General features: G+C 70.8%; 48 protein-coding genes and 3 pseudogenes (2 of these 51 running past the window's edge). 24 read left to right on the top strand and 27 right to left on the bottom strand.

Annotated elements, in window-relative coordinates; genetic code table 11:
* Positions 1 to 1,971, top strand: the 3' portion of a protein-coding gene (locus tag ABT078_RS11170) for a TPM domain-containing protein (protein ID WP_351226423.1). It extends 84 nt beyond the left edge of the window; 1,971 of the gene's 2,055 nt are visible here — the last part of the coding sequence; the start codon falls outside the window, past its left edge; its stop codon occupies positions 1,969 to 1,971.
* A gap of 83 nt (positions 1,972 to 2,054) precedes the next feature.
* Complete coding sequence (locus ABT078_RS11165) at positions 2,055 to 2,765, top strand: PspA/IM30 family protein (RefSeq protein WP_351226221.1); 711 nt, start codon at positions 2,055 to 2,057, stop codon at positions 2,763 to 2,765.
* 230 nt (positions 2,766 to 2,995) lie between these two features.
* On the opposite strand, the gene ABT078_RS11160 is transcribed toward ABT078_RS11165, so the two are convergent.
* The 6 genes and pseudogenes from ABT078_RS11160 to ABT078_RS11135 form a co-directional block, all read right to left on the bottom strand.
* Positions 2,996 to 5,614, bottom strand: coding sequence for a SpoIIE family protein phosphatase (locus ABT078_RS11160; RefSeq protein WP_351226219.1), 2,619 nt, complete (start codon positions 5,612 to 5,614; stop codon positions 2,996 to 2,998).
* Positions 5,615 to 5,758: 144 nt separating this feature from the next.
* Positions 5,759 to 6,187 (bottom strand): ATP-binding protein, encoded by a 429-nt coding sequence (locus tag ABT078_RS11155; protein WP_351226217.1) that lies wholly within the window; start codon positions 6,185 to 6,187, stop codon positions 5,759 to 5,761.
* A 122-nt stretch (positions 6,188 to 6,309) separates the two neighbouring features.
* Positions 6,310 to 6,813: a (deoxy)nucleoside triphosphate pyrophosphohydrolase gene (locus ABT078_RS11150; RefSeq protein WP_351226215.1), complete on the bottom strand. Its 504-nt coding sequence runs from the start codon at positions 6,811 to 6,813 to the stop codon at positions 6,310 to 6,312.
* A 65-nt stretch (positions 6,814 to 6,878) separates the two neighbouring features.
* Positions 6,879 to 7,058 carry an SPOR domain-containing protein gene (locus tag ABT078_RS11145; protein WP_351226213.1) on the bottom strand — a complete coding sequence of 60 codons (180 nt, stop codon included), beginning with the start codon at positions 7,056 to 7,058 and terminating at the stop codon, positions 6,879 to 6,881.
* Positions 7,059 to 7,313: 255 nt separating this feature from the next.
* A pseudogene (locus tag ABT078_RS11140) lies at positions 7,314 to 7,544 on the bottom strand (hypothetical protein); the annotation flags it as partial.
* A 249-nt stretch (positions 7,545 to 7,793) separates the two neighbouring features.
* Complete coding sequence (locus tag ABT078_RS11135) at positions 7,794 to 8,546, bottom strand: GntR family transcriptional regulator (RefSeq protein WP_351226211.1); 753 nt, start codon at positions 8,544 to 8,546, stop codon at positions 7,794 to 7,796.
* 283 nt (positions 8,547 to 8,829) lie between these two features.
* Between ABT078_RS11135 and ABT078_RS11130 the strand changes: the two genes are divergently transcribed.
* Positions 8,830 to 10,209, top strand: a complete 1,380-nt coding sequence (locus ABT078_RS11130; protein ID WP_351226209.1) for a glycoside hydrolase family 18 protein — start codon at positions 8,830 to 8,832, stop codon at positions 10,207 to 10,209.
* Positions 10,210 to 10,301: 92 nt separating this feature from the next.
* On the opposite strand, the gene ABT078_RS11125 is transcribed toward ABT078_RS11130, so the two are convergent.
* Positions 10,302 to 11,399, bottom strand: a complete 1,098-nt coding sequence (locus ABT078_RS11125) for a DUF4190 domain-containing protein (RefSeq protein WP_351226207.1) — start codon at positions 11,397 to 11,399, stop codon at positions 10,302 to 10,304.
* A 177-nt stretch (positions 11,400 to 11,576) separates the two neighbouring features.
* On the opposite strand from ABT078_RS11125, the gene ABT078_RS11120 reads away from it, so the two are divergent.
* The gene (locus ABT078_RS11120; RefSeq protein ID WP_351226205.1) at positions 11,577 to 12,767 is read left to right on the top strand and encodes a serpin family protein; all 1,191 of its coding nucleotides are present in this window, start codon (positions 11,577 to 11,579) and stop codon (positions 12,765 to 12,767) included.
* On the top strand, positions 12,764 to 14,197 hold the full coding sequence (locus ABT078_RS11115) for a translation initiation factor 2 (RefSeq protein WP_351226203.1): 1,434 nt from the start codon (positions 12,764 to 12,766) through the stop codon (positions 14,195 to 14,197). The genes ABT078_RS11120 and ABT078_RS11115 overlap by 4 nt, the downstream gene beginning before the upstream one ends.
* A 67-nt stretch (positions 14,198 to 14,264) precedes the next feature.
* On the opposite strand, the gene ABT078_RS11110 is transcribed toward ABT078_RS11115, so the two are convergent.
* Positions 14,265 to 15,839 (bottom strand): S8 family peptidase, encoded by a 1,575-nt coding sequence (locus ABT078_RS11110; RefSeq protein ID WP_351226201.1) that lies wholly within the window; start codon positions 15,837 to 15,839, stop codon positions 14,265 to 14,267.
* Between the two features lie 203 nt (positions 15,840 to 16,042).
* On the opposite strand from ABT078_RS11110, the gene ABT078_RS11105 reads away from it, so the two are divergent.
* Positions 16,043 to 17,152, top strand: coding sequence for a pyridoxal-phosphate dependent enzyme (locus ABT078_RS11105; protein WP_351226199.1), 1,110 nt, complete (start codon positions 16,043 to 16,045; stop codon positions 17,150 to 17,152).
* A gap of 60 nt (positions 17,153 to 17,212) precedes the next feature.
* Here ABT078_RS11105 and ABT078_RS11100 read toward each other — a convergent pair whose 3' ends face one another.
* Complete coding sequence (locus ABT078_RS11100) at positions 17,213 to 17,713, bottom strand: MerR family transcriptional regulator (protein WP_351226197.1); 501 nt, start codon at positions 17,711 to 17,713, stop codon at positions 17,213 to 17,215.
* Positions 17,714 to 17,758: 45 nt separating this feature from the next.
* On the opposite strand from ABT078_RS11100, the gene ABT078_RS11095 reads away from it, so the two are divergent.
* Complete coding sequence (locus tag ABT078_RS11095; protein WP_351226195.1) at positions 17,759 to 18,376, top strand: class I SAM-dependent methyltransferase; 618 nt, start codon at positions 17,759 to 17,761, stop codon at positions 18,374 to 18,376.
* Positions 18,377 to 18,503: 127 nt separating this feature from the next.
* On the opposite strand, the gene ychF is transcribed toward ABT078_RS11095, so the two are convergent.
* Positions 18,504 to 19,592, bottom strand: a complete 1,089-nt coding sequence (ychF, locus tag ABT078_RS11090; protein WP_351226193.1) for a redox-regulated ATPase YchF — start codon at positions 19,590 to 19,592, stop codon at positions 18,504 to 18,506.
* Positions 19,593 to 19,803: 211 nt separating this feature from the next.
* Here ychF and ABT078_RS11085 point away from each other — a divergent pair, with 211 nt between their 5' ends.
* The gene (locus tag ABT078_RS11085) at positions 19,804 to 20,472 is read left to right on the top strand and encodes a DUF6542 domain-containing protein (protein WP_502981201.1); all 669 of its coding nucleotides are present in this window, start codon (positions 19,804 to 19,806) and stop codon (positions 20,470 to 20,472) included.
* A gap of 57 nt (positions 20,473 to 20,529) precedes the next feature.
* On the opposite strand, the gene ppgK is transcribed toward ABT078_RS11085, so the two are convergent.
* Positions 20,530 to 21,267, bottom strand: a complete 738-nt coding sequence (gene ppgK / locus ABT078_RS11080) for a polyphosphate--glucose phosphotransferase (protein ID WP_351226191.1) — start codon at positions 21,265 to 21,267, stop codon at positions 20,530 to 20,532.
* Between the two features lie 30 nt (positions 21,268 to 21,297).
* Positions 21,298 to 22,323 (bottom strand): 4-hydroxy-3-methylbut-2-enyl diphosphate reductase, encoded by a 1,026-nt coding sequence (locus ABT078_RS11075; protein ID WP_351226189.1) that lies wholly within the window; start codon positions 22,321 to 22,323, stop codon positions 21,298 to 21,300.
* 95 nt (positions 22,324 to 22,418) lie between these two features.
* Between ABT078_RS11075 and ABT078_RS11070 the strand changes: the two are divergent.
* From ABT078_RS11070 to ABT078_RS11055, 4 genes and pseudogenes are all read left to right on the top strand, one after another.
* Positions 22,419 to 23,065 (top strand): annotated as a pseudogene (locus tag ABT078_RS11070) (hypothetical protein).
* Between the two features lie 274 nt (positions 23,066 to 23,339).
* Complete coding sequence (gene xseA, locus ABT078_RS11065) at positions 23,340 to 24,554, top strand: exodeoxyribonuclease VII large subunit (protein WP_351226187.1); 1,215 nt, start codon at positions 23,340 to 23,342, stop codon at positions 24,552 to 24,554.
* A gap of 10 nt (positions 24,555 to 24,564) precedes the next feature.
* Positions 24,565 to 24,864, top strand: coding sequence for an exodeoxyribonuclease VII small subunit (locus tag ABT078_RS11060; RefSeq protein ID WP_351226185.1), 300 nt, complete (start codon positions 24,565 to 24,567; stop codon positions 24,862 to 24,864).
* A 156-nt stretch (positions 24,865 to 25,020) separates the two neighbouring features.
* Positions 25,021 to 25,611, top strand: a complete 591-nt coding sequence (locus ABT078_RS11055) for a malonic semialdehyde reductase (protein WP_351226183.1) — start codon at positions 25,021 to 25,023, stop codon at positions 25,609 to 25,611.
* A 168-nt stretch (positions 25,612 to 25,779) separates the two neighbouring features.
* On the opposite strand, the gene ABT078_RS11050 is transcribed toward ABT078_RS11055, so the two are convergent.
* On the bottom strand, positions 25,780 to 26,301 hold the full coding sequence (locus ABT078_RS11050) for a DUF4245 domain-containing protein (protein ID WP_351226419.1): 522 nt from the start codon (positions 26,299 to 26,301) through the stop codon (positions 25,780 to 25,782).
* Positions 26,302 to 26,435: 134 nt separating this feature from the next.
* Here ABT078_RS11050 and glpX point away from each other — a divergent pair, with 134 nt between their 5' ends.
* Positions 26,436 to 27,467 (top strand): class II fructose-bisphosphatase, encoded by a 1,032-nt coding sequence (gene glpX / locus ABT078_RS11045; RefSeq protein WP_351226181.1) that lies wholly within the window; start codon positions 26,436 to 26,438, stop codon positions 27,465 to 27,467.
* Between the two features lie 94 nt (positions 27,468 to 27,561).
* Here glpX and ABT078_RS11040 read toward each other — a convergent pair whose 3' ends face one another.
* A complete protein-coding gene (locus tag ABT078_RS11040; RefSeq protein WP_351226179.1) occupies positions 27,562 to 27,915 on the bottom strand; it encodes a WhiB family transcriptional regulator in 354 nt (117 codons plus the stop codon).
* Positions 27,916 to 28,062: 147 nt separating this feature from the next.
* Positions 28,063 to 28,779 carry a DUF1707 SHOCT-like domain-containing protein gene (locus tag ABT078_RS11035; protein WP_351226177.1) on the bottom strand — a complete coding sequence of 239 codons (717 nt, stop codon included), beginning with the start codon at positions 28,777 to 28,779 and terminating at the stop codon, positions 28,063 to 28,065.
* A gap of 196 nt (positions 28,780 to 28,975) precedes the next feature.
* Between ABT078_RS11035 and ABT078_RS11030 the strand changes: the two genes are divergently transcribed.
* On the top strand, positions 28,976 to 30,643 hold the full coding sequence (locus ABT078_RS11030; RefSeq protein WP_351226175.1) for a fumarate hydratase: 1,668 nt from the start codon (positions 28,976 to 28,978) through the stop codon (positions 30,641 to 30,643).
* Between the two features lie 48 nt (positions 30,644 to 30,691).
* Here the strand turns inward: ABT078_RS11030 and ABT078_RS11025 are convergent.
* Positions 30,692 to 31,138 (bottom strand): annotated as a pseudogene (locus tag ABT078_RS11025) (RICIN domain-containing protein); the annotation flags it as partial.
* 282 nt (positions 31,139 to 31,420) lie between these two features.
* Between ABT078_RS11025 and ABT078_RS11020 the strand changes: the two are divergent.
* The 4 genes from ABT078_RS11020 to ABT078_RS11005 all read left to right on the top strand — a co-directional run bounded on the left by ABT078_RS11020 (position 31,421) and on the right by ABT078_RS11005 (position 37,716).
* Complete coding sequence (locus ABT078_RS11020) at positions 31,421 to 32,863, top strand: class II fumarate hydratase (RefSeq protein ID WP_351226173.1); 1,443 nt, start codon at positions 31,421 to 31,423, stop codon at positions 32,861 to 32,863.
* An 85-nt stretch (positions 32,864 to 32,948) separates the two neighbouring features.
* Positions 32,949 to 33,626: a cytidylyl-2-hydroxypropylphosphonate hydrolase gene (gene fomD, locus ABT078_RS11015; protein WP_351226171.1), complete on the top strand. Its 678-nt coding sequence runs from the start codon at positions 32,949 to 32,951 to the stop codon at positions 33,624 to 33,626.
* A gap of 549 nt (positions 33,627 to 34,175) precedes the next feature.
* Positions 34,176 to 36,155, top strand: coding sequence for a SpoIIE family protein phosphatase (locus ABT078_RS11010; protein WP_351226169.1), 1,980 nt, complete (start codon positions 34,176 to 34,178; stop codon positions 36,153 to 36,155).
* 118 nt (positions 36,156 to 36,273) lie between these two features.
* On the top strand, positions 36,274 to 37,716 hold the full coding sequence (locus ABT078_RS11005; RefSeq protein ID WP_351226167.1) for a catalase: 1,443 nt from the start codon (positions 36,274 to 36,276) through the stop codon (positions 37,714 to 37,716).
* 63 nt (positions 37,717 to 37,779) lie between these two features.
* On the opposite strand, the gene ABT078_RS11000 is transcribed toward ABT078_RS11005, so the two are convergent.
* Positions 37,780 to 40,080, bottom strand: a complete 2,301-nt coding sequence (locus ABT078_RS11000; RefSeq protein ID WP_351226165.1) for a transglycosylase domain-containing protein — start codon at positions 40,078 to 40,080, stop codon at positions 37,780 to 37,782.
* A gap of 409 nt (positions 40,081 to 40,489) precedes the next feature.
* Between ABT078_RS11000 and ABT078_RS10995 the strand changes: the two genes are divergently transcribed.
* The 3 genes from ABT078_RS10995 to ABT078_RS10985 are packed head-to-tail and all read left to right on the top strand — an operon-like array spanning position 40,490 to position 44,015.
* Complete coding sequence (locus tag ABT078_RS10995) at positions 40,490 to 41,014, top strand: PadR family transcriptional regulator (RefSeq protein ID WP_351226164.1); 525 nt, start codon at positions 40,490 to 40,492, stop codon at positions 41,012 to 41,014.
* Positions 41,011 to 41,697, top strand: a complete 687-nt coding sequence (locus ABT078_RS10990; RefSeq protein WP_351226162.1) for an ABC transporter ATP-binding protein — start codon at positions 41,011 to 41,013, stop codon at positions 41,695 to 41,697. Before ABT078_RS10995 ends, ABT078_RS10990 begins: the two co-directional genes overlap by 4 nt.
* Positions 41,694 to 44,015, top strand: a complete 2,322-nt coding sequence (locus ABT078_RS10985; protein ID WP_351226160.1) for an ABC transporter permease — start codon at positions 41,694 to 41,696, stop codon at positions 44,013 to 44,015. Before ABT078_RS10990 ends, ABT078_RS10985 begins: the two co-directional genes overlap by 4 nt.
* A 98-nt stretch (positions 44,016 to 44,113) precedes the next feature.
* Here ABT078_RS10985 and ABT078_RS10980 read toward each other — a convergent pair whose 3' ends face one another.
* Positions 44,114 to 45,103, bottom strand: coding sequence for a hydrogen peroxide-inducible genes activator (locus ABT078_RS10980; protein WP_351226158.1), 990 nt, complete (start codon positions 45,101 to 45,103; stop codon positions 44,114 to 44,116).
* 130 nt (positions 45,104 to 45,233) lie between these two features.
* On the opposite strand from ABT078_RS10980, the gene ABT078_RS10975 reads away from it, so the two are divergent.
* On the top strand, positions 45,234 to 45,788 hold the full coding sequence (locus ABT078_RS10975) for a peroxiredoxin (RefSeq protein ID WP_351226156.1): 555 nt from the start codon (positions 45,234 to 45,236) through the stop codon (positions 45,786 to 45,788).
* Between the two features lie 2 nt (positions 45,789 to 45,790).
* Entirely contained in the window at positions 45,791 to 46,324 is a 534-nt protein-coding gene (locus ABT078_RS10970; RefSeq protein WP_351226154.1) for an alkyl hydroperoxide reductase, read from the top strand.
* 101 nt (positions 46,325 to 46,425) lie between these two features.
* On the opposite strand, the gene ABT078_RS10965 is transcribed toward ABT078_RS10970, so the two are convergent.
* From ABT078_RS10965 to ABT078_RS10940, 6 genes are all read right to left on the bottom strand, one after another.
* Positions 46,426 to 46,788: a hypothetical protein gene (locus ABT078_RS10965; protein WP_351226152.1), complete on the bottom strand. Its 363-nt coding sequence runs from the start codon at positions 46,786 to 46,788 to the stop codon at positions 46,426 to 46,428.
* A gap of 218 nt (positions 46,789 to 47,006) precedes the next feature.
* Positions 47,007 to 47,732 carry a hypothetical protein gene (locus tag ABT078_RS10960; protein WP_351226150.1) on the bottom strand — a complete coding sequence of 242 codons (726 nt, stop codon included), beginning with the start codon at positions 47,730 to 47,732 and terminating at the stop codon, positions 47,007 to 47,009.
* The gene (locus ABT078_RS10955; RefSeq protein ID WP_351226148.1) at positions 47,729 to 49,099 is read right to left on the bottom strand and encodes an AI-2E family transporter; all 1,371 of its coding nucleotides are present in this window, start codon (positions 49,097 to 49,099) and stop codon (positions 47,729 to 47,731) included. The genes ABT078_RS10960 and ABT078_RS10955 overlap by 4 nt, the downstream gene beginning before the upstream one ends.
* A 128-nt stretch (positions 49,100 to 49,227) precedes the next feature.
* Entirely contained in the window at positions 49,228 to 49,917 is a 690-nt protein-coding gene (locus ABT078_RS10950; protein WP_351226146.1) for an aggregation-promoting factor C-terminal-like domain-containing protein, read from the bottom strand.
* A gap of 413 nt (positions 49,918 to 50,330) precedes the next feature.
* On the bottom strand, positions 50,331 to 51,653 hold the full coding sequence (gene phoH2 / locus ABT078_RS10945; protein ID WP_351226144.1) for an RNA 5'-3' helicase PhoH2: 1,323 nt from the start codon (positions 51,651 to 51,653) through the stop codon (positions 50,331 to 50,333).
* A 981-nt stretch (positions 51,654 to 52,634) separates the two neighbouring features.
* On the bottom strand, positions 52,635 to 53,396 hold the full coding sequence (locus ABT078_RS10940) for an isoprenyl transferase (RefSeq protein WP_351226417.1): 762 nt from the start codon (positions 53,394 to 53,396) through the stop codon (positions 52,635 to 52,637).
* Between the two features lie 169 nt (positions 53,397 to 53,565).
* Between ABT078_RS10940 and mgrA the strand changes: the two genes are divergently transcribed.
* Positions 53,566 to 54,603 carry an L-glyceraldehyde 3-phosphate reductase gene (gene mgrA, locus ABT078_RS10935; protein WP_351226142.1) on the top strand — a complete coding sequence of 346 codons (1,038 nt, stop codon included), beginning with the start codon at positions 53,566 to 53,568 and terminating at the stop codon, positions 54,601 to 54,603.
* Positions 54,604 to 54,939: 336 nt separating this feature from the next.
* Here mgrA and ABT078_RS10930 read toward each other — a convergent pair whose 3' ends face one another.
* The 3 genes from ABT078_RS10930 to ABT078_RS10920 form a co-directional block, all read right to left on the bottom strand.
* A complete protein-coding gene (locus ABT078_RS10930; protein WP_351226140.1) occupies positions 54,940 to 55,299 on the bottom strand; it encodes a winged helix-turn-helix transcriptional regulator in 360 nt (119 codons plus the stop codon).
* Positions 55,300 to 55,559: 260 nt separating this feature from the next.
* Entirely contained in the window at positions 55,560 to 57,143 is a 1,584-nt protein-coding gene (locus ABT078_RS10925; RefSeq protein ID WP_351226138.1) for a DUF2079 domain-containing protein, read from the bottom strand.
* Between the two features lie 11 nt (positions 57,144 to 57,154).
* Positions 57,155 to 57,499, bottom strand: the 3' portion of a protein-coding gene (locus ABT078_RS10920) for a cupin domain-containing protein (RefSeq protein ID WP_351226415.1). Its footprint extends 51 nt past the window's final position; 345 of the gene's 396 nt are visible here — the last part of the coding sequence; its start codon lies off the right edge, out of view; it ends in the stop codon at positions 57,155 to 57,157.

The raw sequence follows: 57,499 nt of genomic DNA, 5'->3' as shown, positions 1-57,499 counted from the left end.
ACCGACCCCGTCGACGCGCTCGGCGACCGGGAGGGCCAGGTGGCGCAGGCGCTCGACCGCCTCTACGACGACCAGCGGATCCAGCTGTTCGTCGTCTACGTGCGTGACTTCTCCGGGCGCTCGGCGCAGAGCTGGGCCGACGCGACCGCCACGAAGAACGGGCTCGGCCAGAACGACGTCCTGCTCACCGTCGCCACGCGCGACCGGCAGTACGCGTACTCCGCCGATCCGGACTCGCGCATCACCCAGGCGCAGTTCAGCGAGGTCGCGCAGACCGCGATCGAGCCGCCGCTCCGGCAGAACGACTGGGCCGGGGCCGCGATCGGGGCCGCCGACGGCTACGACGCGGTGCTCTCGGGCCGGCCCGTGCCCACGCCGGCGATCACGCCCGGGGCGCCCGATCCGGGCGGCGGGGGCGGCGCCTCCGCCACGGATCTCATCGTGCCGGTGGCCGTGCTCGGCGGTGCGGGTGCCCTCGCCGTGTACGCGTACAACAAGCGCAAGCGCCAGGCCGCGGACCGCACCACCCCGCGGGGCGGGCAGGGGTGGGGACGGCCGGAGGAACCGTCGACGGCGCCTCCGCCGACACCGCTGCGCGAGCTGGACGCGCAGGCCGAGCGAGCCCTTGTGGACACGGATGACGCGCTCCGTACGAGCCAGGAGGAACTCGGCTTCGCCACGGCGCAGTTCGGCGAGGAGGCCGCGAAGCCCTTCACCGAGGCGGTGGCGTATGCCCACGACGAGCTGACCGCGGCGTTCCGGTTGCGGCAGGCGCTCGACGACGCCTATCCGGAGGACGACGCGACACGGCGGCAGATGCTGGACGAGATCATCACCCGCTGCGCGGAGGCCAATCGGCGGCTGGACGCGGAGTCGGAGGACTTCGACCGGCTGCGCGCCCTCGAGCAGAACGCGCCGCAGGCCCTGGCCACGGCCGAGTCCGCGTACCGGGAGCTGAACGGACGGGTCGCCACGGCCGAGGCCACGCTGACCGTCATGCGCCGGCGGTACGCCGCGTCGGCCGCCGCGCCCGTCGTGAGCGACGTCGAGCAGGCGGAGGACCGGCTGCTGTTCGCCTCGACCACGCTCGGCCAGGCACGGCAGTCCGCCGACGGCGGCGACAACGCCACGGCCGCCGTCCACATCCGCGCCGCGGAAGGCGCGGTCCACCAGGCCGAACGGCTCATCGACGCCGTCGACCGGCGTGCCCAGGAGCTGGCGGAAGCGGCCGGAAAGCTTCCGGGTGCGCTCACCGAGACGGAGGCCGACCTGGCCGACGCCCGCGGGCTGCTGAAGGGCACGCCGCCGGGGGTGTCCACGGCCGATCTGCAGGGCCGGATCGCCCGGGCGGAGACGGTGGTCGCCGAGGTGCGGCGGGAGACCGACGCCGGACCGTACGACCCGATCGACGCGCTGCGCCGGGTCGAGGAGGCGGACGCCGTGCTGGACGAGGCCCTGGCGGGGGCGCGGGAGCGTGAGTCGGGGGCGCGGCGGGCCCGCGCGCTGCTGGACCAGGCGACGCTGACCGCCCGTTCGACGATCGGGGCGGCCGCGGACTTCATCACGACACACCGCGGGGCGGTCGGCGCCCACGCCCGCACCCGGCTCGCGGAGGCGCAGCGGCGGCTGGCGCGGTCGCGGGAACTCGCGGGGGTGGACGAGGCATCGGGCGCGCTGGTCGAGGCACAGCAGGCGGACGCCCTCGCCCGGCAGGCGCAGAGCCTCGCCGAGCAGGACGTCCGCTCGTACGGGAACCCGTTCGGGTCGGGCGGTGTACAAGGAGGTGGAGGCGGGCTCGGCGGGGCCGTGCTCGGCGGAATCATCCTCGGCGGCCTGTTCGGCGGCGGGGGCGGACACAGAGGGGGCGGCGGCTTTGGCGGGGGTCCGAGGGGCGGAGGTTTCGGCGGCGGTCCGGGCAGTTTCGGCGGCGGCGGCACACGCGGCCGGCTGGGCGGCGGCGGCCGGTTCTGACGCGGTCCTGTTCCTCCTTCTCATCCGGCGCCGGCTCCGGCGCCGGCTCCCACCGACTCGTGTTCCGTACAAGGAGAGGTGCCATGACGAAGCAGACCATCATCGGCCGTGTCGCCCAGCTGGCGAAGGCCAACATCAATGCGCTCCTGGACCAGGCCGAGGACCCGCAGAGGATGCTCGACCAGTTGATCCGGGACTACACGAACAACATCGCAGAGGCCGAGCAGGCCGTCGCCGGCACCATCGGCAATCTGCGCCTGCTGGAGCAGGACCACCGGGAGGACGTGGAGGCGGCCGAGGAGTGGGGCGGCAAGGCGCTGGCGGCGAGCAGGAAGGCCGACGAGCTGAGGGCCTCGGGGCAGGGCGCGGACGCCGACAAGTTCGACAACCTCGCGAAGGTGGCGCTGCAGCGGCAGCTGCAGTCCGAGCGGGAGGCGAAGACGGCCGAGCCGACGATCGCGGCCCAGACCCAGGTCGTGGACAAGCTCAGGTCCGGCCTCGACCAGATGAGGACCAAGCTCGGCGAGCTCCAGGCGAAGCGGAACGAGCTCGTGGCCCGCGCCAGGACCGCCCAGGCGCAGAACCAGATGATGGACGCCGTCAAGAACATCGACGTGCTGGACCCGACGAGCGAGCTGAACCGCTTCGAGGACAAGGTCCGCCGCGAGGAGGCGAAGGCCATGGGCAAGGAGGAGCTCGCCTCCTCCTCGCTGGACGCCCAGTTCGAGCAGCTGGACGCCCTCGGCGACAGCGCGGAGATCGAGGCCCGGCTGGCGGCCCTCAAGGCCGCGTAGCGGCGGGCCGCCCCGGCGACGGACCACGGCCGGCCCGACCGCGGGCCACCGGCCCGCAAGGCCGCCCGACGGCGGTCCGCTGCGGCGGCCCGGCGCCCGGCGCGACGCCCGGCACGGTGCGGTGCTCCGGGGCGGCCGCGCCCCACGGCGGGTGGCGGCCACGCACGGGACTCGTCCTTGGTCCCTGCCGCCGGGCCAGGCCACGCTCGCGGTCCGCGACGGGACCCGGGTCAGAACATGCTGAGCAGTTGCTCCGCGCTCGGCTCGGACGTCGAGTCGCCGTCCGGCAGGGCGAGTTCGAACCACACGGTCTTGCCGCGCGGGGTGCGGCGCGAGCCCCAGGCGGCGCTGAGCAGTCCGACGAGCTGCAGTCCGCGGCCGCCCTCGTCGGTGTCCCGGGCGCGCCGTCGCCGTGGCTGTACGAGGCCGGCGTCCCAGACCTCGCAGACGAGGGTGCGGTCGCGCAGCAGCCGCAGGCGGATCTCGCCCTCGCCGTAACGCAGGGCGTTGGTGACGAGTTCGCTGACGAGCAACTCGACCGTGTCCACGAGCGGTTCGAGCTCCCAGGCGACCAGCTGCGCCCTGGCGAGCTCCCGGGCGCGGCCCACCGAGCGGGGTTCGCGGGGCAGCCGCCAGTCGCCCACGGACTCGGTCGGCATTCCCTGGATCCGGGCCATCAGCAGGGCGATGTCGTCCTCGCCGTGCCGGGTGTCGAGGGTGCCGAGCACGTGGTCGCAGACGTCCTCGAGCGGGAGGTCCGACTCGGTGAGCGCACGGCGGAAGGCGGTGAGGCCCTCGTCGAGGGGATGGTCCCGGGACTCGACGAGCCCGTCCGTGTAGAGCGCGAGCAGCGCGCCCTCCGGGAGTTCGACCTGGACCTCCTCGAAGGGCTCGCCGCCGACGCCGAGCGGCATCCCCGGCGGCACGTCGAGCAACAGCGCCTCCTCGCCGGGTTCCACCAGGACGGGCGGCAGATGGCCGGCGTTGGCGAAGGTGCAGCGTCTGGTCACCGGGTCGTAGACGGCGTAGACGCAGGTCGCCAGATAGACCTCGGAGAGCTCGGGGCCGCGGGACTTGTGGGCTACGCGGGACGCCTGCTGGGCGCCGCTGGGGCTGCCGAGCCCGCGGGCGATCTCGTCGAGCGCGGAGAGCACTTCGGCGGGCTCCAGGTCGAGCAGCGCCAAGGTCCGTACGGCGGTGCGCAGTTCGCCCATGGCGACGGCGGCGCGCAGTCCGCGGCCCATGACGTCGCCGACGACGAGTGCGGTGCGGTGACCGGGGAGTTCGATGACGTCGAACCAGTCGCCGCCGACCTCGGTGGCCGTGTTGCCCGGGAGATAGCGGCAGGCGATGTCGAGGCCGGCGGCCTCGGGGTCTCCGGGCGGCAGGAGGCTGCGCTGGAGGATCAGCGCCCGCTCGTGCTCGCGGCGGTAGAGGCGGGCGTTGTCGATACAGACCGCGGCGCGGGCGGCCAGCTCGACCGCAAGGGCCCGGTCCCGTTCCCCGAAGGGTTCGCTGCCCTTCGCCCGGGAGAACTGGACGAGCCCGACGACCGCGTCGTGCGCGACCATCGGCACGGCGAGGGTGGACTGGACGAGACTGCCTTCCTCGCCCTGGATGGTCTGGACACGGGCGGTGCGGAGGGCGAGGGCGCAGGCGGAGTTGAACGCGTAGCAGTGGACGGCGCCGACCCGGGGCGAGGCGGGCGATCCCGCGCCGGAGCCGCCGGACCCACCCGACTCACGGGACCCGCCGGACTGGCGTGGCACGCCGGAGCCGCCGGAGCCGTCGGCAAGGAGGGCGTCGGAGACGGCACTGGCGTAGGCGACCCGGCGCAGCTCGGCGCTGCTGCCGCCGAAGCCCTCGGGGTGTGCGGAGCCCCAGTGGCCGGGCGGGGCCTCGTCTCCGGTGAGGAGCCCCTGGTAGAGGTCGACGGATGCGAGGTCGCAGAAGCCGGGTACGGCGACGTCGAGAAGCTCGCGGGCGGTGGTCTCCAGGTCGAGGGAGTTGCCGATCCTGGCGCTGGCCTCGTTGAGGATGGCCAGGTTTCGGCGGGCACTGGCGGCCTCGCGGGCGGCGATCTGGCGGCGGGTGACGTCGGTGCCGAGCCCGGCGACGCCGATGGGGCGGCCCGTCCCGCTGTGCACGCGGTAGAGGTTGATGGACCAGTGGCGGCGTTCGGTGCTGCCCGGGGTGGTGCCGACGATCTGCAGATCGGTCACGGCCTCACCGGTCTCCAGGACCCGACGGAGCGCCGCGGTCATCCGCTCGGCCTCGGGCCGGGAGAGGTAGTCGAAGACGGTGCGGCCGCGGTGGTCCGCAGCCGCACCGCCGAAGACGGTCGCGAAGCGTTGATTGGCACGTACGACGGTGAGGTCGGGGCCGAACAGAAGGAACCCAAAAGGAGATTGGCCGAAAATGGCCTGCGAAGAAGCAAGATCGGTCTCTATGCCGCGGAGGGCGCGGACGTCGACGACGATACAGATCGCGGCCCGCTCGCCGTGCTCCGTCTCGCTCGGCATGACATAGACCTCGGCGAGCCCGTGCGCCCCGCCCTCACCTGGCATACGGAAGGGGACGAGGCCGGTCCACTCCTTGCCGTCGAGGATCTCGGCGATCTTGCGGTGCCCCCGGCTGCGGAGCTCGGCGGGCATGAAGACCTCGACCGGGTCCTTCCCCCTGACCTCGGCGGACTCGATGCCGAACTGCTCGGCGGCGCGCCGGCTCCACTGGTCGACCAGCCCGTTGGGCCCGATCGAGAAGGACGCGACTTTGATGTAGTCGTATATCGAGCCGGGCGGACTGCTCTGCCACACCACGCCGCTCGCCGTCTCAGGTATCTCGCTCACGCGACCGTCCCCTCCAGCTCACCGCACCGGACCGGCCATGCCCGCAGTATTCAGCACTACGGCCTCTGGCGACACGGCGTTCACGATCACAGAGCGGTCTCGTTCATTTTGAGCCGAGACGGTGATCGTCGTCCCTTCACACTTCTAACCCGGGAGCGGCAGCTCGAACCACACGGTCTTGCCCGTTCTGCCACGCCGTGTGCCCCACCGCCTGGCCGCGCAGGCCACGAGCTGGAGCCCGCGTCCACCCTCGTCATCGGGGCCGGCGGGGCGTTCCAGGGGTGGATCCGGAAGCGGATCGGAGACTTCCACAAGAAGGGCGCGGAGGGCCGGCGGGGTCATACCGTCGGGGTTCAGCCGGACGAGGCGGACGCCGATCGGGCCGGAGGTGTACCGAAGAGAATTGGTCACGAGCTCACTGACCAGGAGCACGGCCAGATCGCCGACCACGGCATCCAGATCCCAGGCGCGCAGAGCCTCGCGGACAGCGTGACGTGCGGTGCGTGCGACATCGGGCTCGGCAGGGAAGGTCCACTCGGCGACATCGCCTTCGGTGTCGATCACGCCGACCACTTCCCAAGATCAGCCACGACCGCTGACCACGTCCACTTTCAGAGGGTTAATCAGCACATACCCGATATTCGGGGCGGCCTATCTCCGAGAGTGGCGCGCGGTGGCACGAACGGCGTACGGGCTCAGTCGCGCGCGCCGCCCGCGGAGCCCGACGCGCCCGCGGAGCCCGACGCTTCCGTGGAGCCCGACGCTTCCGTGGAGCCCGACGACCGTGACGGCGGGCACGAGGGAAGCCGGCGTACCGCTGCCACGACCGCGGGGCGGTCCTGGGGCAGCCAGTCCACGGCGTCGAGCTCGTCGGGGGCCAGCCAGCGCAGCTCGTCGTGGTCCTCCAGTGGGTGCGGTTCGCCCGAGAGCAGCCGGGCCGTCCAGACCTGGAGCACATAGCCCGGACCCAGCGGCCACTCTCCGGGCACCCGCTCGACCGGCTCCGCCTCGACGCCCAGCTCCTCCCGCAGCTCGCGCACGAGGGCCTGCTCAGGGGTCTCGCCGGGCTCCAGCTTGCCGCCGGGCAGCTCCCATCGGCCGGCCAGTGCGGGCGGGGCGCTCCGGCGGGCGGCGAGCAGGCGTCCCCGGTCGTACAGGGCTCCGGCCACCACGACCCGGGCGGCCACACGATCTGTCATGCGCCGGAGCGTAACCCGCATCGCGGCGACCCTGCGGCGGCGTCCTCGCCCGCGCCGCTGCGCCCTCAGGAAGCGGCCTGCCCGACGCGCTCCACCCAGTAGAGCTGCTTGTGGCCGCGGGCGTCGAGGCGGTCGGCGATCTTCTGCGCCTCGTCCTCCGTGGCGTACCGGCCGACGCGATAGCGGTTGCCGTTGTCGTCCTGACGTATGACCAGCCAGGGAAGCACCGCGCCGCTGTCGTTCATCGCACCCCTTCCGCCGCCGGCCTGCATAACTCCGACCGTCCCCAGGAAACCGCACTACGCATATGCCTGAGCTTACGCCTGACCTTTACTCAGCGAATACGTGTTTTCACGAAGAGAGACGGATCCGGCCAACGGCGGGACGCCGCAGGGGCGCACGCCGCCACGTGCGCCCCCTGATGGGCAACCGACTGCTGCCGTCGCTGCCTTGCCTCAGTCCGTACGCACCGTCGGCAGCGGCATCAGCACCGGCCCCGTGGCCGCGGGCAGGGCCACCGAGCCGAGCCAGGGCTTGAGCGCCTCGATCTGAGGCGCGATCGGCTCCAGGGCGTGCGTCTTGCCCACCGCCTCCAGGGCGACGAAGGCGAGGAAGGCGCCGCCGAGCTGTCTGGCCGCGCCGATGACGACCCAGCCGGGTCTGGCTGCGAGCACCGCGAGATTCCAACGGCGCCTGTTCTGCTCCGTCTTGGCCGGCATGAAGCGGAGGTAGCGGGGGCCGCGTCAACTCGTGATCACGCCCTACGGACAGCGTGTTCGCCCAGCGGTCATCGCGCCCGGTGGCGCCCCGGAAGCCCCGGCGGCCACGGCGGCCACGGCAGTCACCCTCGCCACGATCGCCGCCGAGGGCACCTCGGTCACGCTGCCGTGGTCGCGGCGCCCGCGCCGCCGCGGTCACAGGCCGCCATCGTGCCGGCGGCGGTCACCGCACCGACAGGCGGCCGCCTCGCCGGCAGGCGGTCACCGCACCGGCAGGTGGTAGGCGATCCGGTAGCGGTCGGCCGGGACGACGACGTCGGCCGTCTCGACCGCCCGTCCCGACGCGTAGTACGTCCGCTGGATGACCATGACCACATGGCCCGGGACACCGCCGAGCGTCAGGAGCTCCTCCGCCAGCCCCGGCCGCGCGCCGACCTCCTCCGCCACGTTGTCCACGACGACATCGATCGCACCCATCCGCTCGACGACCCCGCAGCCGCCCAGCGGGCCCTCCTCGGGCAGCATCACGGGCGTGCGCCCCGTGATCGAGAGCGGCTCCCACGAGGTCGACAGCATCATCGCCTCGCCCGCGTCCCTGAAGACGTACCGCGTGCGCATCACGCGCTCGCCTGCGCCGATCCCCAGCCGGGCGGCGATCGCGGCGCTCGCCTCCACCTGCTCGCTGCCGGACTCCCATGTACCCCGGGCGCCCTCCGCCGCCTGCTCCTGCCGGAAGGGGTTGGCGCCGGACGCCGACTGGTACCCGGAGCGCGCGATCCGGCGGGGCACGGGCCGCTCGCGGACATACGTACCGGACCCGGAGCGGCCCTCGACCAGGCCCTCGGCCATCAGCACCTTGCGTGCCTCCAGGGCGACGGTGTCCGACACCCCGTACTCCTCGCGGATGCGGGCCTGCGAGGGAAGTCGGGTGTGCGGCGGCAGTGAGCCGCTGACGATCTTCCGGCGGAGATCGCTCGCAACACGCAGATAGGCGGGCTGCTCACCGAATGTCACTGGCCACTCCCAACAGGTTGACAGACAGCTACAGCGTGGCAACCGTCGGTTGCCTCCGCAAGCATGGGCCAGAGTTTCACTCGAAGTGATTACCGCTCTTTACGCGGGGGCTTACCGCAGGTATGGCACCCCTCTCGGGCGGATGTCCGCCGAATTCCCGATCGCTTGCCCCGAATCCTTGACCGCAAATGGTCCAGACCAATACCTTCCTGTCCGTACCGCGCACGGCAGCAGCAAGCACCGCTCATGGAAACCCTCCGGCACACGCACAGGAATGAGCCTCATGCGCCGAAGAACCCTTGCCCGGCTGACCATCGCCGCCGCATCGCTCTCCCTCCTCGCCGCGCTCGCGCCGTCCGCATCGGCGGACGGCGGCCTCGGGGGCGGCAACCACGCGGACGGGATCAGCCACTCCACGCACCACCCCACGCCCAAGCCCGCGTACAAGCGCATCGGCTACTTCACCCAATGGGGCGTCTACGGGCGCAACTTCCAGGTCAAGGACCTGGACACCAGTGGCACCGCGGCCAAGCTCACCCACATCAACTACGCCTTCGGCAACGTCGGTCCGGACGGCAGGTGCTTCACCGGCAACGTCCCCGGCGAGGCCGACGCCTGGGCGGACTACGTCCGTCCGCTGGACGCCGCCGGCTCGGTCGACGGCGTCGCCGACACCGCCGAGCAGCCGCTCGCGGGCAACTTCAACCAGCTGCGCGAGCTCAAGGCCAGGCACCCCGGACTCAAGGTGCTCATCTCCCTCGGCGGCTGGAGCTGGTCGACGCACTTCTCGGACGCGGCCCGAACTCCCGCTTCCCGCAAGGCGTTCGTCGCCTCGTGCCTCGACCTCCACATCAAGGGCAACCTCCCTGTCGACGGCGCCCGCGGCGGAGCCGGAGCGGCGGCCGGCCTCTTCGACGGCATCGACCTCGACTGGGAGTGGCCGGGCTCGGCGGGCGACACGGACACGGTCTTCCGCCCCGAGGACAAGGAGAACTTCACGGCGCTCGTGCGGGAGTTCCGCACCCAGCTCGACGCGTACGGCCGGTCGCTGAAGAAGCCCAGGCACTACGAACTGACGGCGTTCGTCCCGACCGCCCCTGCGAAGATCGACGCCGGCTTCGAGGTCCGCAAGATCATGCGGGACCTGGACTTCGTAAACCTCCAGGGCTACGACTTCCATGTCTCCGGCGAGAAGACGACGGCCCAGCAGTCCGCCCTGTTCGCGGCACGCGACGACTTCAGCGTCGACCAGACCGTACGCGACTGGCTGCGCCGCGGCGCGCCCGCCCGCAAACTGGTGATGGGCATGCCGTTCTACGGCCAGGGCTGGACGGGCGTCACCGGCGGCGGGGACGGTCTGGGGCAGCCGGCGAGCGGCCCGGCGCCCGCCACCTGGGCGGCGGGCTACGAGGACTACAAGGCCCTCAGGAAGCTGGCCGAATCGGGCACGTACACGGTCCACCGCGACCGGCGGGGAGGCCACGCGTGGCTCTTCGACGGGACCACGCTGTGGACGTACGACGACCCGCAGGTGCTGCGAACGAAGACGGCGTACATCCGTGACCGCGGGCTCGGCGGCGCGATGGTCTGGTCGCTGGACGGGGACACTCCCGACGGCGAGCTGATCACGGCGATCGACACGGGTCTGAGGCGGCGGGGCTGAGACCGCGGAACTGAAGCCGCGGGACTGAAGCCACGGGACTGAGACCGTCGGATCGGCGGGGCCCCGGCCACCGGGCACGGGGCCCCGTCACCTCACAGCTCCTCCGACTCCGGGTCGTCCGGGTCGCCCGCGTCCTCCTCGCTCAGCCAGACCGGAGGCACGATGGTGAGACCGAGGGCGTCCCGAACGGCTGTCTCGGTCGTCAGCCGCAGTGATTCCTCGGCCCGGAAACGGTGCTCCCAGAAGGCGTTCTCGTCCTCGGCCCCGGCGGCACGCGCCCAGTGCCCACTCGCCGCCTCGAACTCCTTCGCACGGGACTCGGCGGCCTTGCGTGCCGTGCCCGGCCAGGCCACGCCGTGCAGCACGTGCGCCTGCGCGGCCAGCCCTCTCGAAACCTGCCGGGCCCACTGGCGGTTGGCCGCCGGACGGTCGCCGAAGGCTTCCTGCGGCTCGTGGAACATCTGCTCCCCCGCCGCCTCCTCGCTCTCCAGATAGGCAAGCTGCGCCGGGCCGAGCGTGGTGCTGTCATTGCGGACGGACGCGTGAAGCTTGCCGTCCATGGCCCCGAACGTACAGGTGATGGTCCGGTCCCCCAGCCACCAACTGCCCTTGCTCGGAATGTAGTAGTACGTCTCTGCGTTCTCCGGAATGGCCCACCAGTCCAACGCGTAGGCGTTGTCGATGTCCTCGCACGTGGTGGCCGCGAGGTCGTCGATGCTCGGCTCGCCCGGCCAGTCGTCCATGTCGAGCGTGTGCGTGCCGGAGACCTCGGCATCGTGCGGCACCGTGCAGGGAACGATCTCGACGGACGCGACCTCGTCCTCCTCGAGGACCTCGCCGGGGATGTCGAAGCACTGTCCGGTCCGCAGGTCGAGGGTGGAGCGCGAACTCGCGCTCTCGTTCGCGGCCCCGCGGAAGCCGTCCCAGGCGGCACCGGCCCCGCCCGTGGCGAACGCGACGGTCATGAGCATCGTGCTGATGACCGAAAGCACCGTGCCCGAGATCGCCAGGCCCCGCCCGTCCTGGCCCTTCTTCCTGATCTGCACGAGTGCGATCACCCCGAGGACGAGACCCAGCGGCGGCAGGCAGCACACGATGCCGGTGACGAGGGAGCCGATCGCGAACCCGTTGGTGGACGGCCGGGGAGGTATCCCGTACGGCGCGTACGCCATGGGCATCCGGGTGGGCATCTGCAGGGGGTACGGCGGCGCCGGGAGCTGCGGCTGCGCAGGGCCGGAGGCGTCCGGTGGTGCCCATCCCCGCAACGACGGTTCCACGGTACGGTGCTCCTCGGGGCGATCATGCGAACAAGTGCGCGGATCCTATCGGGGGGTGTCATGCAACCGGCAGCCAATTCCGTGCGTGCGGTGAACCGGCTCACCGCACGGTGGGCGACGACCGCAGGACCGAACCGCGACACGGTCTTCTCGGCCACCGGCGTCTGGCCGCTGCTCGCCTTCCTCGCGGATGCCGCCGACGGCCCTGCCCGCGGCGAGCTGGAGGACGCCGTCGGTATGCGCGCCGCGGAAGCCGCGGCGGCCGCCCGGGAGTTGATGTCCGCGCTCGCGACCGTACGAGGTTCGCGATCGGCCGTCGGGCTCTGGGTCGGACCGACACTTCCGCTGCACGAGAGCTGGGTGGCGGGTCTGCCCGCGGACACCCTGGGCGTGTTCAGCGGGGACGCGGAGGCCGACCGCAGGACACTGGACATGTGGGCGGCGGACCGTACGGACGGGCTGATCGATGCGATGCCCATCCACCTCGACGACAGCGTCCTCCTGGTGCCGGCAGCCGCCCAGGCGCTGCGGCTCAAGTGGCTGCAGCCCTTCTGGGAAGGCGACATGCTTCCCGAAGCCGGCCCCTGGGCGGGGCGCTGTCTGCTCGCGCTGCGGCGTGAAACCTCCCTGCTCGACCGGATCGGCGTGGCGGAGACGGCGTCCGGCCCGCTGACCGTGCTCAAGGTGCTCGGCGACACGGGCGTGGACGTCCATCTGCTGCTGGGCGACCACGACATGGCACCGAGCGACGTGCTCCAGGCCGGGATCGGCGTCCTCGCGGGCACGTACCGGACCGTGCCCGGCGATCTGCTGCCGCTGGGCGAGTCCGGTCCGGGCCTGGAGGTACGGACGGTACGGAGCAGATCACCTGCGCCGACGCTGTCCGTCCGCACCAGCCCCTTCCGGCTCACCGGGGAGCACGATCTGCTCAAGCAGCCCGCGGTCTTCGGGCTGTCGACGGCCGTGGACGACCGGTACGGCCACTTCCCCGGGATCAGCACTGAGCCGCTGGCGATCGGCTCGGCCCGGCAGTCGGCCGTGGCCGTCTTCGACGCGAAGGGCTTCGAGGCTGCCTCCGTGACCGCCATCGGCGCGGTGGGCGGGGTAGGGCCACCACCGGGCTACCTGTCCAGGCGCATCTACGCGGAATTCGACCGTCCCTTCGGCTTCCTGACCGTCCACCGCACCTCGCGCCTCGTCCTCACGGCGGGCTGGGTCGCCGAGCCGGTGCCCTACCCGGACGACGAGCCGTACGGCGAGGCCTACGACGAGGCCGAGTGATCGCCGCGCTGAAGGGCCTCGCGGTCAATCCGGCCGCGCCGGCCGGAGTGCTCCTCCGGCTGCTGGAGCCCGCGTACGCAGAGGTGTGGAACGCACTGTGCCTGGAGCGCCCTGAGATGCCGGACGCGGTCGTGGACGCGATCGTCGTGCACCCCGAGCCCAGGGTGCGAACGGCGTTCGCCCGCAATCCGCATGTGGACGGCGAGCTGCGCGGACGGCTCGTGGACGATCCGGACTGGTTGGTGCGGGCCCATCTCGCAGGCGGTCCGGAGCGGAAGTGGGGCCCGCGGCACCTCCCGGACTGGGTCATCGACCGCATGTACACGACGTACGAAGGCGACTGCCTCGCGGAGCTCATGTCCTCCAGGCAGGTGCCCCTACGTGTCCTGCTCGCCAACTCGGTCCACCCGATGGCTTCGGTCCGGCGGTACGGGGTGGGGATGTGGTCCTCGCTGTCCGAGGAGCGGCGGGCCGCTCTGCTCGTTGATCCGCATCCGGCGGTCCGCGAATCCGCGGAACGACACCTCGCGGAGGACGACGAGGAGGAAATGGAACGGCAGTTGCGCCGGCTGCCCCCACACGTTTCCCACGCTCGCAGTCACATCCTGGTGAACTGCCGCCTTTCGCGTGCAGTGGTCGACGAGCTTCTGCTCCGTCGCGACGAGGACGACCACTGGGTCCTCGCCCACAACTACAGCACCCCGCCGGCCGTCGTCGCGCTGATGGCCCGGTCTCCCGAGCCCAAGGTGCGGCTGGAGGTCGCCCGGCGGAAGGTCCTGGCCCGCGAGCTGGTGGGCCTCCTCGCCCAGGACCCCGATCCCCGCGTACGTACCGCCGTGTCCGTACGCCCCGAGGTCACCGAGGCCGAGCGCGCCGCCATCGACTATGCCGTGTCCGTGGACGAGGACTTCGAGCCCGCCGAGTACCACCGCTCCGTCCCCGCCTGCTACGCCCGGTCCGCGCACCCCCTGCTGCGCCGCCGCGCTGCCGAGGACCCGGAGCTTCCCGCCGACCTCGCGCGGCTCCTCGCCGAGGACGACGACATCGGCGTGCGGGTCCTGCTCGCGCAGAACCACCCGGCCGCGCCGCCGCAACTCCTCCTGCGCAGCTATCTCGAATACACAGGCCGGTCCCGGAGCCACCTGACCGGGCTGCCGCACTTTCCCACCGCCGGGCTCGCCGCCCGCTTCGCGGACGCCGAGGACCCTGCCGTACGCCGACTGGCGACGCTCGATCCGGAGCTGGACCCCTCCCTGGCCGACCGGCTCACCCGCGACCCGGACCCCGGGATACGGGCTGCGGCTGCCCGGCACCCGCAGCTGCCGCCGGAAAGGCTCCTGGCGCTGCTCGACGACGAGGAGACGGCCCTGGACGCCGCGGCGAACCACGCCCTTCCCCGCCCCGTCATGAACCGGTTGCTCGACGCATGAAGAGGGGGCGGCCGCCTCGGCGACCGCCCCCCAGATTCAGAGCTCGGAACTCAGCACTCAGCACGCGTCAGAACTGCAGCGCCCAGGAGTCGATCTTCCCGGTGTCCACGCTCGCGTTGTCGCTGACCCGAAGCTTCCATGTGCCGTTCGCGACCTCCGAGGAGGCGTTGACCGTGTACGTGGTGTTGATGTTGTCCGCGCTGCCGCCGGTGCCGTAGCCCTTCAGCGTGTACGCGGTGCCGTCCGGGGCGATGAGCTGGACCCGGAGGTCACCGATGTACGTGTGCACGATGTTGACCGGCACCTGGAGGGCGGACGGGGCGTTGCCCGGGACGCCGCTGACGGTGACGGGCGACTCCACGGTGGTGTGGTCGTTGATCGCGAAGTCCGCGGTGTTCTCGAACTTCGGTCCGGGCGGCGGGGTCGTGCCGCTGCCGACGTACAGCAGGCGGTTCGGCGATCCGGTGCCCGGGCTGCCGACCACGTTCGGGGTCGCCGCGGTGGTCAGGGCGGAGGAGACCTGCGCCGGGGTGGCGGTGCGGTTGTTCGCGAGGTGGAGCGCAGCCGCGCCCGCGACGTGCGGGGTCGCCATCGACGTACCGGAGATGGTGTTCGTGGCGCTGTCGCTGGTGTTCCAGGCCGAGGTGATGGAGGAGCCCGGCGCGAAGATGTCCAGGACGCTGCCGTAGTTGGAGAAGCTGGAGCGCGCGTCGCTGCTCGTGGTCGAGCCGACGGTGATGGCCTCGGTGACGCGGGCGGGCGAGGTGTTCGCCGCGTTGGCACCGTCGTTGCCGGCCGCGATGGCGTAGGTGACGCCGGAGGCGATGGAGTTGCGCACGGCGGTGTCGAGGGCGGAGTCGACCCCGCCGCCGAGGCTCATGTTGGCGACGGCCGGCTTGACGGCGTTCTGCGTCACCCAGTCGATGCCCGCGACGACCTGCGCCGTGGTGCCCGAACCGGCGTTGTTGAGCACGCGGACGCCGACGACCCTGGCCTTCTTCGCGACACCGTAGGCGTTTCCGGCGACAGTGGCGGCGACGTGGGTGCCGTGGCCGTTGCCGTCCTGCGCCGTGTTGTCGTTGTCGATGGCGTCGTAGCCGTACGAGGCCCGGCCACCGAAGTCGCTGTGGGTGATCCGCACACCGGTGTCGATGATGTACGCGGTGACTCCCTCACCCGCGGGTTCGGGGTAGGTGTAGCTCTGGTTCAGCGGGAGCGCCCGCTGGTCGATGCGGTCCAGGCCCCAGGACGGCGGGTTGGGCTGGGTGCCGGACATCGTGAAAACTCGGTTCTGCACGACGGACTCGACGGCCGGGTCCGCGGCGAACTTCTTGGCCTGGGCCTCGGAGAGCTCGACGGCGTATCCGTTGAGGGCGGCGTTGTACGTCTTCTTGATCTTCGCTCCGTACTCCGCGGCGAGGGCCTTGCCCTCCCTGGAGCTCGCGTCGGCCGCCGACTCGTCGAGGGTGACGATGTAGCTGCCGGCGATGGCGCCGGGCGCGTCCTCGTTCTGGATGACGCCTTCCGGGGCGGCTTCGGCCGCGGTGGCGGGAAGGGCGGACGCGGTACCGAGCGCGAGTGCGGCGACTGCTATGGCGCCTACGGCGGACAGTCTTCGCCGCGAATTACGCATCACGGACATGTGAGGGATCCTCCTCATTGGTGGTGCGCTGCTGTGGGGGTTATCGGCAGGAGCATGACAATCCGCTTTCCCGGGGGTACGCCGGGATGTCCGCGGGGTTGCCGTGCCGCTGCCGTCCGAAAGATTGACGGATCCATAGGAATCCCACAAGAGCCTTGAAGGCCGCGTAACACGTGTGCCACACAACTGCCATCCTGGATCACATGACGGAATACCTGTGTCCGATGTGCGACGTACGTTCCCCCGTCGAGGAGCTCACCTGGCACTGTCCGCAGTGCCAGGGGCCCTGGGATCTCGACTTCACCGCCTCCGCGGTGGAGCGCAACTCCCTTTCCGGACGCGTCAATTCGCTCTGGCGTTACGAGGAGGCCCTCCCACTGCCCGCCCCGGACGCCCGGGCGGCGGTATCACTCGGCGAGGGCCGCACCCCGCTCGTACCGCTGACGGACACCGTCACGGCCAAGCTCGACTTCCTGATGCCGACCCTGTCGTTCAAGGACCGCGGCGCGGTGATGCTCGCCGAACTCGCACGGCAGCTGAAGCCGCGGCGCGTGATCGCCGACAGCAGCGGAAACGCGGGCACGGCGCTCGCGGCGTACTGCGCCCGCGCCGGGCTGGACTGCACCGTATACGTTCCCGCCGCGACATCCCCGAAGAAGGTGGAGCAGATCGGGGCGCACGGCGCTCACCTCGAACTCGTGCCCGGCGACCGCGAGGCCACGGCGCGGGCGGCCCGCGCGGCGGCCGGCGAGGACGGGGTCTTCTACGCCTCGCACGTCTTCAACCCGTACTTCCTGCACGGCACGAAGACATACGTGTACGAGATCTGGGAGGACCTCGGCGGCCGACTGCCCGGGACGCTCGTCCTCCCCGTCGGCAACGGGACGCTGCTGCTCGGTGCCGCGCTCGCGATCGACGAGCTGTACGGGCACGGGCTCATCGACGAACGCCCGGCCCTGATCGCGGTGCAGGCCGCCGCCGTCGCACCGCTCGCCTTCGCCTTCCGGGCGGGCGCCGACGACGTACTGGCGCAGGCGTTCCCGGCCCCCACCCTCGCGGAGGGCATCGCGATCGCCCATCCGCCGCGTGCCCGCCAGATCCTCACCGCGGTCCGCGCCACGGGCGGCACCTTCCTGACGGTGACGGAGGACCAGATCCACGCCGCACAGCTCGATCTCGCGGGGCGCGGGCTGTACGTCGAGTCCACAGCGGCGGCGTGCTGGGCGGCGGTCGGGGCACACGGGCCGGCCGACCGCGGCATGGTGCTGCCGCTGTGCGGGGCGGGACTCAAGTCGGGGCTGGCGACGGCCTGAGCTTCGCCTCCGGGACGACGTCGACCGAGCCCGTCCGGGACGGGATGATACGAGACGGTGTCACGGGGCCCGGCGCGCTGCGGGCCCGCCGTTCTCTCGGTGCCCACCGGTGAACCTCTGGCTCGCGGCGGTCACCTGATGGCCGTGCTCCGCAGCGAGCTCCTCGAAAGAGACTCCGGCGAGCCTCCGCTCCAAGGTTTCGATCATGATGGGGCATTCCTGGGCGGGGTGGTCGGCAGGACAGTGCAGGGCGTGCTCGAGGAACTGCCGTGCCCCTCGGGCCCGCGCGATCAGTTCGTCGAGCGTGCCGATCTGGTCGCGTGCGCCTGCCCGCCACTCCTCACCGTCCGCGTCGAACATGGTGCACGCCGCGTCCAGGCTCATCCCGAGCTGCTGCATGATCTGCAGGAATGCCAGACGGCGCAGCTCCTGCGGCCCGTACATGCGCCTGCCACCCCGACGTTCCGCCGGCCGTACGAGCCCACGCTCCTCGTAGTAGCGCAGTGCCGACGTGTTGGCTCCGATCTTGCGGGCGGCTTCGCCGATTCCCACGAGTTCCATGGAGCCATTTGACTTCAGGCCGGGTTGAAGTACCAGCCTGGCGGCATGGACACCAACCCTCGTTCGTGGGCCGTGGACCGGCCCGTCACCTCACCGTTCGCGCACCCGAGCGGAGTGCTCGGGCGGCTCGCCGGGCGGTTCATGCTGCGGACCAACAAGCAGGACGACGTGCTCGACGTCCTGGACGTGCGGCCGGGCGACCAGGTGCTGGAGGTGGGAAACGGCCCGGGTGGGCTGGTACGGCTGCTCACCGCCCGGACCGGTGCCGCCCTCGTCCGCGGCGTGGACCCGTCGCCCGCGATGCGTGACGTCGCCACCAAGGTGAACCGCCGCGCCGTCCGGGACGGCCGGGTCGCTCTCGGCCTCGGCACGGCGGAGCGCACCGGCCTCACCGATCTCAGCGTGGACCGGGTCGTCTCGGTCAACAACGTGGCGATCTGGCCCGACCTGGAGGCCGGTCTGCGGGAACTGCACCGCGTCGTACGGCCCGGGGGCACCGTGGTGATCGCCTGGCACGGCGGTGTGTCCCCCGGACGCATCGCCCGGGACCTTCGGCTCCCCGACGACAAGCTCGCCCGCATCGAAGCCGCCCTGAAGAAGATCTTCGTCGAAGTGACCCGCAGGGAGCTGGTGACCCTGGACGTCTTCAGGGCGGTGCGATGAGCGATGCGGCGATGCGCCGCCGCCGGAAGGCGTCACCCGCACGGGAATCGGCGGGGGCGGACTCGTCAGAGTCCGCCCCTTCCGACTTGCACGCTCGACAGATCATCCAGCGCAAGTAAGCGCTCGCCTACACGTTGAAGCGGAACTCCACCACGTCGCCGTCCTGCATCACATAGTCCTTGCCCTCCATGCGCGCCTTGCCCGCCGAGCGGGCCTCGGCGACCGAACCCGTGGCGACCAGTTCGGCGAAGGAGATGACCTCGGCCTTGATGAAGCCCTTCTGGAAGTCGGTGTGGATCACACCGGCCGCCTCGGGGGCCGTCGCGCCCTTCTTGATCGTCCAGGCGCGGGACTCCTTGGGGCCTGCCGTGAGGTAGGTCTGGAGGCCGAGGGTGGCGAAGCCCACACGGGCGAGGGTCGCGAGGCCCGGCTCCTCCGCGCCGACGGACTGGAGCAGTTCCATGGCGTCCTCCTCGTCGAGCTCGGCGAGGTCGGCCTCGAGCTTGGCGTTGAGGAAGATCGCCTCGGCGGGGGCGACGAGCGCGCGCTGCTCGTTCTTGAAGTCCTCGTCGACCAGCTCCTCCTCGTCGACGTTGAAGACGTAGAGGAAAGGCTTCGTGGTGAGCAGGTGGAGGTCGTGCAGGAGCGCGGCCTTCTCCGAACCCTGGACGATGCCCTGCGAGAAGAGCGTGTTGCCCTCCTCCAGGATGGCCTGGGCGGCCTCGACCGCGGCGACCTTCGGGGCCACGTCCTTCTTGATGCGGGCTTCCTTGGCCAGGCGCGGCAGGACCTTCTCGATGGTCTGGAGGTCCGCGAGGATCAGCTCGGTGTTGATCGTCTCGATGTCGTCCTTGGGCGAGACCTTGCCGTCGACGTGGACGACGTTCTCGTCCTTGAACGCCCGGATGACCTGGCAGATCGCGTCGGACTCACGGATGTTCGCCAGGAACTTGTTGCCGAGGCCCTCGCCCTCGCTCGCGCCGCGGACGATGCCGGCGATGTCGACGAAGTCGACCGTCGCGGGCAGGATCCGCTGGGAGCCGAAGATCTCCGCCAGCGTGCCCAGCCGGGCGTCGGGGACGCCGACCACGCCGACGTTGGGTTCGATGGTGGCGAACGGGTAGTTGGCCGCCAGCACGTCGTTCTTGGTCAGGGCGTTGAACAGGGTCGACTTGCCGACATTCGGCAGACCGACGATTCCGATCGTGAGCGACACGTTGGCGACTTCCTGGAGTAGGACTGGCTGAGGGCCGGGGGCCCGGCCCCGGGTGGGCCGATCCCCCAGTTTACGGGCGTGTCGCCGGGGCCGACGACGAGAACCTCGGAGGCCGCCACTGGGGCGGATTTGCGTCGAACTCACGGCCAAGGTCACCCAAAAGGTGTGTCCTGTATCGGAACACTCACTCATGGCAACCTACGTTGGTCACGTGGAGCAAAGGACAGGTCCCTCGCAGCGGCCCCGGCCGCAGGCCCCTCTTTCCGGGAAGGACGCGCTCATCGAGGGCGCCGCGGTGTACCGGGTCGCGGCCCGGCCCGGTAGCCCCGGCCAGTCCGGACAGCCGGGCCGGCCCGGTCAGGCCGGTCCCCCCGGGCCACCCGGCTCGCGGCCGGGTCGTCCGGTGCCGCCCGTCGTCCTCGCGCTGCGCAGGCTACCGAACCCCCGGCTGACCGGTCTCGGCGCCGGGCTCTTCGCCTCGGCCACGATGCTGCTGATCGGCGCGCTCGACTGGCTGCTGTTCGACGGCTCGGCGATCGTGTACGGGGTGCTCTTCCTGCCGCTGAGCGCTCTGACCGCGCTGTGGGTGCGCGGTGCCGACCTGGTCACCGCGCCGATCAGCGTGCCGATCGCCTTCACCGTGGGGGTCGTCCCCATCTCGGGCGGGATCGGCGGCATCGGCGGTCAGATCATGGCGGTCGTGACGGCTCTGGCCGTGAACGCGGGCTGGCTGTACGGCGGCACGCTCATCGCCGGGCTCATCACGATCGTGCGGAAGGTGACTCTCATGATCCGCCGCCGGTCGGACCGGCGTGCGGACGAACGGGCGGGCGCCGGGCGGACGGGGCAGGCCCAGCGCCGCCCCGGCGTCCGCCGGTAGCCCGGCACCGCAGGCTGGGCGCCGCCGCCGGCAGCACGGCGCCCACCCCCGCAGGACCTACCGCGCCGCCGTCGTCATCGCCGCCCCCACGATCCCCGCGTTGTTCTGCAGCTGCGCCGGGACCATCTCCGCGCGCACGTGTTCGATCAGCGGCAGGAACCTGTCCGCCTTGCGGCTCACCCCGCCGCCGATGATGAAGAGCTCGGGCGAGAAGAGCATCTCCAGATACTGCAGATACTTCTGGACGCGGTGCGCCCAGTGCTCCCAGCTCAGCTCCTCGTCGTCCTTGACCTTGGTCGACGCGTGCTTCTCCGCCTCGTGGCCGTGCAGCTCCATGTGGCCGAACTCCGTGTTCGGCACAAGCCTGCCGTCGACGAAGAGGGCGCTTCCGATGCCCGTACCGAAGGTCAGCAGCATCACCGTGCCCTTGCGGCCGCGGCCGGCTCCGAAGGTCATCTCTGCGACCCCAGCCGCGTCCGCGTCGTTCAGCACGGTCACCGGGAGGCCGAGCCGCTCGCCCAGGAGCTTGCCGCCGTCCATGTCGATCCAGCCCTTGTCGACATTCGCGGCCGTGCGGATCACGGAACCGGTGACGACGCCGGGAAAGGTGATCCCGACGGGTCCCGACCAGCCGAAGTGCTCCACCACCTCGGCGACGCCGTCGGCCACGGCGTCGGGCGTGGCCGGGTGCGGTGTGAGTACTTTGTGGCGGGGCTCTGCCAGGTCGCCGCGCTCCAGGTCCACGGGCGCGCCCTTGATCCCCGACCCGCCGATGTCCACTCCGAAGACGTTCATGGACCCAACGTTACGAGGAACCGCCGGCAGTCACTCCCCGACCGGCCCCGGACGGCTGCTCGCCGCCTGCTCCTCGACGAGCGCCGACGCCTCGCCGCGCAGATCGCGACGGAGCTCCTTCGGCAGCGAGAAGGTGATCGACTCCTCGGCCGCCTTGACGATCTCGACGTCCTCGAAACCGCGCCGCGCCAGCCACTCCAGGACCTCCTCGACCAGCACCTCGGGCACCGAGGCGCCCGACGTGACGCCGACGGTCGAGACACCCTCCAGCCAGGCCTCGTCGATCTCCTTCGCGTAGTCCACGAGGTGTGCGTCGCGGGCTCCGGCGCCCAGCGCGACCTCGACGAGCCGCTTGGAGTTCGAGGAGTTCTGCGAGCCGACGACGATGACCAGGTCGGCATCGGCGCCCATCTGCTTGACCGCGATCTGGCGGTTCTGCGTCGCGTAGCAGATGTCGTCGCTCGGCGGGGAGACCAGCAGCGGGAACTTGGTCTTCAGCTTGTCGACGGTCTCCATCGTCTCGTCGACCGACAGCGTGGTCTGGGAGAGCCAGACGACCTTCGAGGGGTCGCGGACCTCGACCTTGTCGACATCGCCGGGGCCGTCGACCAGCGTGATGTGGTCGGGAGCCTCGCCGGTGGTGCCGATGACCTCCTCGTGGCCCTCGTGGCCGATGAGAAGGATGTCGAAGTCCTCGTTCGCATACCGGATGGCCTCCTTGTGAACCTTGGTCACCAGGGGGCAGGTGGCGTCGATGGTCGCGAGCTTCCGCTCCGCGGCCTCGTCGTGCACGATCGGCGCGACGCCGTGCGCCGAGAACATCACGATGGATCCCTCGGGGACCTCCTCGGTGGTCTCGACGAAGATCGCGCCCTTCTTCTCCAGGGTCTGTACGACGTACTTGTTGTGGACGATCTCATGGCGCACGTAGATCGGGGCGCCGTACTGCTCGAGGGCCTTCTCCACGGCGATCACGGCACGGTCCACGCCCGCGCAGTAGCCACGGGGAGCGGCGAGCAGGACGCGGCGGGCGTTCGTTGCAGTCATGCCTCCCATCGTAAGGGCGTGCCGAACGGCCCAACGATCGCCCACAGGGCTGAGACCGGTGCGCGTACGTGATCAAGACCGTGCGTACGAGGACGGAGGCGCCCATGGCGGACACCGGCGCCGGGACCGGGACCGACACGGACACGCACACCCGGTTGCGCCGGAGTCTCGGCTTCCGGGACCTCGTCGTCTACGGGCTGCTCTTCATCGCCCCCATGGCACCCGTCGGCGCCTTCGGCACCCTCGACGCGAAGTCGCACGGCGCTGTCGCCCTCGTGTACGTCGTCACGACGATCGCGATGGCGTTCACCGCCTGCAGCTACGCGCAGATGGTGCGGGTCGCCCCGCAGGCCGGATCGGTCTTCTGCCGCGCTCTCTCGCGCGTACGGACGCGGGCGTGCCGCGGGTGGCGCTGATCGTCGCCGCGATCGTGACGATGAGCGCGGCGGTCCGGGCCGCGCGGCGGGACGACGGCCTGGAGCAACTGGTCTCGGTCGTCGACGTCGGGGCGCTGACGGCTTTCACGCTGCTGCACGCGAGCGTGGTGGGGTGGTACGCGGTGCGCCGTATGGAGGGGGCGCCGAGCTGGTGGCGGCATGTGCTGATCCCGGTGCTCGGCGCGGTGGTGACGATCGCCGTGATCGCGGAGGCGTCGCCCACGGCGCAGCTCGTCGGCGCGGTCTGGCCGGCGGCAGGGCTGCTGGTGCTGGTCGTCCAGAGGGGGCGGCAGGGTGCGGGGGGCGTCGCGTAGGCCGGGCGGCGTTGTCCGCTCGGCGGATCCGCCCGATGCCGCCGACGCGTCGTCGAGGGCCTGACGCCGCGGACACCTGGCCGAGAGCCTGACATCGCGGATCCGTGGCCGAGAGCCTGACGTCGCGGGCCCGGCGACGGGGGCCCGGCGACGGGGGCCCGGCGTCGCGGGCCCGGCGACGGGGGCCCGGCGACGGGGGCGGCGTCGGGGGGGCGGCGACGGGGGCGGCGTCGCGGGGCCGGCCGTGTCGGAGGGTGCCGATACGCTCGCGTGCATGGGTCTCACTACGTCTGCCGAAGCTCCCCTGCCCGTCGGCGAGGTGTCACGGCTCATCGGGGGATGGATCGACCGCCTCGGTGCGGTGTGGGTGGAGGGCCAGATCACCCAGCTGTCGCGCAGGCCCGGCGCCGGCGTGGTGTTCCTGACGCTGCGCGATCCGTCGTACGACATCTCGGTGAGCGTCACCTGCTACCGCCAGGTGTTCGACGCCGTCGCCGATGTCGTCTCCGAGGGCGCCCGAGTCGTCGTGCACGCCAAGCCGGAGTGGTACGCGCCGCGCGGGCAGCTCTCGCTCCGGGCCGTGGAGATAAGGCCGGTCGGCATCGGCGAACTGCTGGCGCGGCTGGAGCAGCTGAAGCGGACCCTGGCCGCTGAGGGGCTGTTCGCCCTCGACCGCAAGAAGCCGCTGCCGTTCCTGCCGCAGCTGATCGGCCTGGTGTGCGGCCGGGCGTCGGCAGCCGAGCGGGACGTGCTGGAGAACGCGCGGCGGCGCTGGCCCGCCGTCCGGTTCGAGGTGCGCAATGTCGCGGTGCAGGGCGTGCGCGCCGTGTCCCAGGTCGTCCAGGCAGTGAAAGAGCTGGACGAGCTGCCGGACGTCGACGTGATCATCGTCGCGCGTGGCGGCGGCAGCGTGGAGGACCTGCTGCCGTTCTCGGACGAGCAGCTGGTGCGCGCCGTCGCCGACTGCCGTACGCCTGTGGTGTCCGCGATCGGTCACGAACCGGACTCGCCGCTCCTCGACCTGGTCGCGGATCTGCGCGCCTCGACCCCGACCGACGCGGCGAAGAAGGCCGTCCCGGACGTCGGCGAGGAGCTGAACCGGGTGCAGGCCCTGCAGGACCGGGCATTGCGGACGGTACGAGGGCTGCTCGACCGCGAGGAGCGCGGGCTCGCGCACGCGCTGGGCCGGCGCTCGATGGAGCATCCGCACCGGATGGTCGAGGAGCGCGAGCACGAGACGGAAGCGCTCGTCGCCCGGAGCCGCCGGGTGCTCGGCCATCGGCTGGACCGCGCGGACTCCGAGCTGGCCCACACCCGCGCGCGGGTCGTCGCCCTGTCGCCCGCCGCGACGCTGGAGCGGGGGTACGCGGTGCTGCAGCGCGCGGACGGCTCGGTGGTGCGGGCCCCCGGCGAGGTCGAGGCGGACGAGGAGCTGCGGGCCAGGGTCGCGGAAGGTGAGTTCACGGTCACTGTCGGACCTCGCACATAGGGTGGATCGCATGACGGCGAAGACGGACGAGAGCGCGGCCCATTCGATCGGTCCGATCGGGTACGAGCAGGCGCGCGACGAGCTGATCGAGGTCGTGCGCCGGCTGGAGGCGGGCGGCACGACGCTGGAGGAGTCCCTCGCGCTGTGGGAGCGCGGCGAGGAGCTGGCGAAGGTGTGCCGTCGCTGGCTGGACGGCGCCCGGGCGCGGCTGGACGCGGCGCTGGCGGATCGGGACGGGGCCGCGGGCGGCGCGGCGGCGGGCACGAGCGGCTCGGTCCAGGGCGAGGACGAGGACGAATCGGCTTCGTGAGGCACGCCGCCTAGGACGGCCCGGACAGGGTTCCTGTTTAGTTGAAAGTTAAGTGACCTGTCTCACGAGGGCCCAGGTTTAGTTGAAGTTTCACGCAACCTGGTCGTACGGTGATGCCACGGCTTGACCCCTTTGCACATCCGGAAGGCACGCAGCATGTCCCTCGTTCTTGACCCCGCAGCCCAGGACCTCCTCTTCCGTGAGGCCCGCACCGCCAACACCTTCACCGACGAGCCGGTGACCGATGAGCAGGTGAAGGCGATATACGACCTGGTGAAGTACGGCCCGACCGCCTTCAACCAGTCGCCGCTGCGTGTCGTCCTCGTCCGCTCCGCCGAGGCCCGCGAGCGCCTGGTGAACTGCATGGCCGAGGGCAACCAGGCGAAGACCGCGTCCGCCCCGCTGGTCGCGATCCTCGCCGCCGACAGCGAGTTCCACGAGGAGCTCCCGACCCTGTTCCCGCACTTCCCGCAGGCCAAGGACGTGTTCTTCTCCGAGCGTCCGGTCCGTGAGGGCTCCGCCGCGATGAACGCCGCCCTGCAGGCCGCCTACTTCATCGTCGGCGTTCGCGCCGCCGGCCTCGCCGCCGGCCCGATGAACGGCATGGACTACGCGGCCGTCCAGAAGGAGTTCCTGGACGACGACCACGCCCCGCTGATGGTCATCAACATCGGCAAGCCGGGCGAGGACGCCTGGTTCCCGCGTTCGCCGCGTCTCGCGTTCGAGGACGTCTTCCAGACCGTCTGACGTACGGCCTACGCCGCGTACGGAACAGCACGAGGCCGCCGCACCACGCACAGGTGCGGCGGCCTCGCCGTTTCGTCCCGGGGTTTCGGTCCCCCGGCCGACGTGTCGGGCCGAGTCACCGGAACGCAGATGCCAGGACTGGGTCAGTACCCGGTCAGGACCGGGGCATCAGGACGACCGCTTGGACTCCAGCGCCGCCGCCATCTCCGCGAGCCGCTCGAAGGACGCCGTGCCCGTGACGACCGTCGTCGCGCCGTCCCCGTCCGTGCGCACGAGCGCGTCGTACTTCGGGCCCTCCCAGCGCTCCCAGGTCGCACCGGCCACCTGCTCGGTTCTGTCCGTCTTCGCGGCCCGCTGGGTGACCTTCGCGATGTACTTCCCGGCCGGGGCCGTGGACTGCTCGACCGCCACGTACTGTCCGTCCGGGTCGAGGAAGCCGAGATGCCACGCGTTGTGGTCCTCACGGTTGTACCGGGCGGACGTGGGCTTCCAGTCCGCCGGCAGGCCGGTGGGTGCGGCCACCGCATACGGTGCCGCCCGGCGTGCCGTCACCAGCTCGATGCCGTAGTCCTTCTTCTCGACCGGGTCGCCCGTGTCGTCGTGCGGTACGAAGAGATAGATCACGAAAGCGGCGGCCAGGACCACCGCCAACGACTGGACCATCCCGCGTACCGTCTGCTTGCCTCGCATACCTGCCACCGCACTATGGTCGCATCAAGGTTGTTTGCTCAAACGTGGGCCCCTCTGCTCATTTTGTCGACGTACCGATAGAGTCGCAGCACCCTCTTTTTTCCGGCCGTCGTCGTACAGAAAGGTGCGCTCCGATGACCGAGCACAACATGCCGTCCCAGCTCGAAGTCTCGCCCGAAGCCCCTGACCGCAACCTCGCCCTGGAGCTCGTCCGGGTCACCGAGGCCGCCGCCATGGCAGCCGGGCGGTGGGTGGGACGCGGCGACAAGAACGGCGCGGACGGCGCCGCCGTCAAGGCCATGCGGACCCTCGTGCACACCGTGTCGATGAACGGTGTCGTCGTGATCGGCGAGGGCGAGAAGGACGAGGCCCCGATGCTCTTCAACGGGGAGCGCATCGGCGACGGGACCGGCGCGGAGTGCGACATCGCCGTGGACCCGATCGACGGTACGACGCTCACCGCCAAGGGCATGCCCAACGCGATCGCGGTCCTCGCGGCCGCGGACCGCGGCACCATGTTCGACCCGTCCGCGGTCTTCTACATGGACAAGCTGGTCACCGGCCCCGAGGCGGCCGACTTCGTCGACATCAACGCCCCGGTCTCGGTGAACATCCGCCGGGTCGCCAAGGCGAAGAACTCCTCGCCCGAGGACGTCACCGTCGTCATCCTGGACCGCCCCCGCCACGAGGGCATCGTCAAGGAGATCCGCGAGACCGGCGCGCGCATCAAGTTCATCTCGGACGGCGACGTCGCGGGCGCGATCATGGCCGTGCGCGAGGGCACCGGCGTCGACATGCTGATGGGCATCGGCGGCACACCGGAGGGCATCATCACCGCGTGCGCGATCAAGTGCCTGGGCGGCACGATCCAGGGCAAGCTCTGGCCGAAGGACGCCGAGGAGCGCCAGCGCGCGCTCGATGCGGGCCACGACCTGGACCGGGTGCTGTCCACCCATGACCTGGTCAGCGGCGACAACGTGTTCTTCGTCGCGACCGGCATCACGGACGGCGAGCTGCTGCGCGGCGTGCGCTATCGCGCCGAGACCGCGACGACGCAGTCCCTGGTGATGCGCTCCAAGTCGGGCACGATCCGCCAGATCGACTCCACCCACCGCCTGTCGAAGCTGCGCGCGTACAGCGCCATCGACTTCGATCGCGCGAAGTAACCGCGACAAGCTCACACGGAAAGGGGCGCCCCCATGTGCGGTGGGAGCGCCCCTTCCCGTACGTAGGCCCAGGTGTGCGGGCGACGTCAGGAGGTCAGGCCGCCGACGCCGACTTCTTCAGCTCCGACTCGCGCCGCCTGCGTCGGGCCAGGACGACGCGCCGCTCGGCCGCGGTGAGCCCGCCCCACACTCCGTACGGCTCGGGCTGGAGCAGCGCGTGCTCGCGGCACTCGACCATGACCGGGCAGCGGGCACAGACGCGCTTGGCGGCCTCCTCGCGGGAGAGCCGCGCCGCCGTCGGTTCCTTCGACGGCGCGAAGAACAGTCCGGCTTCGTCGCGGCGGCACACCGCCTCCGCGTGCCAGGGCCCGTCCTGATCTTCCCGAGCAGACGTGCGCTGGGTCGGAACGGCGGCTACCTGCAGGGGCTGATGCGGCAGTTGCAGCACGGTCTACTCCTGACGACGGCTTCGCGAGCGAGAGACGATGCAGCAAGGCCTACCCGCTGTGCGCGCGCCTATGCACTGAGTGGCACGGAGTCCGATGAGCGGAACCCTGCCCGCCGCCGGCGGACGCCGCGCACGCAGGGGCCGCCGTCACAGATGTTTGCGCAGGTGCTTCCGCATCAGGTCGTGGAGATCGGTGATGAGCTTGCCGCGCTTCGGCTTGGCCTCCACATTGCCGAAAACGGAGTAGCCGTTGACCACGACGACGGGGGCCTCCGGGTCGGCTGCCTCCAGCGTGACCACCTCGAAGTTGCCGAAGACCCCGCTGCCGCTCCCGCGCAGCGAGATGTTCTCCGGCACGCGCACCTCGACATTGCCGAAGATCGATGTCGCGTTGATGACGGTGAGCCGCTGGCCGAACATCGCCTCGGTCAGGTCGATCTCGACGTTCCCGAAGAGAGCGAAGGCATTCGTCCTCGCGCCCACGCGCCAGCGGCCCTTGCGGGTCGAGCTGGAGAAGATCGCGACCAGGCTCTCCGTCGGCCCGTCCGGCACCTCGGGGCCGTACGCGTACGACGCCGGCGCCGGGCGCGGCGGCCTGGTGGCGGAGGGCAAGTCCCGGACGATCGGCTCCAGTTCGCCGACCGTCTTCGCGCGGTAGACCGCGTCGATCCGGTCGGAATGCTCCTCGGCGTCGAGCCTGCCCTCGGCCAGGGCCTCACGGAGGATGTCCGCGATCCGGTCGCGGTCGGCGTCGGAGGCGCGGATGGCGCCCGCGGGATCCGCGATGCCCGCGGGCCCGGCGGGAGCGACCGGCTTCTGAGGTCCACGGCCGGAGGCCGCTGCGTCATGCTTCTCGAGGTCCACGACCCCAGCGTAGCGAAACGCGATAGATCGCGACTAGTGGTCGCGACCCGGGCGTGCCGGTGGCGCCGGTCCGGACAACGTCGGCCCGGCAACTGAGCCTTACCTCACAAGCCCGGACGACGAAGGGCGTCTTACGCTGGTGGACGCGCGGCCAATGGAGGCCGCGCCGCAGTCTGCCGAGTGAGGAATGGCCGTAATGCCAGAGTTTGCGTACACCGATATGCTCCCGCTGGGAGAGGACGCCACGCCCTACCGCCTGGTGACCGCCGAGGGGGTCTCCACCTTCGAGGCCGACGGCCGTACGTTCCTCAAGATCGAGCCGGAGGCGCTGAGCAAGCTCGCCGAAGAGGCGATCCACGACATCCAGCACTACCTCCGCCCGGCGCACCTCGCACAGCTGCGCAAGATCATCGACGATCCCGAGGCGTCGTCCAACGACAAGTTCGTCGCCCTCGACCTGCTCAAGAACGCGAACATTGCGGCGGCCGGCGTGCTCCCCATGTGCCAGGACACCGGCACGGCGATCGTCATGGGCAAGCGCGGGCAGAACGTGCTGACGGAGGGCGGCGACGAGGAGGCCCTCTCGCGCGGCATCTACGACGCGTACACCAAGCTGAACCTGCGCTACTCGCAGATGGCCCCGCTGACGATGTGGGACGAGAAGAACACCGGCTCCAACCTGCCCGCGCAGATCGAGCTGTACGCGACCGACGGCGGCGCCTACAAGTTCCTCTTCATGGCGAAGGGCGGCGGCTCCGCCAACAAGTCGTTCCTGTACCAGGAGACCAAGGCCGTCCTGAACGAGTCCTCCATGATGAAGTTCCTGGAGGAGAAGATCCGCTCCCTGGGCACGGCCGCCTGCCCGCCGTACCACCTGGCCGTCGTCGTCGGCGGCACCTCGGCCGAGTACGCGCTGAAGACCGCGAAGTACGCCTCCGCGCACTACCTGGACGAGCTGCCGGAGGAGGGCTCGGTCCTCGGCCACGGCTTCCGCGACAAGGAGCTCGAGGAGAAGGTCTTCGAACTGACCCAGAAGATCGGCATCGGCGCGCAGTTCGGCGGCAAGTACTTCTGCCACGACGTGCGCGTGGTGCGTCTCCCGCGGCACGGCGCGTCCTGCCCGGTCGCGATCGCCGTCTCCTGCTCCGCCGACCGCCAGGCCGTCGCGAAGATCACGGCCGAGGGCGTCTTCCTCGAGCAGCTGGAGACGGACCCGGCCCGCTTCCTCCCCGAGACCACGGACGAGCACCTCGACGAGGCGGGCGACGTCGTCAAGATCGACCTCAACCAGCCGATGGACGACATCCTCGCCGAGCTGACCAAGTACCCGGTCAAGACCCGGCTCTCGCTCACCGGCCCGCTGGTCGTGGCGCGCGACATCGCCCACGCCAAGATCAAGGAGCGCCTCGACGCGGGCGAGGAGATGCCGCAGTACCTGAAGGACCACCCGGTCTACTACGCCGGGCCGGCCAAGACCCCCGAGGGCTACGCGTCCGGCTCCTTCGGCCCGACCACGGCAGGCCGCATGGACAGCTACGTCGAGCAGTTCCAGGCGGCGGGCGGCTCCAAGGTCATGCTGGCCAAGGGCAACCGCAGCAAGCAGGTCACGGAGGCGTGCGACACGCACGGCGGCTTCTACCTCGGCTCGATCGGCGGCCCCGCGGCCCGGCTGGCGCAGGACTGCATCAAAAAGGTCGAGGTCGTCGAGTACGAGGAGCTCGGCATGGAGGCGGTCTGGCGGATCGAGGTCGAGGACTTCCCGGCGTTCATCGTCGTGGACGACAAGGGCAACGACTTCTTCCAGGACCCGGCGCCCGCCCCGACGTTCACGACCATCCCGGTGCGCGGCCCCGGCCTCGCGTAACCGCCGTTGCGGAAGGTCCCGCCGCTCCCCAGCGGCGGGACCCCCGGCTCATGTGCGCGCGGCGTCCGAGCGCGGCGCCTCCTGCGCGAAGCGCTGCTTCGCCGAGCCGTCGCACGGCTGCAGCCGCACCGCGTCCTTCGCCGCGGCCAGCGTCAGGCACAGCCCTGTCGCGGCGGCCGGGCGCACGGTCCCGGCCTCCCGGACGAACTGCTGGTTCGCCGCGCCCGAGCAGTTCCAGACGATGAGCGCCGCGCCCACCCGGTAGTCGGCGCGGGGGACGTCCAGGCAGCGGTCCTGGGTGAGCTCGGTGTGTACGGACCTGCGGGACGCGTCGTACCACCAGCCCTGGTTCCGCCCGCCGTGGCAGTCCCGGCCGAGCACTCCGGTCCCGTTCCGTGTCACCGCCGCGTTGACGTCGAGGCAGGTGCCGGTCGACTCGTTCTTCAGCGGCCCGTACGCGTCGTCCCAGGCGAGGGGGTACAGCACGGGCTTGCCCGAATCGTCTCCAGTTCGGGCGGAAGGGGTACCGACGCCGCACGTGCGGCCGAGCGCGCCGTGTCCTGCGCGCGCTCGGGGGTCGTGGCTGCCATGGTGCCGAGAGCCGCCGCCAGGGCCGCGGTGGCCGCGACCGTACAGCGGAGTCTTCGGCGAAGTCTTCGTCCAGTGCGCCTCATTGCGCCTCCCCGGTTGGGTGTTACCGACGGTTTTTACTGGCCGGTAGCGCACTTGGGAATACACAGAACAAGACAAGTGCTCACCTTTTCAGGAGGTTTGGAGATGTCCGAAACAAGCGACACCACAGCCGGTCACCGGGACTCCGGGGACGACCGGGATTCCCGGGAGCACCGGATCGAACACGACTCCATGGGTGAGGTGAGGGTGCCGAAACACGCCAAATGGCGCGCTCAGACCCAGCGGGCCGTGGAGAACTTCCCGATCTCGGGCGCGCGGCTGGAACGCGCCCATATCGAGGCCCTCGCCCGGATCAAATCGGCCGCCGCCAAGGTCAACGCGGAGCTGGGGGTGCTGGACAAGGACATCGCCGCCGCGATCCAGGACGCGGCGGCCGAGGTGGCCGACGGCCGCTGGGACGAGCACTTCCCGGTCGACGTCTTCCAGACCGGCTCCGGGACGTCGTCCAACATGAACACGAACGAGGTCCTGGCGACCCTGGCCACCGAGCGCCTCGGCCGGCCCGTCCACCCCAACGACCACGTCAACGCCTCGCAGTCGTCCAACGACGTCTTCCCCTCGTCCATCCACATCGCCGCGACCGCGGCCGTGACCAAGGACCTGGTACCGGCTCTGGAACATCTCGCCGCCTCGCTGGAGCGCAAGGCCGCCGAGTTCGCGGATGTCGTCAAGTCCGGGCGTACGCATCTGATGGACGCGACGCCCGTCACCCTCGGCCAGGAGTTCGGCGGCTATGCCGCGCAGACGCGCTACGGGGTCGAGCGCCTCCGGGCCTCCCTCCCCCGCCTCGCCGAACTCCCCCTCGGCGGCACCGCCGTGGGCACGGGCATCAACACCCCGCCCGGCTTCTCCGCCGCCGTCATCGCCGAGGTCGCCCACGCGACCGGACTGCCGCTCACCGAGGCGCGCGACCACTTCGAGGCGCAGGGGGCGCGGGACGGGCTGGTGGAGACGTCGGGCCAGCTCCGTACGATCGCGGTCTCGCTCACCAAGATCGCCAACGATCTGCGCTGGATGGCGAGCGGCCCGCGGACAGGCCTCGCCGAGATCAGTCTCCCCGATCTGCAGCCCGGCTCGTCGATCATGCCCGGCAAGGTCAATCCGGTGATCCCGGAGGCCGTCCTGATGGTCGCCGCGCAGGTGACCGGCAACGACACGACGGTCGCCGTCGCGGGCGCCGCCGGCAACTTCGAACTCAACGTCATGCTGCCGGTCATGGCCAAGAATCTGCTGGAGTCCGTCCGGCTGCTGGCCAATGCGGCCCGGCTGCTGGCGGACCGCACGGTGGACGGTGTGACCGCCAACGTCGAACGGGCGCGTGAGTATGCCGAGTCCTCGCCCTCCGTCGTGACCCCGCTGAACAAGTACATCGGCTACGAGGAGGCCGCCAAGGTGGCCAAGAAGTCGCTCGCCGAGCGGAAGACGATCCGCGAGGTGGTCCTGGAGTCCGGGTACGTGGAGCGGGGCGATCTCACGCTGGAGCAGCTCGACGAGGCGCTGGACGTGCTGCGGATGACCCACCCCTGAGCGGCTTCCCCGGAGGCGGGGCCCCGGACGCCCCGCCGTGACCTGCACCGCAGCGGAGGGGTGCCACCGCCCCTAAGATCTGCGCATGACAGGATCGGCGGGCTTTCGGCACTGGGCGCCAGGGGAGCACATCCTCTGGCGCTATCGCGGCAACGCCTCCGGTGACGTCCACATCTGCCGGCCCGTGACCGTCGTCGAGGACACGGGCGAGCTGCTGGCCGTGTGGATGGCGCCGGGGACCGAGTGCGTGAAACCGGTGCTGGCCGACGGCACGCCCGTGCAGCAGGAGCCGCTCGCCACGCGCTACACCACGCCGCGGACGACGGTCCGGTCGCGGTGGTTCGGCACGGGCGTGCTGAAGCTGGCCCGGCCCGGTGAGCCGTGGTCGGTGTGGCTGTTCTGGGAACGCGGCTGGCGGTTCAAGAACTGGTACGTGAACCTCGAGGAGCCCCGTGCCCGCTGGTCCGGCGGGGTGGACTCGGAGGACCACTTCCTCGACATCGCGGTGCACCCCGACCGCAGCTGGCGCTGGCTGGACGAGGACGAGTTCGCGCAGGCGCAGCAGGCCGGGCTGATGGGCGCCCGGCAGGCCGGGCTGGTGCGGGCGGCCGGGCAGTCGGCGGTCGAGGTGATCCGGGCCTGGGGGCGGCCGTTCTCGGACGGCTGGGAGGACTGGCGGCCCGATCCGCGGTGGCCGGTCCCCGAGCTGCCGGAGGACTGGAACCGGCCCCGGCCGGGCACCCCGGCACGCACCTCCGCATGACGACGTCGTGAGACCCTTGATGCGCCCCCGGGGTTCAAACGTAGGATCGTCCTCCGCAAGGCTGAGTCGCTTCAACGAATCGGCACCGCACCGGAACTGACCGCAAGTCATCACGAGGGGGACGAAAACCGTGCTTGATGTGCGCCCGGATCTCCCTCAACCTGTCGACGCCACGCCCGGATTGGGTATGGGACACATCGACCGTCCAGGGGCGCTGCCGTCCCGGACCACGGGCGGATCCTCCGCCCGCAGGTCCGGGGACCCGCGGCGCAGCCGCGATCGTCACCGCTCCCGGACGCGCACAGCGGCACCCGAGGCGAGCCTGGCACGATCCGGAAGACAGGACCCAGGGCCTGTCTTCCGGATCAGGCCGGATCAGCGAGCGGGCTCTGGTGCGTGCAGCTGCAAGGCGGAGGAGGAAGTCGACGCGGAGCGTCGGCGACCGACGACAACGCAGCAGATGTGCGTGCCAGAACCTGCGAGCCCGGCAAGATCCGGAAGACAGGCCCTGGCCTCGCATTACCGGCCCGGACGGACGGAACCCCACGCGTGACGGAGCATCCCACCTCCCACGAAGGCCGGCAGCCTTTCGCTGCCCGGCCTCAGGAACGCACCCGGCCCCGGCAGGAGGCGGCTCATGCCCCCAGGCCGGCCGGCGGCGGCGTGCCCGCCCAGCCGCCCGCGCCTGTCGCGCAGCCCGCCCCACCCTCGTCCGTTCCGCCCGTACCTCCCGTCCCGGCGTCGCCGCCGGGAGCCGGGTCGACGACGGCGGCGACGGCGGCCCCGGCGGGTGCGCCCCAGGACCCCACGGGGGTCGCGCGGCGCGAGGGCGACCGGCTGCGGTTCGTGGGGGCCGCGACCAGACGGATCGCGCGCGGCATAGACCTCGACGAGATCGTGCTCGGGCTGTGCCGGGCCACGGTGCCGACGTTCTCGGACGCGATCCTCGTCTATCTGCGTGACCCGCTGCCGGTCGGCGACGAGCGGCCGGTCGCGCCGTTCGTGTTGCGGCTGCGCCGTACCGACCGGCTGCGTTTGACCGACGAGGACACCGACGGCGCGCTCCTCACCGCCACCCAGATGCCGGTGCTCAGCCCGCAGACCGACCTGCCCGCGGCGGAGCTGTGCGAGGTGCAGGCCGGCGGCGCGCTCGCCGAGGTGCTCCGCGGTGTGCGGCCGGTCTTCGGCGACTCGGCCGCGGCCCGGGCGGCGCTGCCGGAGCTGCTCGGCGACGGCAAGAGCGTACCGACCGGGCACCGGGCGATCCTCGCCCCGCTGCGCGGCCGGCGACGCGTCATCGGCGCCGCGATCTTCCTGCGCCGTCCCGACCGTCCGGCGTTCGAGCCGAACGACCTGCTGGTGGCGGCCCAGCTGGCGACCCACACCGCGCTGGGCATCGACAAGGCCGTGCTGTACGGCCGCGAGGCGTACATCGCGGACGAGCTGCAGCGCACGATGCTCCCCGATAGCCTGCCGCAGCCGACCGGTGTGCGGCTCGCGTCCCGCTATCTCCCGGCGGCCGAGACCGCCCGGGTCGGCGGCGACTGGTACGACGCGATCCCGCTGCCCGGCAGCCGGGTCGCGCTGGTCGTCGGCGATGTCATGGGCCACTCGATGACCTCGGCCGCGATCATGGGCCAGCTGCGGACGACGGCCCAGACCCTGGCCGGTCTGGACCTGCCGCCGCAGGAGGTGCTGCACCACCTCGACGAGCAGGCCCAGCGTCTCGGCACCGACCGCATGGCGACCTGCATGTACGCCGTGTACGACCCGGTCTCGCACCGCATCACCATCGCGAACGCGGGCCATCCGCCGCCGATACTCCTCCACCTCGGCGGACGCGCCGAGGTGCTGCGCGTGCCGCCGGGCGCACCCATCGGAGTCGGCGGGGTGGACTTCGAGGCCGTGGAGCTGGACGCGCCCGCCGGGGCGACGCTGCTCCTCTACACCGACGGCCTGGTCGAGTCGCGGCTGCGGGACGTCTGGACCGGGATCGAGCAGCTGAGGGAGCGGCTCGCCGCGACCGCACAGCTCACCGGTCCCGACCACTCGCCGCCGCTGGAGGCGCTCTGCGACGACGTGCTCGACATGCTCGGCCCGGGCGACCGGGACGACGACATCGCGCTGCTCGCCGCCCGTTTCCACGGGATCGCGCCGAGCGATGTCGCGTACTGGTTCCTGGAGCCGGAGGAGCAGGCTCCCGGCCGGGCCCGGCGCCTGGCCCGCAGGGCACTGGCCCGATGGGGTCTGGAGGAGGAGCTCTCCGACTCGGTGGAGCTGCTGGTCAGCGAGGTGGTCACCAATGCCGTGCGGTACGCGGAGCGGCCGGTGACGCTGCGGCTGCTGCGCACGGACGTGTTGCGCTGCGAGGTCGGCGACGACTCTCCGCAGCTGCCCAGGCAGCGGCGGGCGCGGGACACCGACGAGGGCGGGCGCGGGCTGTTCCTGGTGAACCGGCTGGCCAGACGGTGGGGGGCGACCCGGCTGTCGACCGGCAAGGTGGTGTGGTTCGAGCTGCCCACGCGCTGAGTCGTACCGGACCCAGGATTGGACCACGTCCAAATGTTGCCGACCTCTCGTCGGCGGAGTTGACTGCTGTGGTGGACGAAGCGACCTCGTGACCCCCCATCTCGACGGGAGGACGCTCGTGACTTACACGACGAACAACTCCGGAATCCCGGTGGAGAGCGACGAGCATTCGCTCACCATCGGTCCCAGCGGTCCGATCCTGCTCCAGGACCACTACCTGATCGAAAAGATGGCCCAGTTCAACCGTGAACGGGTCCCCGAGCGGGTGGTCCACGCGAAGGGCGCAGGCGCGTACGGCAGCTTCGAAGTCACCAACGACGTCAGCCAGTTCACCAAGGCGGACCTCTTCCAGCCGGGCAGGCGCACCGAGATGCTGGCCCGCTTCTCGACGGTCGCGGGTGAGCAGGGCTCGCCGGACACCTGGCGCGACCCTCGCGGGTTCGCACTCAAGTTCTATACGGAACACGGCAATTACGATCTCGTCGGCAACAACACGCCGATCTTCTTCGTCCGCGACACGATCAAGTTCCAGGACTTCATCCGGTCCCAGAAGCGCCACCCGGCCACCGGGCTGCGCAGCAACGACATGCAGTGGGACTTCTGGACGCTGTCCCCCGAGTCCGCGCACCAGGTGACGTGGCTGATGGGCGACCGCGGGATCCCGAAGACCTACCGCCATATGAACGGCTACGGCTCCCACACGTACATGTGGATCAATGGCGGCGGCGAGCGGTTCTGGGTGAAGTACCACTTCAAGACCGACCAGGGCATCGAGTTCCTCCCCCAGGCCGAGGCCGACGAGCTGGCCGGCAGCGATGCGGACAAGCACCGCCGGGATCTGCACGAGTCGATCGAGTCCGGGAACCCGCCGTCGTGGACCCTCAAGGTCCAGATCATGCCGTTCGAGGACGCGGCGGACTACCGCTTCAACCCCTTCGACCTGACCAAGGTATGGCCGCACGGCGACTACCCGCTGATCGAGGTCGGGCGGATGAGGCTGGACAAGAACCCGGAGGACTTCTTCGTCCACATCGAGCAGGCCGCCTTCGAACCGTCGAACATGGTGCCGGGCATCGGCCCTTCGCCGGACAAGATGCTGCTCGGCCGGCTGTTCTCGTACCCGGACACGCACCGGTACCGGATCGGTCCGAACTATGCCCAGCTGCCGCCGAACCGACCGCGCTCGCCGGTGAACTCGTACGCCAAGGACGGCCCCATGCGGTACGTGCCGTCGAACGCGTCGATGCCGTACGCGCCGAACTCGTACGGCGGTCCGGCCGCCGACTTCGGGCGCTTCGGCGACCCGGCGGGCTGGGCCGCCGCAGGCGAGATGGTGCGCGAGGCCTACGAGCTGCACGCCGAGGACGACGACTGGGGCCAGCCCGGCACCATGGTCCGCCAGGTCCTCGACGACGCGGCGCGCGACCGGCTGGTGTCGAACGTCAGCGGCCATCTGAAGCAGGGTGTCACGCGGCCCGTCCTCGATCGGGCGGTGCAGTACTGGCGCAACATCGACAAGGAGATCGGCGACCGCATCTCCAAGGAGGTAAACGGAGGCTGATCGGGCTGACGCGAAGCGGCAGGGGCCCGGCGCCGTCGCGCCGGGCCCCTGCCGCTTCGCCGCCTACTGCTTCGGCGGCCGGATGCCTTCCGTCGTCCCGTCCGTGCTGCCGCCGGACGTACCGCCGCTGTCCGTACCGCCGTCGCTCGTGCCGCCGTCCGTACCGCCGTCGCTCGTGCCGCCGTCCGTCGTACCGCCGTCGTCCGTGCCGCCCGAGTCGGTGCCCGACGAGTCACCGGGCCTCGTGGGCGGGGTACCGGTCGGGGTGTCGTCCGGTGTACCGGTCGGACGGCCGTCCGGCTTCTTGGTCTTCGTCGGCTTGTCGTCCGGGCCCTTGGGCTTCTCGGTCTCCGTCGGCTCCTCGGTCGGGGTCTGCGTCGGCTCCTGCACGGGCTCGGAGATCTCCAGGTCGAACTCCTCGTCGGAGCCGCCGCCGAGGGCGCCCGTCGTGTACTGCTGCCAGATCAGCGCGGGGACGCCACCACCGTTGGCGCGGCCCGGGTTGATGGCGTCGGTGAGGGTGACCTGGCCGGTGCCGTCCGGCTTCTCACCGAAGAGACCGACGGCGGTGACGAGTTCGGGGGTGTAGCCCACGAACCAGGCCGAGCGGTTGTTCTCCGACGTACCGGTCTTGCCGGCCGCGTGGTAGTCGCCCAGCGCGTTCGTGCCGGAGCCGCTTTCCACGACGCCGGTCATGGCCTCCGTCACGGTGTCGGCGGCCTCACGGCTGATCGCCTGATCCCCGATCGGATCGGGGATGTCGACCGTGCGGTCCCGGTGCTTGGCGGACCGCACGATCGTCGGGGTCGTCTTCTTGCCGTGGTTGTCGAGCGTCGCGTACACCCCGGCCATGTCCCAGGGCGACGCACCCATCGTGCCGAGCGACATGGCGGGCTGCTCGGGCCAGCCCTTGCCGTCCTTCATGCCGAGGTCGAGGGCGGTCTTCTTCACCTTGTCCGGGCCGACGTCCACGATCATCTGGGCGTAGACCGAGTTGATCGACTTGTTGGTGGCCGTCTGGACGGTGACCTTTCCGTAGCTCCGGTCGTCCTCGTTCTCCGGCGCGAAAGGGACGTCGCTGCCCTCGACGGGCCGCTTGCTGGTGCCGTCGTAGACCGTGTTGAGGCCGATCGCGCGGTCGTCCTGGGTGTGGGACTCGTTCTCCAGGGCGGAGGCGAGCACGACGGGCTTGAAGGTCGACGCCGGCTGGTAGTCGCGGCGGGTCGCGTTGGAGAGCCAGTGCTCGGTCGCGCTGACACCGCCGTACAGGGCGACGACATGCCCCGTCTTCGGGTCGACGGAGGTCGCACCGGCCTGGACGGTCACGGCGCGCTTGTCGCCCTCGCGGTCGAGCTTCTTCTCGAGCTGGTCCTCGACGGCCTTGGTCAGCGCCTTCTGCTTCTTCTCGTCGATGTTGAGCGTGATGGTCCAGCCACCGGCCTTGATGTCACCCTCGCTGACACCCTGGCGCTGAAGCTCGTCGTTGGCCGCCTCGACGAGATAGCCGGTCTGGCCGTCCATGCCGGGGGCAGCCTTGGGCTTCTCGGGAACGGGGAATTCGAGGCCCGCGCGCTTGGAGGCGTCCAGCCAGCCTTCCCCGACCATGTTGTCCAGTACGTAGTTCCAGCGGTCGGTCACCAGCTTCTTGCCGGTGTCGGACGCGACCGCCCAGTCGTACTGGCTCGGGGCCTGCAGGAGTGCGGCGAGGTACGCGCCCTGGGCGACGTCCAGCTTCTGGGCGTCGATGCGGTAGTACGCCTGGGCCGCGGCCTGGATTCCGTACGCGCCGCGCCCGTAGTAGCTGGTGTTGATGTACCCGGCGAGGATCTCGTTCTTGTCCTTCTGCTGGTCGACCTTGAGCGAGATGACCAGTTCCTTGAGCTTGCGGCTGACCGTCTGGTCCTGGTTCAGGTAGTAGTTCTTGACGTACTGCTGAGTGATCGTCGAACCACCCTGCTTGCCCTTGCCGGTGACGGTGTTGAGCAGACCGCGGGCGGTGCCCTTCAGGTCGATGCCGGAGTCCTGGTAGAAGGACTTGTTCTCGGCGGCGATGAACGTCTTCTGGACGTCCTGCGGGATCTTCTCCAGGCCGACGATCTCACGGTTGATCGTGCCGGTACGGGCGAGGATCTTGCCGTTGCCGTACTTGTAGACGTTGCTCTGCATCTGGGCCTGGGCGTTGCCCTCGGGGACCGGCACCAGGATGTAGGTGATGATGAACGCCGCCATCATGGCCAGGCAGAGGCCGAGGAAGGTGCCCAGCACCTTCCTCCAGGTGAAGAAGCGGCGTATACCGCCACCGCCGCTGGGTTTCGTCCGGCGCGCTCCACGCTGCCGGGCCCGCCGCTCTTCCGCTCGGCCCATCGCCCCGTCGCTCCGCTCTTCGTCGTCAGATCAGCTCAGAAAGTTAACATCGCCAGTACAGACAAAGGACAACTGATCCGGTCTTTTCCGGACGTGAGAATCAGCACCTCTCTCACAGGGAACCGACGCGCGAGGCGGCCGGAGGGTTGTGCGCCCCTCGAGGCTGTGAACCTCCTCCCACCACGGCCCGGCACTGTCGACGCTCCTGCGGCGCGCCCCGGGCGAGCCCTCGGGCGGGGCCCGGCGCCGTCCGGTGGACCCGGGCGCCTGCCCTCCATCGCCGGACGCGCTTCAAAAGTCCCGTACAGAACCGTGACAATTGCGCCCGACCTGCGGAAACAGCCTCTCGCCTTCGGCTGTGCACTGCGGGTATACATGCGATGTATACGCACTGTGTAGAGTCACCGGCATGTCAATCGGTCACACCCTCCTCGGACTCCTGGAGTCCGGCCCCCGCCACGGCTACGACCTCAAGCGCGCCTTCGACGAGAGGTTCGGCCACGACCGCCCTCTCCACTACGGCCAGGTCTACTCGACGATGTCGCGCCTGCTGAAGAACGGTCTCGTCGAGGTCGACGGCATCGAGCCCGGCGGCGGTCCCGAGCGCAAGCGGTACGCGATCACCGAGGCCGGCATCACCGACGTCGCCCAGTGGCTCGCGACGCCCGAGAAGCCGGAGCCTTACCTCCAGTCGACCCTCTACACGAAGGTCGTCCTCTCTCTGCTCACGGGCCGCAGCGCCGGCGAGCTGCTCGACACCCAGCGCTCGGAGCATCTGCGGCTGATGCGCATCCTCACCGACCGCAAGCGCCGCGGCGACCTCGCCGACCAGCTCATCTGCGACCACGCCCTGTTCCACCTGGAAGCCGATCTGCGCTGGCTGGAACTGACCGCCGCCCGTCTCGAAGGCCTCGCCAAGGAGGTTCGCGGATGACTCCCGCCGGTTCCCTGCTCTCCGCCGTCGCCCTGCGCAAGTCGTACGGCCCCACCCCCGCCCTCGACGGTGCCGAATTCTCCATCCACCCAGGCGAGATCGTCGCCGTCATGGGCCCCTCCGGCTCCGGCAAGTCCACGCTGCTGCACTGCCTCGCCGGCATCGTCACCCCCGACTCGGGCACCATCACCTACGCCGGACGCGAGCTCTCCGCGATGAACGACTCCGAGCGCAGCGCCCTGCGCCGCAGCGACTTCGGCTTCGTCTTCCAATTCGGCCAGCTCGTCCCCGAACTCACCTGCGTCGAGAACGTCGCCCTGCCGCTGCGCCTGAACGGCACCGGGCGCAAGGACGCCGAACGCACCGCCCTGGCCTGGATGGAGCGCCTGGAGGTCGCCGACCTCGGCAAGAAGCGACCCGGCGAGGTCTCCGGCGGCCAGGGCCAGCGCGTCGCCGTCGCCCGCTCACTGGTCACGGGGCCCAAGGTGCTCTTCGCGGACGAGCCCACCGGCGCCCTCGACTCCCTCAACGGCGAACGCGTGATGGAGCTCCTCACCGAGGCCGCGCGCTCCACCAATGCCGCCGTCGTCCTGGTCACCCACGAGGTGCGCGTCGCCGCCTACTCCGATCGCGAGATCGTCGTACGCGACGGGAAGTCACGTGACATGGAGCGCGCCGTATGAGCGCCCGGACCTGGCCGCGGGACCTGCTCATGGGCGCCAAGTTCTCCGTCACCGGGGGCCGTGAGGGGTGGACACGGACCCTGCTGACCGCCGTCGGAGTCGGCCTCGGCGTGGCCCTGCTGCTCTTCACCACCGCCATCCCCAGCGCCATCGAGGCCCGTACGGACCGGACCGACACCCGCAACAACTACACCGTGGCCGAGCAGGCCGGCGACGACACCCTGCTCATCGCCCAGAACGACAGCACCTTCCGAGAGCGCAACGTCGTGACCCGGCTGGTACGTCCACAGGGCGACGAGGCCCCGCTGCCTCCCGGGCTGAGCCGTTTCCCCGGCCCCGGCGAGATGATCGTCTCCCCGGCGCTCGCCGCACTCCTCGACTCCTCCGAGGGCAAGCTGCTGGAGCCCCGTCTGCCGTACAAGAACGTCGGCACCATCGGGGACGAGGGCCTGATCGGCCCGCACGAACTGGCGTACTACGCCGGCAGCGACACCATCGAGGCGGGCCAGGACTTCGTCCAGCAGATCAACGGCTACGGTGACGCGCCGCAGAAGGAGCCCTGGGACCCCGTCCTCCTGCTGCTCGTCCTGATCATCTTCGTCGTGCTGCTCCTTCCCGTGGCCGTCTTCATCGCCGCCGCGGTCCGCTTCGGCGGCGAACGCCGCGACCGGCGGCTGGCCGCACTGCGGCTGGTCGGCGCGGACGGGGCGACGACCCGCAGGATCGCGGCGGGCGAGGCGCTGGGCGGCGCCGTCCTCGGACTGTTCGTCGGGCTCGCCCTCTTCTTCGCCGGACGCCAACTGGCCGACCGGGTCGGTGTCCTGGAGACCGGGATCTACCCGTCGGACCTCAACCCGAGCCTGACGCTGACCCTCCTCGTCGCCCTGGCCGTGCCCATCGCCTCCGTCGCCGTCACCCTCTTCACGATGCGCGGCGTCGTCATCGAACCGCTGGGCGTGGTCCGCGTCTCCAGGCCCCCGCGCCGGCGGCTGTGGTGGCGGCTGTTGATGCCGCTGGCCGGCCTGGCGCTCCTCTACCCGATGATCGGGCAGGACGAGGGCGAGCAGTTCAACCAGTGGCAGGTCACCGGGGGTGTGGTCCTGCTCCTCGTCGGCATCACCGCCCTGCTGCCCTGGCTGGTCGAGTTCGCCGTGACCCGGCTCGGCGGCGGCTCCGTCTCCTGGCAGCTCGCCGTCCGCCGCCTCCAGCTGAGCAGCGGCATCGCCGTACGCCCGGTCAACGGCATCGCCGTGGCGGTGGCCGGGGCGATCGCCCTGCAGTCCCTGTTCACGGGTGTGGAGAGCCAGTACACCAAGCCCACGGGCGCCGACCTCGAACGTGCGCAGCTCCAGGTGCTCACCCCCTCCCAGGTGGCGGACTCCCGGATGCCGAAGATCGTCGAGCGCATCTCCTCCGCGACGGGCGTGAAGCACGCCGTGTCCTTCGCCTCGACGGAACTCGGCGACAAGGCCCGCGACCCCGACACGTTCGTCCCGCTCACCGTCGCCGACTGCGTCTCACTGCGGGAGATCGCCCGGCTCAGCACCTGCGCGGACGGGGACGTGTTCCTGCTCCGGCCGGACCCGAAGCTGGCCGAGGGCGAGCCCATCGCGAAGCCCGGCCAGACGGCCTTCCTCAACCCGCTCACCGACGACACGGAACCGCTCGAGGCGATCGCCTGGACGGTCCCGGCGGACGCCCCCACCGTGGACGCCCGCCACGACCCCACCGGCTACGCGCGCGGCGGCATCGTCGCCACCCCGTCCGCGCTGCCCGAACTCGCCGGGGACAGCCTCAGCCACACGACCTACGTCACCCTCGACGAGAGCGTGCCCGACGCCCTCGAGCACGCCCGGAACGCGATCGCCCAGGCCGACCCGATGCTGGTGCCGATGACCCTGCGGGCGATTCAGGTCAACGACCGCTTCGCCTCCGTGCAGAGGGGCCTGCTGATCGGCGCGACCGCGGTGCTGCTGCTGATCGGGGCCAGCCTCTTCGTCTCCCAGATGGAACAGCTGCGGGAACGCAGGAAGCTGCTCGCGGCGCTCGTCGCCTTCGGCACCCGCCGCCGCACCCTCGGCGCCTCGGTCCTCTGGCAGACCGCCATCCCGATCCTGCTCGGCCTCGGCCTCGCCTGTACCACCGGGCTCGCCCTCGGCGCGGTCCTGCTGCGCATGGTGAACCGCCCGGTGAGCTTCGACTGGGGCTCCGTGGCCGCGATGACCGGCATCGGCGCGGCCGTGGTCCTCGTCGTGACCGCGCTCAGCCTGCCGCCGCTGTGGCGGATGATGCGGCCGGAGGGTCTGCGGACGGAGTAGCGTCCCCGCCCGCAACACGGTGCGGTCCTTCCTCGGGGGAGGGACCGCACCGTGGTGTGGGATGAGGAACGACGCCTACCGTCGGTCGCGGGACACGGTCACGTACGTGCGGCCGGCAGCACCCGCACCGGGAGTCCCGCGAGTGCCTCCCGGAGGGCGTCCGCGAACTCCTCGAACTCGCCCTGCCGTGCCGCCCCGGTGCGCATCGCCAGGGCGACACGGCGCGCGGGGGCCGGATCGGCGAAGTATCCGGTCACCAGGCTGTCGTTGCGGCCCGTCTCGACCTGGACGGCAGTGCGCGGCAGCAGCGTCACGCCCAGCCCGCCCGCGACCAGCTGGACCAGCGTCGAGAGGCCGGCCGCGGTCGTGGTGACCGGGGTGCCCTCCGTGCGGCCCGCCTCACGGCAGATGTCGAGGGCCTGGTCACGCAGGCAGTGCCCCTCGTCGAGCAGCAGCAGCGGAAGCTCCTTCAGCGCCTCGCGCGGAATGTCGTGGCGGCCGCCGAGCCAGTGCTCCTGCGCCGTCACGAGGACGAAGTCCTCGTCGAAGAGGGGAAGTTCGGTCACGCCCGGCACCCCGAGCGGCACCGCGAGCAGCAGCAGGTCGAGCCGCCCGCCGGACAGTCCCTCCAGCAGCGACGAGGTCTGCTCCTCGTGCACCTGGAGGTCCAGCTCCGGGTAGCGCTCGTGCACCAGCCGCAGCACGCTCGGCAGCAGATACGGCGCGACCGTCGGGATCACCCCCAGCCTCAGCACGCCGGTGAACGGGGCCCGTACCGCCTCGGCCTCCTCCAGCAGTTCCCCGACCGCGTCGAGGACGGCCTTCGCACGGACCGCGAGCCGCTCCCCGGCGGGCGACAGCAGCACCTTGCGCGTCGTGCGCTCCAGCAGCTGGACACCCAGTGCCTCCTCCAGCGCCGACACGGCTCCGGACAGCGCGGGCTGACTCATCCCGATTGCGGTCGCTGCGTCCCGGAAGTGCAGATGCTCGGCCACGGCGGTGAAGGCACGCAACTGCGCCAGGCTGGGCTGCTTGCCGGGCTGCTTGCCCCGGTTCACCGTATTCGTTCCAGCAGTCTTCGTCGCCATTGATAAGTGTCTCCGATCACGATGACCCAGTCTAGCTATTTCTGTGATCAATGCACTCTGTGCCAGGGTGGAGCTCCGTCCAACCCCAGGAAGCCCTCACGAGGGGCCTTCCAACCTGCAAGGAGAGCGCGTGCTCACTGTCGGTGACCAGTTCCCCACGTTCGAGCTGACTGCCTGCGTCTCGCTGGAGAGCGGCAAGGAGTTCGACCAGATCACCCACAAGTCCTACGAGGGCAAGTGGAAGGTCGTCTTCGCGTGGCCCAAGGACTTCACCTTCGTCTGCCCCACCGAGATCGCCGCGTTCGGCAAGCTGAACGACGAGTTCGCCGACCGCGACGCCCAGGTCCTCGGCTTCTCCGGCGACTCCGAGTTCGTCCACCACGCCTGGCGCAAGGACCACGCCGACCTGCGTGACCTGCCCTTCCCGATGATGGCCGACTCCAAGCACGAGCTGATGCGCGACCTCGGCATCGAGGGCGAGGACGGCTTCGCCCAGCGCGCCGTCTTCATCGTCGACCCGAACAACGAGATCCAGTTCACGATGGTGACCGCCGGTTCCGTCGGCCGTAACCCCAAGGAGGTCCTGCGGGTCCTCGACGCCCTGCAGACCGATGAGCTCTGCCCCTGCAACTGGACCAAGGGCGAGAACACCCTTGACCCGGTCAAGCTGCTGGCCGGTGAGTGAGCATGGCTCTCGATGAGCTGAAGTCCGCGCTGCCGGACTATGCCAAGGACCTGAAGCTGAACCTCGGTTCGGTGATCGGCAACAGCGAGCTCCCGCAGCAGCAGCTGTGGGGCACGGTGCTGGCCTGCGCGATCGCCTCGCGCTCGCCGATCGTGCTGCGTGAGCTCGAGCCGGAGGCCAAGGCCAACCTGTCCGCCGAGGCGTACACGGCCGCCAAGTCGGCCGCCGCGATCATGGCGATGAACAACGTCTTCTACCGGACCAGGCACCTGCTGTCGGACCCCGAGTACGGGACGCTGCGCGCCGGCCTGCGGATGAACGTCATCGGCAACCCCGGTGTCGAGAAGATCGACTTCGAGCTGTGGTCGCTCGCGGTCTCCGCGATCAACGGCTGCGGCCAGTGCCTCGACTCGCACGAGCAGGTGCTCCGCAAGGCGGGTGTCGAGCGCGACGTCATCCAGGAAGCCTTCAAGATCGCTTCGGTGATCCAGGCGGTCGGTACGACGCTCGAGGCGGAAGCCGTCATGGCGGGCTGACTCGCCGAGTCGTGACAAGGGCGCCCCGCCCGGCTGTGTGCCGGGCGGGGCGCCTTTGCCGTACGCGGACGTCGCGGGCTCACGAACCCGCGTCCGGCGCCTCACGAACCCGCGAGCCGGGCCGCGGCCACCGCCCCTCCGACCACCGCCGCCGAGGCCGAGGCCGCGAACAGTGGAAGCCGCAGGCTCCACGTGCGCAGTGCCGGTGAGCGGGAGACCCGGTCCGGCAGTGCGTCACGGCCCCGCGGCACGATCAGGCCGACACCGGTGAGCGTCAGCGCCGTGCCGCGGCCGAAGGCGACGACCACGGCGAGCGCGACGGTGAGCCTGGGTAACGACGGCAGCGCGTGCGCGCCCCGGACGTCGACGAGCGGGGTGGCGGCAGAGGCGTCGACCGCCGTGCCGTCGAAACGGCAGCGCGTGCGCGCCCCGCACGCCGACGAGCCGGGTGGCGGCAGAGGCACCCACCACCGTGCCGTCGAAACGGCAGCGCGTGCGCGCCCCGCACATCGACGAGCCGGGTGGCGGCAGAGGCACCCACCACCGTGCCGTCGAACTCGACGACGACCTGCGTCAGTCCGCCCCTGTCGATGAGCGGGCTCAGGTCGAGGGCGGCTACGTCACGGCTCCAGGCTCGCGGAGCCGTCCGGAGGTGATCAGCGTCCCGTTCGGGTCTGTTGCGTCACACGGGGCGCTTGAGGCGTGCCAGCAGCGCCTTCACGTCCTCGACGACCGGGGCCTTGAGCGCGGAGACGTCGACGGGCTCCGGCGACCACGTCTCGTCGTCGACGGCGCGCTCGGCATTGATGTCGACGCGGACCACGGCCTGGCCGTCCAGCACCATCAGGTCCAGCTCACCCTGGCTGTCCTGCCCCACCAGCAGATACGCGCGCTCGCCGATGCCCTCGACGCGTTCGGGCTCGATGGTCTCGCCGTCGACCGACGGCGGCCGGGCCACGGCGTCGAACTCCGGACCGGGGTCGGTCTCCTTGTGGAGCTGGTAGGAGACCGCCACCCAGTACTGGACTTCCTCGGTCTGCACGATCTCGAAGAAGCAGAGCGAGTCGTCGAGGGCCGGGTGCTCGTCGATCTCCGGGTTGCCCTCGCCCCGCTTCCCGACCGCCGCCGACAGGGCCGTGAACTCCGCGTCCTGGCACAGGTTGCGGCTCACCCGGTAACCGCCGAGATCGGGGCCGATGCGCTCGTACGCGTACAGGCCGCCCGCCCACACCGCGGACGCGAGCACCGCACCGCCGAGCGCCCACAGCCAGGGGCGGGGCGGCCGCGGCGGCTTCGGTCCGTCGTCGCCGGCCTCGACGACGTCGGCGGCCGGAAGGGCGGGAAGACCGATTTCGCCCACCAGTTCCGGTTCCGAGATCGATCCGTGCAGCTCCGGTTCCGAGATCACCGCTCGCCCTCCTGTCCCGGCGGCGGTGTCGGCGCCAGGTCCATCACCGTCGCACCATGCGGCCCGGGGCCGATGCGATGCACCTGCCCCTGGCTGTACGCGCGGAGATAGCCCACCACCGTGTTGGTCACCGCCACCAGGGGCACCGCCACGACCGCACCGCCGATGCCGGCCGTCAGGCCACCCGCGGCCACCGCGAGCACGACGGCCAGCGGATGCACCCGCACCGCGCGGCCCAGGATGAACGGCTGCAGCACATGGCCCTCGATCTGCTGTACGGCGAGGACGACGACCAGCACCATCAGCGCGGTGAACACGCCCTGGGTGACGAGCGCGACGATGACCGCGAGCGCGCCCGAAACGACCGCACCGACGAGCGGGATGAAGGAGAAGAGGAAGATGAAGACAGCGAGCGGCACGGCGAGCGGCACATCGAGGATGTAGATGCCGAGACCGATGAAGATCGCGTCGATCATGGCCACCACCACCGTGCCCCGCACATAGGCGGTCAGGGTCCGCCAGGCACGCGGGCCGGCCCCGGCGACGCCGGGCCTCGCCTGCGCGGGCACCAGCTTCAGGCACCACCGCCAGATCCGCTTCCCGTCGTAGAGCAGGAAGAGGGTCGAGAACATCGCCAGCAGCATCCCGGTGAGGATCTCGACCATCACGCTCACGCCCTGCAGCCCGGCGGAGGTGATCTCCTCGGTGTTGGTGCCGATGGTGTCCTGGAGGTTCTTGGCGATGTCGTTGATCTGCTGTTCGGTCACGTGGAACGGACTGTTGAGCAGCCAGCGCTTGAGCTCCTCGATACCGTCCTTGACCCGGTCGGCGACGTTGTCGAGGTTGTCCAGCACCTGCCAGACCACGAACCAGCCGACGAGTCCCATGACGACGAAGCCGAGGATCGCGGTGACGGCGGTGGCGATCCCGCGCGGCAGCCCGACCTTCCTGAGCCTGGCCACGGTGGGCTGGAGCAGTGCGGTGATCAGCAGCGCGGCGACGAAGGCGAGGACGACCAGCTGCACGGCGCTGATGACCCGCATCAGCACCCACAGGGTCCCGGCGAGGACGAGCAGGCGCCAGCCGGCCTCGGCGGCGACCCGCATCCCCCACGGGATCGCCGATGCCGGGTCGGGCCTGGTGACGACGGCGGCGGCTGCGGAAGGGGTGGCGGGGACGCCGGGCGCGTACGAGGGCGGCGGCGGGACGCTGTCGCGCTGCCGTCCTGCGGCCGGCTCCTCTTCGCCGTTGCCGTTGTCGTGCCCGCTGCCGTTGCGGGCCGCCTCGGCCCGGCGCTCCTCCAACCGCCTTCCCCATCGGGCCAGTCCGGCCCCCAGCCGCTCCAGCCACTCCGGCGTTCTCGACATCTCGCTTCCCTCTTCCCCCGGGTCCGCCCCGACCGTACACGCACGAAGCCCCTCACCGTAGGACGGCGAGGGGCTCCACGACGTTGAGCGTCGGGCCGGGCCAGATCGGGCGGCCCGGTACCGAGGGCCTAGTACCAGTGGTTGGCCTGCCAGAACGACCAGGCGCCGCAAGGGCTGCCGTAGCGGTCGTTCATGTAGTTGAGGCCCCACTTGATCTGGGTGGCGGGGTTGGTCTGCCAGTCGGCGCCGGCGGACGCCATCTTGGAGCCCGGAAGCGCCTGGACGAGACCGTAGGCGCCGGAAGACGGGTTGGTGGCGCGGTAGTTCCAGGTGGACTCGTGGTCCACGATGTTGCTGAAGCACTGGAACTGGTCGCCCGGAATCATCTGCCGGGCCATCGCCTGGACCTCGGCGACGGTGTAGGACGACTGGGTCGCGAAGCTGGAGGCGCTGCGGACGGCGTCGCGGCTTGCGCGCTCGGCCTTCTCCTCGGCCTCGCGCTCGGCCTGCTCCTCGGCGGCCTGCTTCTTCGCCTTGGCGTCCTTGGCGGCCTGGATACGGGCCGCTTCCTCGGCAGACTTCTTTGCAGCCGCGTCCGCGGCAGCGGCCTGTGCATCGGCCTGCTGCGTCAGGGACGCGACCTGAACCTGGGCCTGTTCACCGACGGGGATGTCTGCGAGAAGCGTCGCGTCGGCGGCAGCCGTCTCGAAGTCGTTCGAGGGCTGCGGGGTGCCCTGGGCCACGCCCACGACGGCGCCGACGGTGGTGACCGCTGTGGCGGACGCCACGGCGAATCCCCGGACCGAGATCCGGCTCACACGGTTTCCTTCCAGCATCGTCCGCACAGGTGACCTCGCGGACGCAATCTTGCCCCTGGCACTGGCACCCCCACTTGCTAGGTCACGGGAGGCACGGGCCCGACGGGCAACTCCCTTGCGGGGAGTGCCGCATGGTGCTCGGGCGGCATACGGCGGCGTCTGTTGAGTTGTGTGGTGCCACATCCCTGGGGATGCGTGTGTGCCGTATGCGGGGCCTGACGGAAGCAAGACTCTGCCGGAACCCGAGGGCGCAAGGCAATTCTTCGTTACGTGTGAAAGCTCACACCTCGTTTGCCTCAGGGATTCCACGGAAAGCGCCGCACAGCACGACGCCGCCCGGCTAAGCTCCTTGGCTTCGCCGGGCGGCGCCAACTTCCTTACGGAATCACCCGTTTTTACCGGGCTCTATGGGATCAGATGTGCCCGTCCTCCAGCATTTCGGTCACCAGCGCGGCGATCTGCGAGCGCTCGGAGCGGGTGAGCGTGACGTGGGCGAAGAGCGGATGCCCCTTCAACTTCTCGACGACGGCGACGACTCCGTCGTACCGGCCGACGCGCAGATTGTCCCTTTGTGCCACATCGTGCGTCAGGACGACCCGGGAATTCGCCCCAATACGTGACAGAACGGTCAAGAGGACGTTCCGTTCCAGGGACTGGGCCTCGTCGACGATGACGAACGCGTCGTGGAGGGACCGGCCCCGGATATGGGTGAGCGGCAGCACCTCGAGCATGCCGCGCCCCAGGACCTCCTCGATGACCTCACGGCCGGCGACCGCGGAGAGCGTGTCGAAGACCGCCTGGGCCCAGGGGCTCATCTTCTCGGCCTCGGTGCCCGGCAGATAGCCGAGCTCCTGCCCGCCGACGGCGTACAGCGGCCGGAAGACCATCACCTTCTGGTGCTGCCGGCGCTCCAGCACCGCCTCCAGGCCCGCACAGAGGGCCAGCGCGGACTTGCCGGTGCCCGCGCGACCGCCCATGGAGACGATGCCGACGTCCGGGTCGAGCAGCAGATCCAGGGCGATGCGCTGCTCGGCGCTGCGGCCACGGATGCCGAACGCCTCGCGGTCCCCACGGACCAGGCGGACATTGCCCTCGGCGGTGATACGGCCCAGGGCCTTGCCTCGCTCGGACTGGAGGACGAGGCCGGTGTGGACGGGGAAGTCCACGGCCTCGGGAACGTACAGCGTCTCCTCCTCATAAAGGATGTCCACCTGCTCGGCAGACAGGGCCAGTTCGGACATTCCGGTCCAACCGGAGTCCGTGATGGCGAGCTCCGCCCGGTACTCCTCGGCGAGGAGACCGACGGACGAGGCCTTGATGCGCAGCGGCAGGTCCTTGGACACGACGGTGACGTCGTACCCCTCGGCCTGGAGATTGCGGGCCACCGCGAGGATCCGCGAGTCGTTGTCGCCCAGCCGGTAGCCGGCGGGGAGCACGCCGGGGTCCGAGTGGTTGAGCTCGACGCGGAGCGTGCCGCCGAGGTCGCCCATCGGAATGGGTGCGTCCAGGCGCCCGTACCGGACCCGGAAGTCGTCCAGCAGGCGCAGGGCCTGCCGGGCGAAGTAACCGAGCTCCGGATGGTGCCTCTTGGCCTCCAGCTCCGTGACCACGACGATCGGGAGCACGACTTCGTGCTCGTCGAAGCGGGCCAGAGCTTTCGGGTCGGCCAGCAGGACGCTGGTGTCGAGAACGTAGGTGCGCCTGTCGGGCATGCGGCGCTTTGAGCTGTTCACCACGGAAGGACGTACCCCCTCGGCTGAGATCGGGGTGCGACGACGTCGCGGGCAGTGGGACCGGTCTCCGGCCGCGATGCACGGGCCGGGCACCGGCCCCCCGTTCCTTCCGTGCTGACCGCACGGTCGTCCTGGCGCAAAGGGCCTCCCGGGCGAGCGGCTCCGTGCCACTCGCTGTAGAGCGGCATCCGGACTGGTTGTCCGAATGCCGACCTGGAGGGGGTATTCCCTCGAACAAGCACAGCCATGCCATGGCATATGACGACGCGTCGATGAACAGGCGATGACCATGACCGCGAGCTTGTGGCGGTGCAGGCCGGCGGGCGTCCCTCCGCCTCGGTCCCCGCGCGGCCGAGACCCCTGTGCCTCGGCGCGAATCCGCCGCTGCCCGGTCCGGGCCGGACGGGCTCGGGGCCACCCGCGGCGGGCCCCTTCCCCGCCCCTTCCCCGCCGTATCGGTTTTGCGGATCCGCCGAGCGAGGGACAGGCCCTCGGCTCCGATGGGCGACAACATCGCGCCGCCCACGGCGGCCGGGTCGTGCATGCGTTCGGCTGGGCCGACGGGGGTACCCCGGGCGAAGCCCTGGAGGGAGGCGACCCAGTCATGGGGCCCACACATGCACTCCGAGCGCGTACGAACGGTTCCTGCGCCTCCACCGGAGCCCGTACGGCGCTTGAGAACGGACCCACGGGCTCAGTCCACTGAAGCCGGTACGGCGATGGAGGCGGACACCCGGGACCACCCGGCACCGACGGGCTCAACCCAGCCCTCCCGGCGATGGAGGACGGACGTACAAGGCCCAGCAGACGGTGCCGGGAACGCCATTGAAGCCCGTCCGGCGACGCGGGACGGGCACACGGGCCCACGCCGCGGTATCGGGCTCAACCCGGCCCGCCCGTCGATGGAGGACGCGGACACGGGCTCACCCGACGGTGCCGGACGCGTCCAGGACCGGGCGGGGGCCCGGGGGCGCCGCCCCTGGGTCAGGCGCCGTAGCGGCGGTGGCGGGCCGCGTAATCCCGCAGCGCCCGGAGGAAGTCGACCTTGCGGAGGGCCGGCCAGAAGACTTCGCAGAAGTAGTACTCGGAGTGCGCGCTCTGCCAGAGCATGAAGCCCGACAGCCGCTGCTCCCCACTGGTGCGGATCACCAGGTCGGGGTCGGGCTGCCCCCGCGTGTAGAGGTGCGAGGCGATCAGGTCCGTGTCGACGATCTCCGCGAGCTCCTCGAAGCTCGTCCCCTTCGACGCGTGCTCCGTCAGCAGCGACCGCACCGCGTCCGCGATCTCCTGGCGCCCGCCGTAGCCGACGGCGACGTTGACGAGTATCCCGTCGATGCCGACGGTCGACTGCTCGGCCTCCTTGAGCACGGCCTGTGTGCGTGCGGGCAGCAGATCCAGCGTGCCGACGTGGTGCACCCGCCAGCGCCCGTCCGCCGCCAGCCCGCGCACCGCGTCCTCGATGATGCCGAGGAGCGGAACCAGCTCCTCCTCCGGACGGTCCAGGTTGTCCGTGGACAGCATCCAGAGCGTGACGACCTCGACGTCGGTCTCGGCGCACCAGCCCAGCAGCTCGTGGATCTTGTTCGCGCCGGCCTTGTGCCCCTGCTCCGTCGTACCGCCGGACGCCTTCGCCCAGCGCCGGTTGCCGTCCAGGATGACGCCGATGTGCTTGGGCACCTGGGCATGGTCGAGGCGGCCTTCCACACGGCGCGCGTAGAGCCGGTACACCAGGTCGCGCAGGTTCACGTAGTCCACCCTCTCGGTTCGTCCGGGCCGGCACGACCCTTGCGGGGTCCGGCCCGCCGCGCAGCGACACCTCTCGCATGCCGTGGCTCCCCCGAGGTCGCCACATTACTGGGCAGCGGCCACAGCCACCCAACCCGGTCTGTCACAAGTCCGTGATAAGCAGAGAAGCATGAACGATTCCCCCTACTACCGCGCCGCCGAGAGCCGCTACGACTCGATGGAGTACCGCCGCACCGGCCGCAGCGGACTGAAGCTTCCCGCGATCTCGCTCGGCCTCTGGCACAACTTCGGCGACGACCGCTCGCTCGACTCGCAGCGTGCGATCCTGCGCCGCGCCTTCGACCTGGGAGTGACTCACTTCGACCTGGCGAACAACTACGGACCCCCGCCCGGCTCCGCCGAGCTGAACTTCGGCAAGATCTTCGCCCAGGACTTCGCCCCGTACCGGGACGAACTGATCATTTCCACCAAGGCCGGCTATCTCATGCACCCCGGCCCGTACGGCGAGTGGGGCTCCCGCAAATACCTGATGTCGTCGCTCGACGCCTCCCTGAAGCGGATGGGCCTCGACTACGTCGACATCTTCTACTCGCACCGCTTCGACCCGCACACCCCGCTCGAGGAGACGATGGGCGCGCTGGCGTCCGCCGTCCAGCAGGGCAAGGCGCTGTACGTGGGCGTGTCCTCGTACAACGCCGAGCAGACGGAGGAGGCGGCACGGCTGCTGAGGGAGATGGGTGTTCCCGCGCTCATCCACCAGCCTTCGTATTCGATGATCAACCGCTGGATCGAGGACGACGGCCTGCTCGACACGCTGGAGACGGCGGGCATGGGCTGCATCTCGTTCGTGCCGCTCGCCCAGGGCCTGCTCACCAACAAGTATCTGACCGGCATCCCGGAGGGCTCGCGGGCGACGCAGGGCAAGTCGCTCGACCCGAACCTGCTCTCGGCCGAGGTGCTCCGTCGGCTGAACGGGCTGCACGAGATCGCGCAGCGCCGCGGCCAGTCGCTGGCCCAGCTGGCGCTGAAGTGGGTGCTGCGCGACGAGCGCATGACGTCCGCGCTGATCGGCGCGAGCCGGGTGGAGCAGCTGGAGGAGAACGTGGCGGCGCTGGCCGGTCCGCCGCTCTCCGACGAGGAGCTGAAGGAGATCGACGCCTTCGCGGTGGACACCGCGGGGACGAACATCTGGGCCGGCCGAGGCTGACCCGACCGCCCGGCTGAAGCGGGCGCGACTGCCCGGAAGACGCCGGGCACAAGAAACGGGCCGGTCCGTGGGGGGGATACGGACCGGCCCGAGGGGGGGTTTCCACCATAACCCTTCGTAAGTGATGCTGCGTGCCACGCCATGCCACAATTACTCTCCGAATTCACCGGACTGCGGTCCGAAGGCGGAAACCTGCCGGAAGTACCGCGTCAGACGTAGGCGAAGCCGTACGGAGACAGGGGCACGTCTACTCCCCACGGGGGACCGGAGGCGCTGGTCACACGGTTGACGCCACCCGGCCGGGCGAGCGGACGCGGATCGGGCGGCGGACGCGGATCAGGCGGCCTGGTCCCCGGCGCGGGCTTTATTGGCCAGAATCCGGTCCATGAAGTCCTCACCCCACTGGCCCAGCGGCAGCAGCGCGGTGTTGAGCGCCTGCCCGAGATCGGTGAGCGAGTACTCGACCCTCGGCGGCACCTCCCGGTACACCTCCCGGTGCACGACCCCGTCCGCCTCCAGCTCGCGGAGCTGCTGGATCAGCATCTTCTCGCTCACCCCGGGCACCAGCCGCTTCAGCTCGCCGAAGCGGTGGGTCCCGTCGTGCAGGGCCCAGAGGATCATCGGCTTCCATTTTCCGCCGACGACGTCGACCGCTGCGTCGAGACCGCAGCTGTAGGAGATCTTTCCCTTGGCCACCGTCGACCAACTCCTCGGCTCGCCATGACAATTGTGGCACTTACCTGTTCGACAGTACTCCACATGGCGACAGTCAGGGGCGCGACGCCTGCGGGGGGCCTTCTCCCCGCCGCGCCCCTTCCCGAATGAGGGCTCCGCCCCGCATCCCGTCCCCGACTGCGCCGGTCCGGCCCCCTGCGCCCCGCCGCCCCACCGGGCGGCACCGGGCACGCCCCCAGGGTCGGGGCCGGCCCGCCCCAGGCGGTCACGCGGTCATGCGGTCACCCGGTCGCGTCGGCCGTCCGCCGGAGCAGGGTGATGCCGTCGCGCTCGGCGACGACCTCGTAGCCGTACGAGCGCTTCGCCGCGTCCAGCTCCGCGAGCTGCTGCTCCGGCGGGTAGGGCCAGTGCCCCGTCCTGTACGGCCAGGCCTCGGGCGCCCGGCGGTCGTGGACGATCCACTCCGCCGTCGGCGGGGGCAGCCGCTTCCTGTCGTACTCGTACAGCTGTCCCTCGACCGGCCAGGTCGGGAAGATCACGACCTCGCAGCGCGAAGTGAGCTGCGGCGCGAGCCGGTTGGACGCGGCGACCGTCGCCCCGTCCGGGATGCGCTGGAGCAGCGAGCGTGCGGCCTCGACGTGCGGGGTCGTGCGCCATGTGGCGCGCTGGGCCAGCTGGGCGAGAGGGAAGGAGGGGAGCATGACCACGGTCACGGCGATGACGGTCAGAAGCGAGGCGCGGACGTGGCGGGCCGCGAGGGGGTGGCCGGACGCCCTGTAGCGGGTGAGGGCGTCGACGAGGCCGGCGAAGACGATCGGCATGAGGACGGCGCTGTAGTGGAAGGCGGTGCCCCAGTGGAAGGCGTTCTCGGACAGCATCCGCCAGGCCAGCGTCGGCACGGCCAGCAGCGAGAGCGGCGAACGCAGTGCGACGAGCGCGCCCGGCGCGAAGACGAGGATCAGGGTCATCGCCTTGATGTCGGGCCGGAGCGCGTCCAGCGGGGCGAAGGCGACGGTGGCGAGGAGCGAACCGTGCCCGTCGGCGAGGTTGCCGCCGTGCGCGTACCCCCCGCCGGGGTTGAACGCCGGAAGCATCAGCTTGATCTCGATCGCGCTGCCGACCAGCCCGGCCACGGCGGTCGCGACGCCGAGTCCGCCCGCCCTCTTCCCGGCGCCGGCCCGCCATCCGCCCTCGGCCTGCCACCCGCCCTTCCAGGCGATGTACGCCCCGACCGCGGCCAGCGTCAGCCCCAGGTCCTCCTTCACCAGCAGCAGCGGCGCGGCCCAGGCCACCGCCCGCCCCCACCGCTGCCGCCCGAGCGCCTCGAGCGCGTACGCGAGCAGTGGTACGGCCAGGGCCACCTCGTGGAAGTCGAAGGCCGAGGCCGACGCGATGCCCCAGCTCGCCCCGTACCCGAATGAGACGACATGCGCCGCGCGCCGCCCGAGCGCCCGGGCGGCCCAGCGGGCGAGCGGCACGACGGCGACGGCGAGCAGCGCGGACTGGGCGACGAGCAGACAGAACGGGGACGGCCAGAGCCGGTAGAGCGGGGCGAGGACGGCGATGAGGGGGTGGAAGTGGTCGCCGAGGAGGTTGAAGCCCTCGCCGCGCAACGGGACGACGGGGGCACGGAGTTGCGCGTAGGCGCGCACGGCCTGCTCGAAGATGCCGAGGTCGTAGCCGGTGGTGCGGAGCAGCAGGTGGCGGCGCACAGCGACGGTCGCGTAGAGAAGGAACAGCCCCGCCGCCCATCCCCACGGGAGGAGGAGGGCGGCGGAACGGCCGACGGGCGGCCGTGCGACGGGGGCCGGGGCTGTGCCCGTATGCGCACCGGGCACCGTCACTCTGTCAATGAATGTCCGCATACGCCCGAATGCTAGAGGGCGTGCCCCATCGTGCTGTCCACATGACCGGGGATCTCCCCCTCGTGGCGGTCACCTGTCGTCCTGGTCCCGGACGGCTCGAACATCAGGATCGGACCACCGGGCGACGAGGGCTTGTGCTCGGTGCCCTTCGGCACGACGAAGGTGTCGACCTTGTGGAGCTCGACCGTCGTCTCCGTACCGTCGGCGGCGTTGCGCAGCGCGATGTCGAAGCGGCCGTCGAGGACGAGGAAGAACTCGTCGGTGTCCTCATGGACGTGCCAGACGTGCTCCCCTGCGGTGTACGCGATGCGGACGTCGTAGTCGTTCATACGGGCCACGATGCGCGGGCTGTGGAC

It is taken from the genome of Streptomyces sp. NPDC002133 (assembly GCF_040296405.1).
Classification (GTDB): domain Bacteria; phylum Actinomycetota; class Actinomycetes; order Streptomycetales; family Streptomycetaceae; genus Streptomyces.
The sequence above is the reverse complement of the archived record's forward strand: the minus strand, read 5'-3'. Positions and strand labels throughout refer to the sequence as shown.

Excerpts from the sequence above, each read along its gene's own strand:
- ABT078_RS11165 (WP_351226221.1), top strand. The coding sequence starts at position 2,055 with ATGACGAAGCAGACCATCATCGGCCGTGTCGCCCAGCTGGCGAAGGCC.
- ABT078_RS11150 (WP_351226215.1), bottom strand. The coding sequence starts at position 6,813 with ATGACAGATCGTGTGGCCGCCCGGGTCGTGGTGGCCGGAGCCCTGTAC.
- ABT078_RS11145 (WP_351226213.1), bottom strand. The coding sequence starts at position 7,058 with ATGAACGACAGCGGCGCGGTGCTTCCCTGGCTGGTCATACGTCAGGAC.
- ABT078_RS11130 (WP_351226209.1), top strand. The coding sequence starts at position 8,830 with ATGCGCCGAAGAACCCTTGCCCGGCTGACCATCGCCGCCGCATCGCTC.
- ABT078_RS11125 (WP_351226207.1), bottom strand. The coding sequence starts at position 11,399 with ATGCCCACCCGGATGCCCATGGCGTACGCGCCGTACGGGATACCTCCC.
- ABT078_RS11110 (WP_351226201.1), bottom strand. The coding sequence starts at position 15,839 with ATGTCCGTGATGCGTAATTCGCGGCGAAGACTGTCCGCCGTAGGCGCC.
- ABT078_RS11105 (WP_351226199.1), top strand. The coding sequence starts at position 16,043 with ATGACGGAATACCTGTGTCCGATGTGCGACGTACGTTCCCCCGTCGAG.
- ABT078_RS11100 (WP_351226197.1), bottom strand. The coding sequence starts at position 17,713 with ATGGAACTCGTGGGAATCGGCGAAGCCGCCCGCAAGATCGGAGCCAAC.
- ABT078_RS11095 (WP_351226195.1), top strand. The coding sequence starts at position 17,759 with ATGGACACCAACCCTCGTTCGTGGGCCGTGGACCGGCCCGTCACCTCA.
- ppgK (WP_351226191.1), bottom strand. The coding sequence starts at position 21,267 with ATGAACGTCTTCGGAGTGGACATCGGCGGGTCGGGGATCAAGGGCGCG.
- ABT078_RS11075 (WP_351226189.1), bottom strand. The coding sequence starts at position 22,323 with ATGGGAGGCATGACTGCAACGAACGCCCGCCGCGTCCTGCTCGCCGCT.
- xseA (WP_351226187.1), top strand. The coding sequence starts at position 23,340 with ATGGGTCTCACTACGTCTGCCGAAGCTCCCCTGCCCGTCGGCGAGGTG.
- ABT078_RS11060 (WP_351226185.1), top strand. The coding sequence starts at position 24,565 with ATGACGGCGAAGACGGACGAGAGCGCGGCCCATTCGATCGGTCCGATC.
- ABT078_RS11055 (WP_351226183.1), top strand. The coding sequence starts at position 25,021 with ATGTCCCTCGTTCTTGACCCCGCAGCCCAGGACCTCCTCTTCCGTGAG.
- ABT078_RS11050 (WP_351226419.1), bottom strand. The coding sequence starts at position 26,301 with ATGCGAGGCAAGCAGACGGTACGCGGGATGGTCCAGTCGTTGGCGGTG.
- glpX (WP_351226181.1), top strand. The coding sequence starts at position 26,436 with ATGACCGAGCACAACATGCCGTCCCAGCTCGAAGTCTCGCCCGAAGCC.
- ABT078_RS11030 (WP_351226175.1), top strand. The coding sequence starts at position 28,976 with ATGCCAGAGTTTGCGTACACCGATATGCTCCCGCTGGGAGAGGACGCC.
- ABT078_RS11020 (WP_351226173.1), top strand. The coding sequence starts at position 31,421 with ATGTCCGAAACAAGCGACACCACAGCCGGTCACCGGGACTCCGGGGAC.
- fomD (WP_351226171.1), top strand. The coding sequence starts at position 32,949 with ATGACAGGATCGGCGGGCTTTCGGCACTGGGCGCCAGGGGAGCACATC.
- ABT078_RS11000 (WP_351226165.1), bottom strand. The coding sequence starts at position 40,080 with ATGGGCCGAGCGGAAGAGCGGCGGGCCCGGCAGCGTGGAGCGCGCCGG.
- ABT078_RS10995 (WP_351226164.1), top strand. The coding sequence starts at position 40,490 with ATGTCAATCGGTCACACCCTCCTCGGACTCCTGGAGTCCGGCCCCCGC.
- ABT078_RS10990 (WP_351226162.1), top strand. The coding sequence starts at position 41,011 with ATGACTCCCGCCGGTTCCCTGCTCTCCGCCGTCGCCCTGCGCAAGTCG.
- ABT078_RS10985 (WP_351226160.1), top strand. The coding sequence starts at position 41,694 with ATGAGCGCCCGGACCTGGCCGCGGGACCTGCTCATGGGCGCCAAGTTC.
- ABT078_RS10980 (WP_351226158.1), bottom strand. The coding sequence starts at position 45,103 with ATGGCGACGAAGACTGCTGGAACGAATACGGTGAACCGGGGCAAGCAG.
- ABT078_RS10970 (WP_351226154.1), top strand. The coding sequence starts at position 45,791 with ATGGCTCTCGATGAGCTGAAGTCCGCGCTGCCGGACTATGCCAAGGAC.
- ABT078_RS10955 (WP_351226148.1), bottom strand. The coding sequence starts at position 49,099 with ATGTCGAGAACGCCGGAGTGGCTGGAGCGGCTGGGGGCCGGACTGGCC.
- mgrA (WP_351226142.1), top strand. The coding sequence starts at position 53,566 with ATGAACGATTCCCCCTACTACCGCGCCGCCGAGAGCCGCTACGACTCG.
- ABT078_RS10925 (WP_351226138.1), bottom strand. The coding sequence starts at position 57,143 with ATGCGGACATTCATTGACAGAGTGACGGTGCCCGGTGCGCATACGGGC.